The sequence below is a fragment of the Propioniciclava sinopodophylli genome (assembly GCF_004324755.1).
In the GTDB taxonomy this organism is placed as follows: domain Bacteria; phylum Actinomycetota; class Actinomycetes; order Propionibacteriales; family Propionibacteriaceae; genus Propioniciclava; species Propioniciclava sinopodophylli.
In genome coordinates, this window is sequence record NZ_SDMQ01000016.1 from 1 (window position 1) to 57,671 (window position 57,671).

Below are 57,671 nucleotides of genomic sequence, written 5' to 3' on the forward strand. Positions count from 1 at the left end.
CGGACGACCTGCTCCGGAGTGTGACGCTTCCTACTGTTCGTCATGATCTGACCAGTCTCCCTGCCCGCCACCGCGGGCAACAGGACGACTCGCATAACGACCGGACCTACGAAACGGGGTCAGCCCATTGAAGGCGGTCGGGCGGTGCCCGCGTTCAGATCCTCCATCTTCCCGAGCTGGACGCATGCCCACTCGAGGTCCCGCGCCTGACGTTGCCCCGACATTGCCCCGGCGGTGCAAGACATGCACGGTCCTGCTCGCCCGCACGGCTCCAATTGCCTCCGAAACAGGTTTTCACAAGGCCAGATGCCATTCGCAATGAGAGGGTCAGGGGTTCGAATCCCCTTAGTTCCCCTAGAATCCCTGGCTGACAGTCTTGTCAGGCGGGGCTCTGTTGTCCCTGCCCTAGGGTGGGCGCATGAATCTGTACTGGCGCCTGTTGCTGCTGAGGCTCCGGCTGCTCACCGCTCGTCGCGTGGGCCCGTGGGACACGGTCCGGACGCCGTTTCGGGTAGTCCCGACCGACCTGGACCTGCTGCTGCACATGAACAACGGCAAGTACCTCACGCTGATGGACCTCGGCCGCATGGATCTCATGCTGCGCTCGGGGATGTGGGCCAAGGTCACCGAACGCGGCTGGTACCCGGTGGTCGCCGGGCAGACCATCACCTACCGGCGCTCGCTCAACCCGTTCCAGCGGTTCGACCTGCTCACGCGCGTGCTGGGCGTGGACGACCGCTGGATCTACCTCGACCAGACCTTCGTGGTCGGCGAGACCGTGCACGCGCACGCCGTGGTGCGGGCGCGCTTCCTCAAGAAGGGCGGCGGCTCGGTCGAGCACGCCGAGCTCGAGGAGCTCATCGGGGCGTTCCCCGGCCACGACCTGCCCGACTGGCTGGCCGGCTGGACCGAATCCACGAAGATCGGCTCGCCGACGCTGGACGTCAGTCGGGCGGTCTGACCGGACCCCTCAGCCGCGCTTGCGCAGCAGCTTGACGACCTTCTCGGCCACGCCGGTAGCGCTCATCGGGTTCTGACCGGTGACGAGGTTGCCGTCGACGACGACCTTTTCGGCCATCGGGCGCAGCGCCTTGGTGTACTTGGCGCCGTACTCCTTGAGCGCCTCGTCAAGGCGGAACGGCACCACCTTGTTGCGGCGGGCCAGCTTCTCCTCGGCCCACGAGAACCCGGTGACCGCGCGTCCGGACACCAGCGGCGTCCCGTCGGACAGCGCGACCCCGAGCAGGCCGGCCGGGCCGTGACAGACTGCCGCGACGATGCCGCCGTTCTCGAACGTGGTGGCGAGGATGCGGGCCAGGTCGGGGTGGTGCGGGAAGTCGAACATCGTGCCGTGGCCACCGGTCAGGTAGACGGCGTCCCACTCTTCGTCGGCCACGTCGGCGAGGGAGGGGGTCTGCTCGAGCAGCGCCATGAAGGCCGGGTCCTCGTAGCGCTTCTTGGTGCCGCCGAGGGCGAGGATGGGCGCCGCCAGGCTCTCGGGGTCGATGGGGACGAGCCCTCCCTCGACGCTCGCGATGGTCTGGTCGTGGCCGGCCTCGTCGAGGACGTCGAAGAAGTGGGTCAGCTCGCCGAGCCACAGGCCGGTGCGGTACCCGGCGGCCTCGTAGGAGGTGGCGCTCGTGGTGACGACGAGGACGCGGGCCGGGATGTCGTTGGTGCGTGCCATGCGCCCAGCGTAGGCGCCAGTCGGGGAAATGCGTCAGGAGGAAGCGGGGCGGAAGGCCTTCACGCCCGCCCACACGGACTGGCTCACGAGCGCCGAGATGGCCACCCAGCCGATGGGACCGCCGGCGAACGCGACGGAGCAGTCGCCGCGGTAGCACTCACCACTGGTCATGATGCCGAGCATGATGGCCAGCCCGGCCATGAAGATCGAGAAGGCCAACCAGCGCCACTGCACAGGGCGGCGTGTGCTGGCGGGGCGTTCGACGGTGGCGGCGGTCATTCCGAGCTCCTGGGGATGGGGCCTGCTGGGGGCGGTGGCTGATACCAAGGAACGCTACGCCGGTGCCACCACCCCGTCTTCCCCCGTTGGTGCGAACCCGGGTCCACCCAGGGGACGAGGGGAGGCCTACCCCGGTTGGTCGGGGTGTCCACTTTCGGGGATCAGGCGGTGATGTCCACGTCCAGCACCTCGCGGCCCGCCATCGGACGCGCCAGCGCCGCGGCGAGTGCGTCGACGCCGATCCGGGACGCCCGGGCCCCGACCCCGACGGCCGCCGCCACGACGTCCTGCACCTGGGGAGTGGTGAAGTAGCGCCGGAACATCGCCGGCTCTGCGGAAGCGTGCTCCAGCGAGCCGAAGATCCCGCCGCCGTGGTCGTTGAGCACGAAGACCTGCAGGTCCACCTCGGGCTCGGTCTCGCCACGCGCCAGCCCGCCGACGTCGTGGGCGAAGCTCAGGTCGCCGAGCACCAGCCGGACCGGCTCGCCCAGGCAGGTCGCAAGCCCATGGGCGGTCGAGACCAACCCGTCGATGCCCGCCAGGCCGCGGTTCGCCACGACGCGGGCCCCGCGCTGGGCACCCGGCGCCACCGCGTCGAACGCCCGCACGGTGTTGGAGGAGCCCAGCACGAGCCAGCCCTCGGTGTTCCACAGGGCCGCGGCGGCCCGTTGGATCGGGCTGGGGTATGGCGCGGCGGTGGCGTCGGCGTCCTGCCACGTACGCAGCCAAGCGCGGTCGGACGCCGTGGGCTCGGCCACCGCGACCGCGCCGGTGACGAGGCTCGCGGAGCCGGTGACGTCCGTCCAGCGCGCGGTGGGGGACACGACGACCACCTCGACGCCCGGGCGTCCGAGCAGGGACGAGATGGGGCGGCTCAGCGTCGGGTGTCCGAACACGACGACGCGCTCGACGTTGTCGGCCAGCCCGGCGGCGAGGTGGCGCAGGTAGCCGACGATCGCCCCCGGCAGGCGGGCGCCGCTGGACGGCTCGGCCAGCAGGGGCCAGCCGGCCGCGGTGGCGAGGCGGTGCGCGTCCGGGCCGGCGCCGTCGCCGGCGACGGCGAGCGTGCGGCGTCCGGCAGGGAGGTGGGTCGGGGACGGCGCGGGAACGGGCTCGACGCGCAGGGGCGCGGGCAGGTCGCCCGGCGTCCAGGCGGCGTCGGGGACGAGGGGCTCGCCGAAGGAGACGTTGAGGTGGGCCGGCCCGGGGTCGCGGGTGAGGGTGCCGAGAGCAGCGGCGACCAGGCGGGCCACCTGCCCGCGGGCGGCGGCCGGATTGGCACGGGAGGGCAGCTCGACGGTCGCGCGGACGGCGGAGCCGAACAGCCCGGTCTGGCGGGTGGTCTGGTTGGCGCCGGTGCCGTGCCACTCGTGCGGGCGGTCGGTGCTCACCACCAGCAGCGGGACGCCGGAGTGCGAGGCCTCCAACACGGCGGGGTGCAGGTTCGCCACAGCCGTGCCCGACGTGGTCACGACCGCGACCACGCGTGGCTCGCCCCGCAGCCCCCAGCCGCGGGCGATCCCGAGGGCGAAGAATCCGGCCGTCCGTTCGTCCACGCGGACGTGGGTCCGCAGCCAGCCGGCGGCCTCGGCGTCCGCCAGCGCGTAGGCGAGCGGGGCTGAACGCGAGCCGGGGGACAGCACCACGTCGCGAACGCCCGCGGCGGCAAGTTGGGTGACGAGCGCGCGGGCCATGCCCGTGGCGGTCATGCGAGCACCTCGTGCAGGTCGATGCCGGCGAGCGCGGCGACGCGGTCGAGACGCTCGCGCCACGCGCGGTCGACCTCCGGCGGGGCCGGGGGCACGGCATCGGGCGTGACGCGGCGGAACGGCAGGGAGCCATCGACCGGCAGCAGTGGGTCGGTGGTGACGTCGACCGCGAACATCGCGACGGTGGCGAGTCCGGCCGCGTTCGTGCGCGGCAGGGCGGCGGCTAGCGCGACGCCGGCGGCGATGCCGACCGAGGACTCCAGGGCGGAGGAGACGGTGACGGGCAGGCCGAGCTCCTCGGCGAGAGCGAGCGTCGCGCGGACGCCGCCCAGCGGCTGCACCTTCACCACGATCACGTCGGCCGCCTCGGCGCGCACGACCGCGTAGGGATCGGACGCCCTGCGGATCGACTCGTCGGCCGCGATCGGCACCGACACGGCCCGGCGGACGCGGGCGAGGTCCTCGACGGAGGCGACGGGTTGCTCGGCGTACTCCAGGCCGCCCGCGGCGCGGTCGATCCGCGGGAGCGCGACCAGGGCATCCTCGACGGACCAGGCGGCGTTGGCGTCGACGCGGATGCGGCCGGCGGCGCCCAGCGCGTCCCGGACGGCGGTGACGCGGTCGAGGTCGTCGGCCAGCTCCTGCCCGGCCTGCGCGACCTTCACCTTCACCGTCGCGCAGCCGGACGCGCGGACGATCTCCGCCGCGCGCTCCGGCCCCACGGCTGGGACGGTGGCGTTGACCGGAACGCTCGTGCGTCGGGGCTCCGGGAACGAGAGCGTCGCCGCCTCGACCGCGGCGCGCAGCCACGGGACGCAGGTGGCGTCGTCGTAGTCCCAGAAGGGGGAGAACTCGCCCCACCCCGCCGGGCCGCGGAGCAGGACGCCGTCGCGGGCGGTCAGGTTGCGGAAGCGGTCACGCAGGGGCGTGCTCCAGATGAGAATCACGGCCGGTCCACGGGCGAGAGCGCCTCGTACATCGGCAGGAACTTGCGGGCCGTCTCGGCCAGTTCGTCGCTGGGCACCGAGCCCGCCACGATGCCGCCGCCGGCGAACAGGCGGATGGCGGTGCCGTCCGCGGTGACCTGACCGCAGCGCAGGGCGATGACGAACTCGCCGTCGCCGCGGGCGTCCACCCAGCCGACGGGCCCGGCGTAGCGGCCACGGTCGAAGCCCTCCAACTCGGCGATCACCCGGAAGGCGACGTCCGTCGGGGTGCCGCAGACGGCCGCGCTCGGGTGGACGATGCCGGCCAGGGCGAGTGCCGAGTGGTGGTCGTGCAGCGTGCCGGTGATGTCGGTGGCCAGATGCATGATGCGGCGCAGGCGCTTCACCTGGGGGTCGCGGGTGGAGACCGTCGCCACCGTCTCCAGCCGCTCGGCCACCGAGCGGGCCGCGTATGCGTGCTCGGCGTGGTCCTTGGCGGACGCCGCCAGGCGGGTGGCGGTGACGTCGTCGAGTCCCACGTCGCCGGTAACGGGTGCGGAGCCGGCGAGCACCTGGGAGTGGACGCGGTCGCCGGTCGTCGCGACGAGCATCTCGGGGGAGGAGCCGACCAGGCCGTCGACGTGGAAGGTCCAGCTGGCGGTGTTGGCCTCCTGCAGGCGGGCGAGGAGGGCGGGCACGTCGAGGGGGTCGGGGGAGGTGGCCAGCAGGTCGCGGGCGATCACCACCTTCTCGACCTCGCCGTCGGCGATGCGCCCCACGGCCGCTGCGACCGCCTGCCGGTAGCGCTGGCGCGTCAGGGTGCCGGGCAGCAGCTCGAGTTCCTCGAACTCGCCGGGCACGCTGGGGCGGGGGAGGCGGGCTCCGACGGGTTCAGCCACCTGGGACGCGACCGTCAGGACGCCACCGGCCCAGCGGCCGATGAGTTGGGGCACGACAAGGACCGACTCGGCCGAGGAGTCGTGGGCGAAGGTGAGGGTGGCGAAGGCCACGGGGTTGGCGTCCGGCCCCTGCCTGGCAGCCCAGCGGGTGAACGCGTCGTCGAGGGTTCCGAAGCGGTCCAGTCCGCGGGCGGTGGCGCGGAAGGCCTCCCCCCAGCCGAGGGTGGCGGTGAGATCGTCGCCCGACCCGGTCGCCCATACCAGCGGGAGGCCCCGGCGCAAGGAGGTCGCGAACGGCTCCTGCACCTGGAGGGTGTGCTGCCCAGCGGCTCCCGTCGTCACGGAGGCCCACCTTACCCGCGCCGCCGATAGGCTGGCGCACCATGGGGAACCCGTTCGATCCGACCCGTTGGCGCGCCGTCGAAGGCTTCGACTTCACCGACATCACCTATCACCGGGGCATCTCGGCCGAGGGGGCCGACCTCCCCGTCGTGCGCATCGCGTTCGACCGCCCCGAGGTGCGCAACGCGTTCCGTCCGCACACCGTCGACGAGCTGTACCGCGCCCTCGACCACGCGCGGATGACCTCGAACGTGGGCACGGTCATCCTCACCGGAAACGGCCCCTCGCCCAAGGACGGCGGCTGGGCCTTCTGCTCCGGCGGTGACCAGCGCATCCGCGATCGCGACGGCTACCGCTACGAGGTGGACGGCGCCGACGACGAGGCCGCGCCCCAGCAGCGCCGCGAGCAGATCGACCCCGCCCGCGCCGGGCGCCTGCACATCCTCGAGGTGCAGCGGCTGATCCGCACGATGCCCAAGGTCGTCATCTGCGTGGTGTCCGGGTGGGCGGCCGGTGGCGGGCACTCGCTGAACGTCGTCTGCGACCTCTCCATCGCCTCCCGCGAGCACGCCCGCTTCATGCAAACCGACGCCAACGTGGGCTCCTTCGACGCCGGCTACGGCTCGGCCCTGCTCGCGCGCCAGGCCGGCGACAAGCGGGCTCGCGAGATCTTCTTCCTCGCCCGCGAATACTCCGCCGAGGACGCCGAGCGCTGGGGCGTGGTCAACGAGGTCGCCGACCACGACCGGATCGAGGATCTGGCGCTGGAGTACGCGCGAATCATCGCCACCAAGAGCCCGCAGGCGATCCGGATGCTGAAGTTCGCCTTCAACCTCGCCGACGACGGGCTGGCCGGCCAGCAGGTCTTCGCCGGCGAGGCCACCCGACTGGCCTACATGACCGAGGAGGCCCAGGAGGGCCGCGACGCCTTCGTCGAACGGCGCGACCCCGACTGGACGGGCTACCCCTACTACTTCTGACCTGCCTGCGATGACCGACCTCGCCTGGGGAGGCGGCGGCACGTCCGCCGAGGCCGTCCACACGTTGTACGACCGCCTCCTCGCCCCGGGGCCCGTGCTCGTCATGGCCCCCACCCGGGCCGCGTTCGAGGCGTCCGTCGCGCGCATCACCCAGCCCCTGGACGGGGTGGACGTCGTCATCCAGACCTCCGGGTCGACCGACGGGACCGGACGCCTCGTCGGCCTGTCGCGGGCCGCGCTCGCGGCGTCGGCCCACGCCACGCACGCTCGCCTGGGCGGGCCCGGGCAGTGGCTGACGTCGCTGCCGGTGCACTCGGTGGCGGGGTTCCAGGTCGTCCGCCGCAGCGCGCTGGCCGGGCACCGTCCCGTCGTGTACGCGCCCGCCGGCGGCTTCGACGTCGACCTGTTCGCGGCGGGGATCGCTGCGTTGGCGCCAGCCGTCCCGCACTACCTGTCGATGGTGCCGACCCAGCTGTACGGCGTGGTCGCCGAGGCCCCCGAACTGCTGGCGGGGTTCGCGGCCATCCTCGTCGGCGGGGCGGCGCTGGCCCCCGATCTCGCCGCGCGCGCCTCGGCGGCCGGGGCGCGGATCGTCCGCACCTACGGCTCGACAGAGACCTCCGGGGGGTGCGTGTACGACGGCGTCCCGCTCGACGGCGTGGGCGTCCGGGTCGTGGAGGGGCGCGTCCATCTGGGGGGCCCGACCCTGCTGACCCGCTACCTCGAGTCGGCCGACCAGCCCTTCGCCGCGGACGGCTGGTTGGTCACCAACGACGTCGGCACGTGGGACGGCGCGCGCCTCTCCGTGCTCGGCCGGGCCGACGACGTCCTTATTTCGGGTGGGGTCAACGTGCACCCCGCGCCCGTCGAGGCGGCCCTGTCGGCGCTGGGTGGGCAGTGGGTGGTCGTCGGCGTCCCCGACGAGCGGTGGGGGCAGCGGGTCGTGGCCGTGACCGACGGTGTCCTGCCCGACAGGGACGCCGTGCGCGCCGCCACCGCGTACCTCGCGCCGGCCGAGCGCCCCAAGGACGTGCTGGGCCTGGCACCCCTGCCGTTGCGGCCCACCGGCAAGGTGGATCGCCGGGCGGTCGCCGAGTACGCTGCCCGGAGATTCGTGAGGGGAACAAACCAATGACGAAGACCGCCGAGCGTGAGCAGCGCGAGCGGACGAGGCGCCGCTCCCTGTTCGCCGGCACGGTGGGCAACCTCGTCGAGTGGTTCGACTGGTCGGTGTACGGCTTCTTCTTGCCGGTGTTCGCCTCGTCCTTCTTCCCGCTCGAGGATCGCTTCGCGCTGATCCTCGCGGGGTTCACCATCTTCGCGGTCGGGTTCTTCTTCCGTCCGCTGGGTGGGGCCGTGCTCGGCTCGTACGCCGACCGCCACGGACGCCGCGCGGGCATGACGCTCACGATCCTGCTGATGGCGGGAGCGTCGGCGCTCATCGCCCTGCTGCCCACCTACGGGCAGATCGGCGTCGCCGCGCCGGTACTGCTGACCCTTGCGCGCTGCGTGCAGGGCTTCTCGGCCGGCGGCGAGTTCGGGACGTCCTCGGCCTTCCTCGTCGAGAACGCCCCGCGCGGACGCCGCGCGTGGGCCGGGTCGTGGCAGCAGGTCTCCGTCGGCGCCGGGACGCTGCTGGCCTCGGTGCTCGCCTCGATCATGTTCGCCACGCTGTCGGACGAGGCGCTGGCCGTGTGGGGCTGGCGGGTGGCCTTCGGTATCGGCGCCGTCCTCGGCCTGCTCGGCCTGTGGCTGCGGATGGCCGTGCCCGACACCGAGGCCTTCACCCGCACCCGCGACACCGGCCGCGTTGTGCGCAACCCGCTGACCACCGTCCTGAAGGAGCACCCGCGGGCCGCCCTGCGCGTGATCGGGCTGGTCGCAGCCGGGACGGCGCTGGTGCAGTTCTGGTTCATCTCGCTGCCGTCGGTGCTCACCTTGCACACGGGCGTCGAGCTGCGTTCGGCCCAGTTCGCTGCGATGCTCGGGCTGGCGCTGTTCACGATCCTGCAGCCGGTGTCGGGCTATCTCTCCGACCGGTTCGGACGCCGTCCGCTGCTGCTGTTCTTCGCGATCGGGTCGGCGCTGTCGTTCATCCCGCTGGTGAACACGATCGGGCAGACGATGTCCAGCGTGCTCGTGGCGGTCTCGGTCAGCGCCGTCCTGCTGGCCGCGTACGCGGGGTCGCTCGCCGCCGTGATGGCCGAGCAGTTCCCGCCCGAGGTGCGCACCGCCGGTATCTCGCTGCCCTACGGCGTGGCCGTCGCCGTCTTCGGGGGCCTCGCGCCGGTGCTCGCCACCGCCATGGTGGCCCGCGGGTCCTTCTGGGTCTTCCAGGCCGTCATGGTCGTGCTGTGCGTCGTGTCCGCGGTGGTCTACTGGCGGATGAGCGAGACCAGTGACTTCGCCCAGCCCCGCCCCGTCGCAGCCAAGGGGTTCTCGATCGACGAGCCCTTGGCGGGCCTGGACTGAGTTCTCGGCGCGCGTAGCGCCAATCGGACCACAGCCCGCGCCCGCACCCACGGGGCAAATCCCTGTGGCACGGGTGAACGCCGTGGCTGGGTGTCGGCGGTGCGGGGACGTGTGGTCGAGATGGCGTTACGCCGACGGCCAGGGTCAGCGGCCCGGCGTGAAGCGACGGAGGCGCGTGGAGTTGGAGACCACGAACACCGACGACAGCGACATCGCGAAGCCGGCGATGAGGGGGTTCAGCAGCCCCAGCGCGGCCAGGGGGATGGCGGCAATGTTGTAGCCGAACGCCCACACGAGGTTGCCCTTGATGGTGCGCAGGGTGCGTCGGGCCAGCGCGATGGCGTCGGGGATGACGTTCAGGTCGCGGCGCACGAGGATGATGTCGGCCGACTTCATCGCCACGTCCGTGCCGGACACGACGGCCAGGCCGAGGTTCGCCGAGGCCAGGGCGGCGGCATCGTTGATGCCGTCGCCGACCATCGCCACGCGGCGTCCCTCCGACTGGAGGCGCTCGATGACCGCCGACTTGTCGGTGGGGAGCACCTCGGCGATGACCTCGTCCACGCCCACCTGGGCGCCGATGGTCTCGCCGGCGGCGCGACGGTCGCCGGTCAGCAGGACGGTGCGCAGGCCCATCTCCTTGAGGCGGGCCACCGCGGGGGCGGCCGACTCCTTGAGGCTGTCGGTGACCTCGATCGAGCCCACGAGTTCGCCGGCCACACCGACGAGCACCGCGGTGCGCCCGGCGGCCGCTGACTCCTCAAGGCCGCGCTCCACCGACTCCGGCACCGGGACGCCCCGCTCGCGGAACAGCGCGGGGTTGCCGACGAGCACGATGGCGCCCGCCACCTCGCCCTCGGCGCCCAGCCCCGGCAGTGCGCGGACTCCCGCGGCGTCCGGCACGACCAACCCCTCCTCGGACGCCCGGGCCACGACCGCGCGCGCGATCGGGTGCTCGGAGTGGTGCTCCACGGCGGCGGCACGCTCCAGCACGGACTCGGCCGAGTGCCCGCCGTGCCCGTGCACGACCTCGACCGCCATCTCGCCGGTGGTCAGGGTGCCCGTCTTGTCGAGCACGACGGTGTCGATGACGCCGGACGCCTCCAGGGCGTCCGGGCCCTTGATCAGGATGCCGAGCTGCCCGCCGCGCCCCACGCCGACCATCAGCGCCGTGGGCGTGGCCAGGCCGAGCGCGCACGGGCAGGCGATGATCAGCACCGACAACGCCGCCGAGAACGCCGCCCGCGGGCCGCCGCCGATGAGCAGCCACACGACCAACGTCACGGCGGCGATCACGAGCACGACGGGCACGAACCAGCCCACGACCTTGTCGACCATCGTCTGCACGGCCGCCTTGCGCGCCTGCGCCTGCTCGGCGGTCGCGGCCATCTGGGCCAGCTGGGTGTGGGCGCCGACGCGGTCGGCGGTGACGATCAGGGCGCCGTTGGTGTTGATGGTGCCGCCCAGGACTGCGTCGCCCTCGGTGACCTCGCGGGGTACGGGTTCGCCGGTCATCATCGAGGTGTCGATCGCCGAGGAACCGAGCACGACGGTGCCATCGGTGGCGATGCGCTCGCCGGGGCGGACGCCGAAGCGGTCGCCCACGCGCAGCTCGGCGATGGGGATGATCGACTCCACGCCGCCGCGGATGACCCGCACGGACGAGGGCGCCAGGCGTCCCAACGCCGAGAGCACGGAGCGCGCCGACTTCTTGGACCGGGCCTCCATGTAGCGCCCACCCAGCAGGAAGGTGGTCACCGCCGCGGCGACCTCGAGGTACAGCGAGTCCGCGCCGGCCGGCGCGATGCCGTAGCCGAGCCAGTAGCCGGTGGTGTCCTCGGCACCGAGGATCGTGGACACCAAGGACCACGTGAACGCGGCGAGGATGCCGAGGGAGACGAGGGTGTCCATCGAGGTGGAGCCGTGGCGCAGGTTACGCCAGGCCGCCTTGTGGAACGGCCAGGCGCTCCAGAACACGACCGGCAGAGCGGCCACCAGCAGCACCCACTGCCACCCCGGGAAGCGCATCTGCGGCGCCAGCGCCAGCACGATCGCGACGTCGCCCAGCGGCACGGTGAGCAGCGCCGCGACGATGAGCCGGTTGCGGAGCATCTTCACCCGGTCGGCGTAGCCCTGGCCCTCCTCGCCCTCGACGACAGGGGCGCCACCGTAGCCGGCGGCCTCCACGACGCCCACGGCGTCCGTCGCCTTCTCCGGCGGCAGGCCGAGGATGACCGCCCGCTCAGTGGCGTAGTTCACCGTGGCGCGGACGCCCGGCATCTTGTTGAGCTTCTTCTCGATCCGGTTCGCGCAGGCGGCGCACGTCATGCCGGAGACGTCGAGCTCCACGCGCTGGTCGAGGCCGCTGGTGACCGGGGCGTCCGGGGTGGCGGTCACGGCTCGAACCGCTTCAGCGTCGCCTCGCGGGCCCGCTGCTCGTCGCGCTTGGCGAGCTCGGCGAGCATGTCGTTGTAGGCGTCGAAGGAGTCGTCGTGGCCCGAGTCCACGGCGTCGTCGATGGTGCTGGCCTCGCGGCTGTCGGAGCGGAACCATTGGGCGGCCAGCGCGGCGATCACGACGAACAGCGGTACCTCGCCGAGGAACCACGACGCCTGGCCGGCGATGTTCTGGTCGGCCATCAGCGCGGCATGGTCGGCCAGCCACGGCACCTCGATGGTCTCGTAGAAGGTGGCGCCCAGCAGCGTCTGGCTCGACAGGATGCCGACGGCGAACACGGCGTGGAACGGCATGATCGAGATGACCAGTGCCAGCTTGAGCAGGTGGGGGAGCTGCTTGCTGGTGCGATCAGCCCCGATGATCATCGTGAAGAAGAAGTAGCCGGTCATCATGAAGAAGATGAGCATCAGCTGGTGGGCCCAGTGGTACTTCATGAGCCACGAGAACGCCGGCGTGAAGTAGACCGCGAACAGGCTGCCGACGTACATCAGCCACGCGACGGGCGGGCTGGTCAGGGTCTGCCACAGGCGGTGGGACTCCAGCGAGTCGAGTGCGTCGCCGAGCGACACGTGGTCCTCGCCCGGCGTGGACGCCGCCCGCACGAGGCTGAGCGGGGCCCCCAGCACCCCGAGCACCGGCACCAGCATGTTCACGGTCATGTGGACGACCATGTGCCAGCTGTACTGGACGGTCGAGTACTCCCACAGGCCGGTGACGGCGAGGAACAGGGTGAGCAGCCAGGCGGCGGCCCACGCGATCGTGCGCCCGATCGGCCAGCGGCGGCCCAGTGAGCGGGCCCGCAGGACGCCGGCCAGGTAGGCGCCCAGCGCGAACACGACCACGGCCACCCACAACAGGTTCGGGCGGGCGAAGGTGACCAGCTTCTCGATGGTCGGGGCCACGGTCACCTCGTAGCCGAGGTAGTTCACCATGATCGACTGCGGCTCGAGGAAGCGCGGGGTCGGGATGTGGTTCTCGGCTGTGAGGCAGGCGACGTAGGCGACGGAGAGCACGACGTCGCGCCCGATGCTGCCGGCCGTCCGTCCGCCGACGAACTGGCGGACGGCCCAGCTCAGCGCGAACAGCCCGAGGATGACGAAGATCGCGATGGTCCACAGGCCATACGGGGTGGCGTTCAGCGGGACGCCCGCGAGCTGCTGCCAAGCCACCACGGCGTGGCCGGCGACGGCGACGACGAGCAGGGGCGGCACCAGCCGCTGGTAGCGCATGGCGGATGCCGGCGAGCCGCCCAGCCAGGCGCCGAGCGCGGCCGTCATGAGCGGGACCGCGGTGAACGTTAGCGCCACGGCGGCGTCCGTCGCCCAGTCGTGGTTGAGGCCCACGGTCACGTTGCCGGTGACCGACACGAACGCAAGCGCGATGACGCCGGCGACCAGCCCGATCAGGGTGCTCGCCCAGTGCCGGCTGGCGTAGGACGCCACCACGATCGCCAGCGCGATCAGCGCCGAGGTCAACCACGCCAGGCCGGAGGGGGAGGACCACAGGAAGGTCCACCAGGCATCGGGACGCATGGTCGTGTGGATGGGGACGCCGTTGACGTAGGCGGGGTTGGCGAACGTGTTCAGCACCGACGCCGCGAACCACACCTGGCCCAACCGCCCGGCCCACGGGAGCAGGCGCTGTCCGGCGTCGGTGAGCGTGTGGTCCTCGTTGCGCGCGGTGAAGCCGACGACGGCCGACAGGACGCCGAGGGTGCCTAACGCGGCCAGGCGGGCGGTGAGGTCGCCCAGCAGGGAGATGATCCCGGTCGTCGCGTCCGACTGGATGCGGGCCGGCAGCGGCGGCCTGGTCGCGAGGTCGAGCCCGACCAGCCAGATGGCGACGTAGGCCGCCACCACGGCCCCCACCACGGCCAGCAGGACGGTGGTGGTGCGCCTGCTGGGGACGACGGAGGACGACTGGGACGTGCTGCTCACGAACTACCTCGATGGGTTGGCCTTGACGAAAGGGGGCGACCGGCGAGCGCGCCGGCTCCGGGCGTGAGTCTAGTCCGCGGCGGCACCGGCCCCTGACCGCGATGCCCCCACTGTCGTCGGCTACGACACGAACCCGGAGATCTCCGACGCCAAGACCAGGCGGATCTCGTCGCGCAGCTGACCGAGCGCCGCGCGTGGTGTGGGGTCATGGTTCCCGCGGGCAGGATCACCGACGCGGTCATCGGTGAACTGGGCGACCGGCTGTCGGAGGGCGACATCATCATCGACGGCGGCAACAGCAAGTGGACTCACGACCAGAAGCTCGCCGACGAGCTCGCCGCGAAGGGGATCCGCTTCATCGATTGCGGCGTCTCCGGCGGCGTCTGGGGCCTGGAGAACGGTCGGTCGCGAGAAGCTGAGCGACAAGGGCACCAAGTCCGCCAGCAAGCGGGTTGACCCGATGCGCTCCCAGACCGGCATGACCCGCGAGGCGATCAGCGACAGCTTCCTGGCCTACTTCCAAGGTCAGTTCCGCTGCGTCGAGCGGGACTTCACCGACGACGAGCCGCCGAGGCCGCCGAGCTGGTGCGCACAAAGTTCTCCACCCCGGAGTGGACCCACCGCGTCCCGTGATTCCGCGTCAGCAGGCGCCTCGACGCGCAAGCATCCGGTGACCCGCCCAGAGGAGTGCAAAGACGGCCACGAGGCCCAGTCCGGCGTCGCCCAGGTCCACCCCGGCCAGTGCCGTGGTCAGCGGGTCGTCGAGGCCCAGCAGGTCGTGGGCGAAGGCACCCAGCGTGATCGTGGCGATGAACAGGGCGGAGACCGCGGACACGGTGGTCACCACCGCGTTGAAGCGGAGCCGCCGGCCGGCACCCAGCGTCGCAGACCGGTACAGGTGCATCATGCCCAGGCCGTTGAGGCTGTCGCACAGGGTCATGGCGGCGGTGAAGGCTACCGGCAGGCCCAGCAGAGCCAGCGGCGGTACGCCCGCCAACGAGGCCCCGACGGTGAGCAGCAGCAGGCCGATCGTGGTGGCTGTGTCGAAACCCAGGCCGAACAGGAAGCCGATCACGAAGACGTCACGAGGCCGTCTGACCCTGCGCAGCGGCCTGGCCAGCAGGCGAGCCACCAACCCGCCCGCCTGGTCCAGGTCGTGCCGGTGGCCGCCGAGGATCGGACCCCCACGAAGCCCCCGCCACAGGCGAAGCGCCACGGCGGCATTGAACAGGCCCAGGAGCAGCAGGTAGGTGCCGGAGACACCCATGCCCACGAGGCCCAGCACTCGGTTGGCGGTCCCGCCCTCGACAAAGGCCCCCTGCATGAAGTGCGCCCCCGCCACGACCAGCGCGCCAGCCAGGGTCACCACCGTCGAGTGTCCCAGGCTGAAGGCGAACCCGACGCTGGCTGGATTCCCGCCCTCGTTGACGAACTTGCGCACAGAGTTGTCGATCGCGGCAACGTGGTCCCAGTCGTAGGAGTGCTTGAGCCCGGCGAGGTAGGCGGTCAGCACCGTTCCGGCGGCAAGGGCGGGGGCGCCGGAGACCCAGGACGTCGACAGCAGGCCCACGGAAAGGAAGTGCAGTGACGCCACGGCAGCAAAGGTGCAGGCGATCCGGGTCCTCAGCGGCAGGTGGTCGCGCTGGACCACGAAATGGTCGTAGAGGACGGTCATGGTGCTCATCGAGTGGAACCTCCCAGTACGAGCCACAGTGTCAGGACGAAAGGCCACGTGTACACGGGAATCCCCGTAGTGTCCATGAGCAGCTTCAGGACGATCGCCAGGCCGGTCCCAAGCACGACCAACAGGATGCGACAGGCCAGCCGGCGCTCCACCAGGAATGTGGCACCCAGCCCCATCGCCACCAGGACGGGGGAGTATCCGAACAGGCCGGCCGTGATACCGGAGCGGTCGAGTCCCGCAGTTAGGGCGATGGCCGCGGCGAGTGCACTGCCCGCCAGGCCCCACACGGCCGCCCTCCACGAGGACAGGGCAATGCCGGCAAGCAGCACGACACCGACCAGCCAGCCGTCGGCCAGGAAGACCTCGGCGATGCCGTTGAACAGCGCATGAACCGCACCCGGCCACAGGGCGACCCCGCCGCTCAGGGGCTCACCCGCAGCGGGCTGGGCCAGCACGTGCACCACGCCGGCCACCGTGCAGAAGGGCGCGGTCGCGACGGGCAGGTCACGTCGGGACAGGGGGCCGCGGGTCAGCAAGCAGGCGAAGGCCGCATGGACCGGGACACACAGTGCCGCCCCGACGATGGTCACGAGCGCGGCCGTCCACCCTGGCACGTCGAGTGCCGCCGCGGCCCCCACCAGCGCCCCGTTGTAACCCATCAGACCGCGCGCCGCGGCCTCCTGACGCCCGGTCAGCCGACCGGTGACGGTCTGGGCCACGGAGCCCAGCGCAGCGAGGGCTGCCATCCGGGGATTTGCCAGGGCCAGCCCGACGAGGACCAGGACACCGGTCAGGACGTTGTCCTGGAAGAAGACCTGGGCGATGCCGCGCAGCGTCTGCTCGGGCAACGAGCCGAGGTGACTGGATTTGGTGCTCATGGGAACCTCCTAGTACTTGCGCAGGGCCAGCGGACCCTGTCCCCGCCACAGGTGGCGGACGTGGTTGGTGACGCTCTCGTGGAGGTGCACGACGTCCTCGGTGCGGTGTCCCAGGCTGCGCACCACCAGGCCCCGCACCCCGTCGTCGGTGGTGATGCCGATACTGCTCACCCCCGCCCGAAGGCCGCTCTGGACGCACAGGCCGGAGACGACATCGACGAGCTCGGTGTCGACGCGCCAATCGACGACGAGGAGTTGCCCGATGTGGGAGTGCCCCTCCAACTGGCCGACTCCGTCCAGCGCGTCGACGCCGGGTTCGAGCCGGAGCTGGTCGATGGCGAAGATCCTGCTCGCGTGGGCATCGCCCACCCGCACCTCCGTGCGCAGGCGCAGTTCCTGGTAGCGGAAGCGCTCACCGTCGGGTGACCAGCCGGGAGTGATCACCTCGGCGCTGACCAGGCTCGCCCCGGGATGCATGATGACCCGGGTGGTCTGCCGGTAGCTCCCGTCGCGGTAGATGATCAGCTGGTCCGGGATGTTCTCCAGGATGGCGCCCGGCCCCAGCACCAGCCGCACGTCCTGGGTGGCCGGCCCCTGCGGGGTGCGGTAGACCTTGGTGGCCGACTGCGTGGTCAACAGGAGCGAGGCCTTCTCCTTGACGGTGATGTCCATCCGGTAGTGGTCGGCACCCAGGAAGGCTCCGCCGGGGTTGACCACCGTGTAGCAGACCTGGCCCGAACCATCGAGGTGGATCGGCCGCAGGATGCGCAGGGCACCTCGGTGGAACTGGTGTCGTGCGTGGCTGACACCCCCTCGGCGGGCCACGGTCAGTTCCAGCTCTCCCGTCGAGGGCTGGTCGCGCTCAGGCAAGGTCGAGCAGGAGGACGTCACGGCGGATCCAGTCGAGCACGACGTCAAGCCCCTCGTCGGTCTTCAAGTTGGTGAAGGCATAGGGCTTGTCCTTCCGGAAGGCCCTGGAGTCCGCCTCCATCACCGCGAGGTCGGCCCCGACGTGCGGTGCGAGGTCCGATTTGTTGATCACGAACATGTCCGAGCGGATCATGCCCTGTCCGGCCTTGCGCGGGATCTTCTCGCCCTGCGCGACATCGATCACATAGATGGAGAAGTCGACCAGCTCTGGGCTGAAGGTGGCGGACAGGTTGTCCCCGCCGGACTCCACGAAGATCACCCGGAGGTCGTCGAAGCGCTTCCTGAGCTCCTCGATGGCCGCCTCGTTCATCGACGTGTCCTCGCGGATCGCCGTGTGGGGGCAGCCGCCGGTCTCGATCCCGATGATGCGCTCGGTGGGCAGCACGGAATTGCGGGCGAGGATCTTCGCGTCCTCGATGGTGTAGATGTCATTGGTGATGGCGGCCATCGAGATCTCGTCGGCCATGGCGCGCGAGATCCTCTCGATCAGCTGGGTCTTGCCGGCGCCGACGGGTCCGCCGATTCCGATGATGACGGGGTCCATGGGTCCTCCTTGGGGGATGACTGGGGTTGGGGTCTGCTCAACTCATGAAGAGCCGGGCTCGTTGTCTCTCGTGCTGCATCTGGGCAATCTCGAGACCGGGGGAGATGGCCCCCAGGTCCTCTCGGGTGAGCGTGGCGGAGCGTTCCACAGCGGTTAGGACCCACGTGCGGGCCATCCCCTGGACGCGCTGTCCGGCGTTCTGCCCCAGCGGGATGCCGCGCACGGCGTTCTGGGTCAGGGAGACCACCGTGGCGAACAGGTGCTGGGCGACCACGTCGTCCACCCGCTGCCCGACATTGCGCCCGACCACGGCGAGGACGAGGGCCGGGTGGGCGTGCAGCCGGCCCGACGCCACCCGGGCGCGGTAGTCGTCGAGCCACGGGCCCGGGACGTTCTCGGCGGCGATGGACAGCAGCCGCTGCCCCATGGTCGCCTGCCCCTCGCGGACCTGTCGGGGCAGGGCCTGGGCGGTGAGGAGGTCGTCGAGGTCGGCGACCTCCTCGAAGCCCGCGGCCCCATGGGCGAGCCGGATGGCCAGCGCGTCGGTGAACGTGAGCTGCTGGGCGACGAACATTCGCAGCCACTCGGCGAAGGAGGCCGCGGAGTCGACCTCCCCACGGCTGAGGTAGGTCTCGAAGCCCAGCGAGTGGCTGAAGGCGCCGGTCGGCACCGCCGAGTCCGTCAGCTGTGCCATGGCGAGCATCCCACCCAACTCCTGCGCTCCCACTAGTGGGTGTGCTCACTGTGACGGAAGGGTACGGGCATGACACGCTCCTGGCGCTGGTACGGGGTGCCGTGGTGCTGCAGGAACTGCTCGACCGTGTGGTCGTACTGCACCACCATCACCTGTGCGCCGTACTCGCTGTCGGCGTCGAAGAACTGGGCCTGGAGGTGACGGTTGCCGAGGCTATGCGCCACGAAGGCCATGTCCTTGATGCTGGTGGGGGCGATGACCAGGACGTCGGTGGGCTCCACCTGGACGACGACGGCATTGCGGCCTCCTCCTTCTGGGTTGTCGACGAGGAGGACGTCGCCGTCGCGGAGGTCGGGGGCACCGGGCGGGAGCCGCAGCCCCAGCTCGGTGCCATGGTCCGTGGTCAGGCGCTGGATGCGCTTGACCAGGGCGGCACTGGGCAGGACCACCCGCTCCAGGTGGGCGCCGTCGATGAGCGCGGCACCCTCGATGGAGTGGGTGTTGCCCAGGATCTGGGTGACGATCATCGGCTCAGAAGAGGAAGTAGCGCTGGGCCATGGGCAGGTTCTCCGCAGGTTCGCAGCTGACCACCTCGCCGTCCACGCGCACCTCGTAGGTCTGGGGATCCACCTGGAGCCTCGGCATCTCGCCATTGAACCTCATGTCCGCCTTCGTCAGGTTGCGGATGCCGGAGCAGGCCCGCACCGTCTTGCGCAGTCCCAGCCGCTGCGCCACGCCACCCCGGACGGCCGCCCGGGACATGAAGGTGATCGAGCTGGCGGCCACGGCTGTGCCGTAGGAGCCGAAGGCCTTGCGGTAGGTGCGTGGCTGGGGGGTGGGGATCGACGCATTCGCATCGCCCATCACGCCGTGGGCCATCTGGCCACCCTTGATGATGAGGTCCGGCTTCACACCGAAGAACTTGGGCTCCCACAGGACCAGATCCGCGAACTTGCCCACTTCCACGGAACCGACCGAGTCGGCGATGCCGTGGGCAATGGCCGGATTGATCGTGTACTTGCTGATGAAGCGCTTGATCCGGAAGTTGTCACCGGCACGGCCCTGGTCCTCGCGCAGCTGACCGCGCTGCCTCTTCATGGAATCGGCCACCTGCCAGGTGCGCAGGATGACCTCTCCGACACGGCCCATCGCCTGGGAGTCCGACGAGGTGATGGAGAAGATGCCCATGTCGTGCAGGACGTCCTCGGCGGCGATGGTCTCCTTGCGGATCCGGGAGTCGGCGAAGGCGACGTCCTCCGGGATGTCGGCGCGCAGGTGGTGACAGACCATCAGCATGTCGAGGTGTTCCTCGACGGTGTTGCGGGTGTAGGGGAGTGTGGGGTTGGTGGAGGCAGGCAGCACATTCGGTTCGGCAGCCAGCTCGATGATGTCCGGCGCGTGACCACCGCCCGCACCCTCGGTGTGGAAGGTGTGGATCAGGCGTCCGGCGATCGCCGCCTTGGTGTCCTCGACGAAACCGGCCTCGTTGAGGGTGTCGGTATGGATCGCCACCTGCACGTCGTACTCGTCGGCCACCTCCAGGGAAGTGTTGATGGAACTGGGCGTGGCACCCCAGTCCTCGTGGATCTTCAGGCCGATGGCGCCAGCCCGGACCTGCTCCGCCAGCGGGGACTTCGACGAGCCATGGCCCTTGCCGAGCAGGCCGAAGTTCATCGGGAACTCCTCGAAGGCCTGCAGCATGTTGCCGATGTTCCACTCACCCGGCGTGATGGTGGTGGCCTTGGTGGACTCCGAAGGTCCGGTGCCGCCGCCGATCATCGTGGTGATGCCGCTGACGAGGGCGGTCTCGACCTGGTCCGGGCTGATGAAGTGGATGTGGGTGTCGATGCCGCCCGCGGTGAGGATCTTGCCCTCACCGGAGATCACGTCGGTGGCGACGCCGATGACGATGTCCACCCCGTCCATCATGTGCGGGTTGCCGGCCTTGCCGATCCGCATGATGTGCCCGTCGCGGATGGCGATGTCGGCCTTGAAGATTCCGGAGTGGTCGATGACCACCACATTGGTGATCACCACGTCGGGAATGTCCACGTCCCGCACCAACTGGCCGTTCTGGCCCATGCCGTCGCGGATCACCTTGCCGCCACCGAAGACGGCCTCGTCGCCGGGAGTCGTCAGGTCGTACTCGACCTCGGCGAACAGCTCGGTGTCGGCCAGCCGGATGGCGTCGCCCGTGGTGGGGCCGTACAGGTTCGCGTACTGCTCGCGGGAAAGTTCGAAGCTCATGGTGTGTCCTCCTGCGCTCAGCGCGACTGGTTGGAGTAGTCGTCGGCGGCCCGGCTCTTCAGGGGTTCGGGCGCATCCCCGGCAGCGGATCGGCTGCGGGGCGGTGTCAGCTCGCCGGCATGGGCGGCATCGAAGTCGGCAGACGTGCGGCTCTCCAGCGGTCCGTCCACCAGGTCACGGAAGCCGAAGACGGTGCGGTCACCGCCCAGTGCGACGAGCCGCACGGTCCGCACGTCTCCGGGTTCGAGGCGGACGGCCGTGCCCGCGGGGATGTCGAGCCGGAAACCGAGGGCCTTGGAGCGGTCGAAGTCCAGGGCCCGGTTGGCCTCGGCGAAGTGGAAGTGGGAGCCCACCTGGACCGGGCGGTCGCCGCGGTTGAGGACCTCGAGGGTCAGCGTCTCGCGGTCCTGGTTGCAGACGACTGGCTCGCTGGCCAGCTTGTACTCACCGGGGATCATGGCAGTCTCCTTCAGCGGATCGGGTCGTGGACGGTGACGAGCTTGGTGCCGTCGGGGAAGGTGGCCTCCACCTGGACGTCGTGGATCATCTCCGCCACGCCCTCCATCACGTCCTCGACGCCGAGGATGGTGGTGCCGTAGCTCATCAGGTCTGCGACGCTGCGGCCGTCGCGGGCGCCCTCCACTAGCTCGTAGGTGATGATGGCGATGGCCTCCGGGTAGTTGAGCTTCAGCCCCCGGGCCTGCCGTCGTCGGGCCAGGTCGGCGGCCACCACGATCATCAGCTTGTCGATCTCTCGTGGTTGCAGGTGCATCGGGCTTCTCCTTGTCCCATGGGGTTCTACGTGGTGTTACCTCTCGGGCAGTAGGTCTAGTCGCGTCGGATTGCGGCCGTGTTACGGGCTCTGGTCGGTGGCCGAACAGCTTCAGCGACTGGCGATGTCGGCCTCGCGATAGGTTGGCCCATGAGCGCAGAACTTCCTGAGATCGGATGGATCGACCTGCCCGGGGTGGTGAACATGCGGGACCTCGGCGGCAAGCCGGCGGCCGATGGCCGGGCCACGGGGCCGGGGCGCGTGATCCGCACCGACAACCTGCAGGACCTGCCTCCCGAATCCGTGCGCCGCCTCGTCGACGAGTTCGGCGTCACCGACGTGGTGGACCTACGCACCAATGTGGAGCGCGCCAGCACCGGCAACGGCCCGCTCAAGGCGGAGGAAGTGACCTTCCACGAACTCACCCTCTACGCCGAGGACTCCACTGAGCACGGCATCCCCGACGTCGACGACGACACCGAACCCCTCCTGCCGTGGCAGGACGAGTTCACCGAACAGGCCAAGCAGGACCTTGGGCACGAGCAACACCTCGCCGACCACTACTCCGGCTACTTGGAACGCCGCCCGGACAATGTCCTGCGCGCCCTGCGCGCCATCGCGCAGGCTCCCGGGACCGTGCTGGTGCACTGCGCCGCCGGACCTGGCCGGCCAGCAGGTCGCCGACCAGAGTACTCCGGCGGGCACCATGCGTCGCCTGCTCGACGCCCTGGACACCCGGCACGGCGTCGCCCCGGGCCAGGGCGTGCACACCTGGCTGACAAGCCAGGGCTGGACCGACGAGGACCACGACCGGCTGGGAGCCAAGCTGCTGGAGCCCCAGGCATGAGCGGCGTCGTGCCCCGCGCCCGGCAGGCCACCACCGGAGTGACCATGACCGAGACCACCGTCGAGGTGGCTGACGGGCAGGTGCCCGCCAAGCTCTTCCGCCCCGAGGGCGGCACCGGCCCCTGACCGCGATGCCCCCTCCCCCCGGCGGCTCTTCGACGAAAGCCCTGGGATCCGGGGAACCGTGGTGGACGCCTCGCGGTCGAACTAGGCTCGCCCCGTAGGCCGACCCACGCGGACGTGGGCCATCGAGGAGGGTGCACCACATGCAACTGGGACTGATCGGACTGGGCAAGATGGGCGGCAACATGCGCGAGCGCCTGCGCCGTGCCGGCCACACCGTCGTCGGCTACGACACGAACCCGGAGATCTCCGACGCCAAGGATCAGGCGGATCTCGTCGCGCAGCTGACCGAGTCGCCGCGCGTGGTGTGGGTCATGGTTCCCGCGGGCAGGATCACCGACGCGGTCATCGGCGAACTGGGCGACCGGCTGTCGGAGGGCGACATCATCATCGACGGCGGCAACAGCAAGTGGACCCACGACCAGAAGCGCGCCGACCAGCTCGCCGCGAAGGGGATCCGCTTCATCGACTGCGGCGTCTCCGGCGGCGTCTGGGGCCTGGAGAACGGTTACGCGCTCATGTGTGGCGGCGCCGAGGACGCGGTGGCCGCCGTCATGCCGATCTTCGAGTCGCTCAAGCCCGAGGGCGAATTCGGCTTCGTGCACGCGGGCGAGGTCGGCGCCGGCCACTTCGCCAAGATGGTGCACAACGGCATCGAGTACGGCCTCATGCAGGCCTACGCCGAGGGCTGGGAGCTGCTGGAGGCCTCCGAGATTGTCACCCACGTGCCCGACGTCTTCGAGAGCTGGCGCGAGGGCACCGTCATCCGCTCGTGGCTGCTGGACCTGATGGTGCGCGCCATGGACGCCGACCCGCACCTGGACCAGATCGACGGCTACGCCGCCGACTCCGGCGAGGGCCGCTGGACCGTGAACGCCGCCGTCGACCTCGGCGTCCCCGTGCCCACGATCTCGGCCGCCCTGTTCGCGCGCTTCGTCAGCCAGCAGGAGGACAGCCCGAGCATGAAGATGGTCGCCGCCATGCGCAATCAGTTCGGTGGGCACGCGGTGAAGTCGGGCGACGCGGACGCCGTGCCGCCGGCCCCGACCCGGGGCTCCACGCCCGGCCAGGCGCAGGTCCAGCCGGGTTCCTGACGCGAACGGCTCAGGGTCAGGCCCCGACAACCTCGACCGGGCACCGGATCCCCCGTGCCCGGGCGAGACGCCGGTCGCCGGTGAGAAGCGTGGTGTGCAGCGCCTCGGCCAGGGCGACGTAGGTCGCGTCGTTCGCCGTGAGGACGATGCTTGTGTCAACGACCGTCACGGGCGGCCCGGGTCCTGGCGGTCAAGTGAAGACTCCGCGGTGCTCGAGGATGCCGATCGCCTGCATGAGCGCGAACATCGTGACGGGGCCGACGAACACGAAGCCGTGCTTCTTCAGGGCCTTCGACAACGCCAGCGACTCGGCCGATGAGGTCAGGTCCGCACCCGCCTTCGGGTCGTCGGGCCTGAACGACCAGACGAGCCCGGCCAGGTCGACCCCGGCGTCCGTCATCGCCGCCGTGGCTTGCGCGTTGGTGATGGCGGCCTCGACCTTGCGGCGGTTGCGGACGATGCCGGGGTCGGTGAGCAGCCGCTCGACGTCAGCCTCGGTGTAGCGCGCGACCACCTGGGGGTCGAACCCGTCGAACGCCGCCCGGAAGGCCGGCCGCTTGCGCAGCACGACCGCCCACGACAGCCCTGACTGGAACCCCTCCAGCACGATGCGCTCGTAGACGCCGGGGGTGTCGCGCACCGGCAGGCCCCACTCCGTGTCGTAGTACTCGCGCATCAGGTCGCTGGCCTCGGCCCACGCTGGTCGGTTCATGCCCAGACAATAGGCAGTGCCTGTCAGTGGGTGAGAAGATGGGCCAGGAGGCCGTCATGAGAGCCGTGTCGTTGCTGCAGGTCATCTACTCGTTCTTCCTGGGGCTGGTGGTGGTGGGGCTCGTCGCGATCGGGATCAACACCTTCCACCCCCAACCCCCGTGGCCCGAGTACGCCTGGGAGAAGTACCCGGGCGCCAGCCCGAGCCCCGAGCAGGTCGCCGAGCAGGAGGCCGCGATGCAGGCGGCCCGCGCGGCCCAGGAGGCCTGGTCGCTCAACACCAGCATCATCCTGCTGATCTGCGCGACCGTGGTCCTGGCGGTGTCGCTGTGGCGTCCGGCGAAGATGGCCGTGATCTCCAACGGCCTGCTGCTCGGCGGCATCTTCACGATGATCTACGCGGTGGGGCAGTCGCTGTCGAGCAGTTCGGGCCAACTGCCCCGCTTCTTCGTCGCCCTCGCCGCGCTGGTGTTGACCGTCGGCATCGGCTACTTGACCTTCATCCGGCGGGCGGCGTCCGCGGAGTCCCTGCCCGGCCCCGAGGCGGACGCCCCCGCGGACGCCGCCGAGGCGGGCCCGCTCGCCGACCGGGTCGCCGTGCTGGAGCGTCGCCTCGAGGCACTGGGACGCGCCCTGGCCGACTGAGCCCGACGGTCCGGCACGCAGACGCACCTCGAAAGTGAATCTGCACCCGCTGGAGGAGGTGCAGATTCACTTTCGAGGTGCATCTGGAGCGCGCGCGTCCGCGAGGTCACCGGCCGTTCACCTGAACGCGGTTACAGTGCCCCGGTGACCCGACTCGCGCGCCGCCTGACCCTCACCGACGCCGTCGTCATCGGGCTGGGCTCGATGGTCGGTGCGGGCGTGTTCGTCGTCTGGGGGCCCGCGGCGGCCGCGGCGGGTGGTGGGCTGTTCCTCGGTCTGGCGCTCGCGGCGCTGGTGGCCTACTGCAACGCCACCTCCTCGGCGCAACTGGCCGCGCGGTACCCGACCTCGGGCGGCACCTACGCCTACGGGCGTGAGGTGCTGGGCGACTGGTGGGGCTTCCTCGCAGGCTGGGGCTTCGTGATCGGCAAGACCGCCTCGGCGGCCGCGATGGCCCTGACGGTGGCGGCCTACCTCGTGCCGCAGGGGTGGTGGCAGCGGCCGCTGGCGGCGCTGGCGGTCATCGCCCTGGTGGCCGTCAACTACCACGGCGTCACCCGGACCGCCGCTCTCACCCGGATCATCGTCGCCGCCGTCCTCGTGGTGTTGCTGGGTGCGGTCGTGCTGCTGTTCCTCGGCCGGCCCGCAGCACCCTGGACGGGCGGCGACCCCCTGGCCAGCGGGCCGCTGGGCGTCCTGCAGTCGGCGGGCCTGCTGTTCTTCGCGTTCGCCGGGTACGCCCGCATCGCCACGATGGGGGAGGAGGTCATTGCACCCGAGCGCACGATCCCGCGCGCCATCGGGATCGCCCTCGGCCTTGCCGTGCTGGTCTACGCGCTGGTGGGCGCCGGCGTGGTCGGCGTGCTGGGGACGGACGCGCTGGCGTCCAGCACCGCACCCCTGCTGGACGCCGTGGCCGCCGCCGGCGCGACGTGGGCGATGGGGCCGGTCAGGATCGGGGCCGCACTCGCCGCCCTCGGCGCCCTGCTGGCGCTCGTGGCCGGCATCGGCCGCACATCGCTGGCGATGGCCCGCAACGGCGACCTGCCCCGCCCGCTGGCAGGGGTGCACCCCGTCCATCAGGTGCCGCACGTGGCGGAGATCACCCTCGGCGTGCTCGTGTCACTGCTGGTGCTGGCCGTCGACCTGCGCGCGGTGATCGGCTTTTCCAGCTTCGGCGTCCTGCTCTACTACTTCGTCGCCAACCTCGCGGCGCTGCGTCAGGCCGAGGGACGCCGCCACCCCCGCGCCCTGCAGGTGCTGGGCATGGCGCTGTGCGCCGTCCTGGTGGTGACGCTGCCGTGGCAGTCCGTCGCCGTCGGGGTGGTTGTGTACGGCGTGGGCGTCCTCGGCCGGCTGGTGGCGCGGCGTCAGGAGTCCTCGCGGTAGGCGCCCGGGGCGTCCACGATCAGGACCGCACCCTCGGCGTCCGCCCGCATGTCGGCAGGGGCCAGCCAGCGGGCGAGGTGGTAGACGAGCACGGTCACGAGGGTGCCGAAGGCGATGCCGCCCAGGACGAAGCCCTCGGTGATGTGCAGCGCCACGTCGCCGACGCCGATGATGATGCCGGCCGAGACCGGGACGAGGTTCAGCGGGTTGCCGAAGTCGACCTGGTTCTCCTTCCAGATCTTGGCGCCGAGCAGGCCGATCATGCCGTACAGCACGACGGTGATGCCGCCCAGGACGCCGCCCGGGGTCGCGGAGATGATGGCACCGAACTTGGGCGAGAAGCCGAACAGGATCGCCACGACGGCAGCCACCACGTAGGCGGCCGTCGAGTACACACGGGTGGCGGCCATGACGCCGATGTTCTCGGCATAGGTGGTGGTCGGGCCGGCGCCGGCGGCGGTGGCGATCATCGAGGTGAACCCGTCCGCGCCGATGGCCTTGCCCATGTCGCGGTCGAGGTCGGCGCCGGTCATCTCGGCGACGGCCTTCACGTGGCCGGTGTTCTCGGCGATGAGCGCGATGACGACCGGCAGCGCGATCAGCGCGAAGGCGACGTTGAACGACGGCAGGTGGAAGCCGACGACGTTGTTGGCGCCGTTGAGGGTCCAGGTGCCCAGGTCGGTGACGGGCGGCAGGCCGACCCACGGGGCGGCGGCCACGCCGGACCAGTCGACGCGCGGATGCGTGGTGACCGCGTTGGCGGCGGGCGAGAACGAGGTGATCGGGCCGGTGAGCAGGTCGAGCACCCACGACAGGACGTAGCCGAAGATCAGCGACAGGAAGATCGCGATCCGGCTCAGGAAGCCGCGCACGCCGACCGACAGCACCACGACGACGATCATCGTGACCAGGGCCACCCACTGGTCCTGCGGCCAGTACGTCTTGGCGACGACCGGGGCGAGGTTGAAGCCGATCAGCATGACCACCGCGCCGGTCACCACCGGCGGCAGCGCCCGGTGGATGAGGCCCGCGCCGGCGAAGTGGATGATCGCGCCCGCGATGAGCAGCGCGACGCCGACCCAGAACATGGCGCCGGACACGTGCGTGGGGTTGCCGCCCGCGGCGTAGATCGCCGTGGCGACGCCGACGAAGGACGCCGACGAGCCGAGGTAGGAGGGGATGCGGCCCTTGACCGCTCCCAGGAAGATCAGGGTCGCGATGCCCGACATCATCACCGCGAGCTGGGGGTTGAGCCCCATCAGGAGCGGGAACACGAACGTGGCGCCGAACATGGCCACCACGTGCTGGGCCCCGAGGCCGATCGTCTTGCCCCAGCCGAGCCGTTCGTCGGGTGCCACGACCGCCCCGGGCTCCAGGGATCCGTTACCGTGTTGCTTCCACAGAGCCATGGGCCCACCTTTCGACGTCCGGGCAAACGGCTGCAGGGTACTCCTGCCGGGGCCGCTCGGTCAGGACGTCCAGCCCACGTCCTCCCAGTCGGTCGTCGCGTAGCTGTGTGCCCCCAGGTTCGCCAGCCCGCTCCGGACCGCCACGAACTCCGGCTCCTGGTACAGCGGGACGGTGATGACCTCCTGCCAGAGCAGCCGCGCGAGCTGGCTGGCCTGGTCGGCGCGCCGCACCGGATCGAGTTCGTGCGCCACGCGCCCGGCGAGTTCGGACGCCCCTGGTGCCGACACCGCCTCCTCGGGGAGGTGAGCCAGCGGGAAGGGGCTGACGGCCACCGTGAGCGGGGTCAGGTCGGCGTCCCGGCTGGCCGCGCTCACGACGACGCCCACGGCGTCCAGCTGGTCGGCGACGTCCTTGAGCTCGGTGGTGGCCAGCTCGTCGCCGGGGCTGGTGAGGAACGAGACCACGAGCGGCTGGCCGTCCTTGACCCGGCGACCCGACTCGAGCTCCCAGCCCGCCTCGTCCAGCAGCTTCGCGGCGCGGACGGGGTCGTGCACCAAGCCGGTCGCCCGCGCCTGGTCGACGTAGCCCGGCTGGGTCGGCAGCAGCAGTGTGTTGGACCACGTGCGCAACTTCTTGGCGCCGTCGGGCAGCTCGGGCCGGCCCAGGTCGTCGCGGTCGAGCGCCATCAGGATGGCGCGCCGCACCGCCGGGTCGGCCAGGGCGCCGTCGCGACTCACCTGCAGTGCGCGCCCGGACGTGCCCGGCGCCGACCGGATGACCGAGTCGGCGGCGACCCGCGACTGATCCAGGCGGTCGGTGGAGGCGCCGGTCTCCCAGACGTCCAGCTCGTTGTTCTGGAAGGCCGCCGCGAGAGCCTCGTCGGCGACCGTGCGGAACATGATCGTGTCGAGTTTGGGGCGCTCACCCCACCAGAGCGGGTTGCGTTCGAGCGTGACCAGTCCCTGGTTCTGGTCGACGTGGGTGACCATGAACGGGCTGGCGTAGCGGCTGTCGACGTAACCGCTCCACGCGAAGGAGTCCGGGGCGCCGGTGTCGGCGCCGCGCAGGGGGCCGGCGATCAGCGGCTCGGCCCAGTCGGGGTCGAGGGCGCCGTAGGTGACCACGACCTGGCGCGGCGAGACGCCCTCGCGCACCTCGGTCACGCGCTCCCAGCCGGCCGCGTCGGCGAGCCGGACGCCGTCGACCTGCCCGGACGCCGCGCGCCAGGTGGCGATCCAGTCGCTCGCGGTGATCGGGACGGCGTCGCCCCACAGCGAGCGGTCGTTCAGGTCCAGCGTCACGACGGTGCGGTCGGTGTTCTCGACGGTCAGGCCCGTGATGAAGTCGGGGTCCGGCGTCACCCGCCCGGCGGCGTCGAGGGAGAAGTGGGTCGGCGCCAGAGGGGCCAGCACGGCGGCGGTGTCGGCGTCGGCGTCCGGGTGGCGTGGGTTCCACTCGGTGGGTAGCGCCGTGATCGGGAAGCGGAGCAGTCCGCCGTCGCGCAGGCGCTCGCGGGGCTGCGGGTTGACGTCGCGTTCAGCGTCCGCCGCCACGGGAGGCGGGGTGCTCGGTGCGGGGGCTGGATCCCCCGTGCAGGACACCAGGAGCAGGAACGCGAGCACGCCCATCGGCGCACGGGCACGCGACTCGCTCACGGGTTTTCCTCCAGGACGGGGGCGGACTGGCAACGTGCGCTCACCCTAGTGCGGGCGCATTGGCTCCCAGCATGCGATCAGGTCACGATTCGGGTGCGGAGGGTCACGATTCGGAAAAGGGGCCGGGCGGCTACACCCAGGACCTCAACCACATCCGGGCCCACCACTGGGCGTGCGGGATGACCTCGGCTGCGAGGATCGGGTACAGGTAGGCGAAGTTCGCCGCGACCAACCCCACGGCCACGCCGGCGATCACGGCCCCCACGCGGCGTCCGGGCGAGCGGGCCGCGCCCAGCACCAGCCCCAGCGCCATGGCCAGCGCGATGGTGGTGAACGGGATGATCGTGATCGCGTAGAAGAAGAACACCGGGCGGTCGGCCGTGGCGAACCACGGCAGGTAGGTCGCTGCCGCGCCGAGCACCGGGACGGCGAAGCGCCAGTCGCGCCCGCCCAGCCACCAGATCAGCGCGATGACCACGGCCGCGGCGGCCATCCACCACAGGATCGGGGTGCCCATGCCGGTGATCACGGCGACGCACTTCTCGGTGCCCTCGCAGCCGGGCGAGCCGGCGGCGATGTCGTTCTCCGAGTGCAGGCTGGTGGGCCGCAGCATCAGGAGCCAGCCCGCCGGGTGGGCGTCATAGGCGTGCGTCTGCTCGCGGATGTAGTCGCCGGTGTGGAAGCTGAAGATCTCGCGGTGGTAGGTGAGCAGCGACGCCAACCCCTCGCCGAACGCGCCGACCCACGGGTGGTCGGGGTTCTTCACGCCCCAGTCGCGGCCCCACGCCTGCGTGCTGTTGAGCCAGCCAGCCCAGGAGGCGACATAGACGACCAGGGCGGTGACGACGATCGAGACGAAGGCGAGGACGCCCTCGCGCAGCAGGGCCGTCCAGGAGCGGAAGCCCGCCCCGGCCAGGCGGCGCGCACCGATGTCCCACCAGACGGTGAGGATCCCGAACACGGCGATGATGTAGAGGGAGTTCCACTTGGTGGCCGCGGCCAGGCCGAACAGGACGCCGGCCGTCCACCGCCAGGGACGCCACCACAGCAACGGGCCGAACGCGCCGCCCAGCGAGGAGAGGCCCCGGGCCTCCATCGCGTCCGCGAGGCGATGGCGGTGCTGGTCGCGGTCGGCCACCAGCGCGGCGACGCCCGCGACGAGGAAGGTGGCCTGGAAGATGTCGAGCAGGGCGATGCGGCTCATGGTGAACGCCAGCCCGTCGAGGGTGAGCATCAGGCCGGCCAACGCGCCGACGAGCAGCGAGCGGGACAGCCGGTGCGCCAGCCGGATCGTGGCGACCACGAGCAGCGCGCCGAACACGACCGCCATGAAACGCCAGCCGAACGGGTTGAGCCCGAACATGGCCTCGCCGAGCGCGATCAGCCACTTGCCGACCGGCGGGTGCGCGATGAACGAGCCCGCCGCCTCGAGCGAGGAGAAGTCCCCGACCAGCACCTGCGGGTTGGAGACCTCACCCTTGGCCCAGGTGCCCTCGTAGCCGAACTGCAGCAGCGACCAGGCGTCCTTGGCGTAGTAGGTCTCGTCGAACACGACCGCGTTCGGGGTGGACACGCCGACGAGCCGGAGGACGAACGCCAGCAGGCCGATCCCGAGGGTCACGCCCCAGCTCACGAGCGGGGCGTCCCGGACACCGTCGCGCAGGCGCTCGATCGTCGTGGGCTTGGCGAGGGACGTCACCCGGTCATGGTAGTCACGCCATACTGGGGCGCATGACCGACGGTGTGCTCGTGCTCGCCGCGACTCCCATCGGTGACGTCGCGGACGCCAGTCCTGCCATGGTCGCGGCCCTGGTGGAGGCCGACGTGATCGCGGCCGAGGACACCCGCCGCCTGCGCGACCTGCTCCGCCGCCTCGGCGTCGAGACGTCCGCGCGCGTCGTGTCCTACTTCGACGGCAACGAGGCCTCGCGCGTCGGCGTCCTGATGGACGCGCTGCGCTCCGGCGAGCGCGTCGTGGTCGCGACCGACGCCGGCATGCCGGCCGTGTCCGACCCGGGCTTCCGCATCGTGCAGGCCGCCATCGAGGAGGGCATCCGGGTCACCGCGGTGCCGGGGCCCTCGGCGGTGCTCACCGCCCTGGCCATCTCCGGGCTGCCGACGGACCGGTTCTGCTTCGAGGGCTTCGTCTCCCGCAAGCCGGGCGAGCGGCGCCGCGCGTTGGCGGCGTTGGCCCGTGAGCCGCGCACCATGGTGTTCTTCGAGGCGCCCCACCGCCTGGCGGACTTCCTTGTCGATGCGCGTGACGCCCTGGGTGAGGAGCGTCCAGCCGCTGTGTGCCGCGAGCTGACCAAGACCTACGAGGAGGTCGTCCGCGGTGGGCTGGGCGAACTCGCCCAGTGGGCCACCGGCGAGGTGCGCGGCGAGATCACCGTGGTCGTGGCGGGCGCGTCCGGCCCGGCCGTGAGCGCGGCGGACGCCGTGGCCGAGGTGCTCGCCCGCGTCGAGGAGGGGGAGCGCCTCAAGCCCGCCGTCGCCGAGGTGGCGGCCGCCGCCGGCCTGGGCAAGAACGAGCTGTACGAGGCGGCGCTGGCCGCCCGGAGGGAGTCCCGATGACCGAGTTGCCCGAGGCGCCCGACCCGTTGGGCGTCCCGACGACGGACGCCCACACCCACCTCGGCACCACCGAGCGCAAGACCGGCCTGACGGCCGCGGACGCCCTCGCGCGGGCCGCCGCCGTCGGCGTCCGGCGGGTGGTGGACGTGGGATACGACCTGCCGAGCTCCCGCGCGGCCGTCGCGACCGCCGAGGCCCACGATGCGGTGGTGGCGACCGTGGCGATCCATCCGCACGATGTCGTCGAGCTCGGCGACGGCGTCGACGAGGCCCTGCGCGGGGTGGAGGCGCTGCTGGGCACCACTGATCGCATCCGTGGGGTGGGGGAGACCGGGCTGGACCACTACTGGGTCAAGGACGAGGCAGGGCGTGCGCTGCAACGCGATTCGTTCGCCGCGCACATCGGCTGGGCGCGCGACCACGACCTGGCCCTGGTGATCCACGACCGGGACGCCCACGACGCCGTCCTCGACGTGCTGGACGCCGTCGGCTGGCCCGAGCGCGTCCAGATGCACTGCTTCTCCGGCGACGCCGGCCTGGCCCGCCGCTGCTTGGCGCACGGGGCGTACCTGTCGTTCCCGGGCACGGTGACGTTCAAGGCCAACGAGGCCCTGCGGGAGGCGGCCCGGATCACTCCGGCCGAGCGCCTGCTGGTCGAGACCGATGCGCCCTACCTCACGCCGGTGCCCGTGCGCGGCAGGCCGAACGCGAGCTACCTGCTGCCGCACACCGTGCGCTTCCTCGCCGAACTGCGCGGCGTGGCGGTCGACGAGCTGGCCGCGACCCTGGACACCAACGCCACGGCCCTGTTCGGCGACTGGGGCGCGTCGACGACGGGGAGCGACCGTGGCTGACGGACTGCTCGACCCCCGCACCATCCGGCAGATCGCCGCCGAGCTCGACCTGCGCCCCACCAAGCAGCGCGGCCAGAACTTCGTGCACGACGCCAACACGGTGCGCCGCATCGTCGCCGCGTCGGGCATCACCCCCGACGACGTGGTGCTCGAGATCGGGCCGGGCCTGGGCTCGCTGACGCTGGGCCTGCTCGAGGTGGCCCGGGCTGTGCACGTGGTCGAGATCGAGTCCTCCCTGGCCCGGCGCCTGCCACGCACCGTGGCGGACCGGCTGCCCGCGGCGTCCGAGCGGTTGCACGTCGTGGAGGCCGATGCGCTCACCGTCACCGACCTGCCCGACCCCCAGCCGACCGCGGTGGTGGCGAACCTGCCCTACAACGTGAGCGTGCCGGTGTTGCTGCACGTGCTGGCGCTGTGGCCGTCGATCCGCACCGGGCTGGTCATGGTGCAGCTCGAGGTCGCCGACCGGCTCGTGGCGCCGCCGGGCAGCAAGACCTATGGCGTGCCCAGCGCGAAGGTGGCGTGGTACGCCGAGGCTGCCCGGGTCGGGACGGTACCGCCGAAGGTGTTCTGGCCGGTGCCGAACGTCGACTCGGGGCTCGTGCGCCTGGCCCGCCGCGAGCCGCCTGCCACGACGGCGACCCGCCAGCAGGTGTTCGCGGTCGTGGACGCCGCCTTCGCCCAACGCCGCAAGATGCTGCGCGGGGCCCTGGCGGGCCTGTTCGGCTCTTCGGGCGAGGCCGCGGCCGCCCTCGAGCGGGCCGGGGTCGACCCGCAGGCCCGCGGCGAGGTGCTCGGCATCGCCGACTTCGCCCGGATCGCCGAACATGCCTTCACCCGGGATTGACGCAGGGGAGACCCCTGTTGGCCGCTCGTCGAGGGCCTTGCTCAGCGGGCTCTTACCGGGGCCCTCGTGTCGCTGGTCGCAGCTTCCGTGCACGGCGTCCGGCTGGTAGACAGGGCACATGAGCGCAAGCGAGGCGATCACCGACCGGGTGAAGGTGCGTGCCCCGGGCAAGGTGAACCTCGCGCTGCGCGTGGGCGGCGTCCGGCCCGATGGGTACCACAGCCTCGCGACGGTGTTCCAGGCGCTCTCGCTGTTCGATGACCTGGGCGCGCGCCCCGCGCCTGCCGGGCACTACGGCATCGCCGTCGCGGGCGACCAGGCCCACCTCGTGCCCGCCGACGGGTCGAACCTCGCGGTGCGCGCCGCCCGGTTGCTCGCGGCCCGCCACGGCGGCGAGCAACAGTTCGGGGTCGAGTTGGTGATCCGCAAGACGATTCCGGTCACGGGCGGCATGGCGGGCGGCTCGGCGAACGCCGCGGCCGCGCTCGTGGCGTGCGCCGCGCTGTGGGGCATCGACATCAACCCCGACGAACTGCGCGAGCTGGGCGCCGAGCTGGGCGCCGACGTGCCGTTCTGCCTGCTGGGGTCCACCGCGCTGGGACACGGCCGCGGCGACGACCTCGTGCCCGTGCTGAGCCGCGGCGGCTACCACTGGGTGCTGGCGCTGCCCGACGTCGAGCTGTCCACCCCGGCGGTGTTCCGCCGGTTCGACGAACTCAACCCGGACGCCGACCCCACACCCCCGCCCGTGCCGCCCGCCCTGCTGGAGGGGCTGGCGTCCGGGGACGTCCGGCGCGTGGCCGATAACCTCGTCAACGACCTCGAGCCCGCCGCCCTGTCGCTGCACCCCCACCTCGGCGAGCTGCTGGACGCCGGGCGCGAGGCCGGCGCCCTGGCCGGCATCGTTTCGGGGTCGGGGCCGACGTGCGCGTTCCTCGCCCCCCACGAGGACGCCGCTGTGCGCCTGTCGGGGACGCTCAGTGGGTTGGGCCTGTGCCGCACGGTCCGCCGGGCGTCCGGCCCGGTGCCCGGGGCGCGCCAGGTCGCGTGAGTCGGAGCCCTCGGGCAAAAGGCCGAGCCGCGCCGGGATCGTGAAGTTTCACACCGCCGTAACGGCGATTCAATATGCTGCGGCCCATGGCGCTCTTCGACACCTACCCGCAGGGGCGGGCCTGGGACGAAATGATCGGCCGCGACGGTGGGCCGCGCGCCCCGTACGAGGTCATGCACGACACCCTGAGCCGACTAGGCCCGGCCGAACTCGCCGCGCGCTCCGACCAGCTCGCGCGCAGCTACGTCGACCAGGGCGTCACGTTCGACTACGCCGGCGAGGAGCGGGCGTTCCCCCTCGACCTCGTGCCCCGCATCATCCCCGCCGACGAGTGGGACATCATCGACCGTGGCGTCCAGCAGCGCGTCAAGGCGCTGGAGGCGTTCCTCGGCGACGTGTACGCCCACGAGGGCCAACTGCCCCGCGTGGTGAACGACGGGATCCTCCCCTACGAGCTGATCGTTTCCTCCACGCACTTCCACCGGGCCGTCTCCGGCCTGCGGCCGCACAACGGCGTCCGCGTGCACGTGTCGGGCATCGACCTGATCCGCGACGAGGAGGGCGTCTTCCGCGTGCTGGAGGACAACGTCCGCGTGCCGTCGGGTGTCTCCTACGTCATCTCGAACCGGCGGGCGTTGACCAACACCTTCCCGGAAGCCTTCCAGGCGCTGCGCATCCGCCAGGTGCACGACTACCCGCGCCACCTGCTGCGGGCCCTGCGCGCGGCTGCCCCGGACGGCAACCCGAACCCGACCGTGGTCGTGCTCACCCCGGGCGTGTACAACTCGGCCTACTTCGAGCACTCGCTGCTGGCCCGCATGATGGGCGTCGAGCTCGTCGAGGGCCGCGACCTCATCTGCACCGGCGGCACCGTCCGCATGCGGACGACCCGCGGCGACCAGCAGGTCGACGTCATCTACCGCCGGGTGGACGACGAATTCCTCGACCCGGTCCACTTCAGGCCCGACTCGGTGCTCGGCGTCCCCGGCCTGATCAACGCGATGCGCGCCGGCCGCGTGACGGTCGCCAACGCGGTCGGCAACGGCGTGGCCGACGACAAGCTCGTCTACAGCTACGTGCCCGACTTCATCCGGTACTACCTCGACGAGGACCCGATCATCCCCAACGTCGACACCTACCGGTGCGTCGAGCCGGACGCGCTGCGCCACGTGCTGGCCAACGTCGACCAGATGGTCGTCAAGCCCGTCGACGGTTCCGGCGGAAAGGGGCTGGTCATCGGCACCGAGGCCGACGGCAAGACCCTGGACGCCTTGCGCGCCAAGCTCAAGGACGACCCGCGCGGCTGGATCGCGCAGCCCGTCGTCCAGCTGTCGACCGTCCCGACGCTCATCGACGGCGCGTTCAAGCCCCGTCACGTCGACCTGCGCCCGTTCGCGGTCAACGACGGCGAGACCGTCACCGTGCTGCCCGGCGGCCTCACCCGGGTCGCGCTGCCCGAGGGCGAGCTCGTCGTGAACAGCTCCCAGGGCGGCGGCTCCAAGGACACGTGGGTGCTCGCCCGCTCCGAGCCCTCCGAGCCGGTGGACGAGGGCTCGCTGGAGACCACCGAGATCGTCGTCATGACCGCACCCGACGAGTTCACCGAGGACCCGGTCCGCTCGGTCAAGGAGCAGCAGAAGCAACAACAGCAGGTCGGGGAGGGAGCACCATGCTGAGCCGCATCGCCGAGTCGCTGTTCTGGATCGGCCGCTACGTCGAGCGCGTCGACGGCACCGCGCGCCTGGTCGACGTCGTCCGCCTCTCCATGCTCGAGGGCGGTCTGGCCGGCCACGACGAGTCGGCGAACATGGTGCTCAGCGTCGTGATGGGCGGCGACCCGGACGCCCGCGTCACCTACTCCGACCTGCGCGACCGCCTCGTGTTCGACCCCACGTCGGCCAGCTCGATCTCCGGTTCGTGGAACGCCGCCCGGGACAACGCCCGCCGCGCCCGCGAGACCCTGTCGACTGACCTGTGGGCGGCCATCAACACCGCGTGGTTGCGCTGGGGACGCCTCGGCCCGCCCGACGGCACCGCCCGCCACCTGTCTTGGGCGCGCGAGCGTTCCATCCTGATCGGCGGCATCGCCGACTCGACGATGAGCCACGACGAGGCCTGGGACTTCCTCGTGCTCGGCCGCTACCTCGAGCGCGCCGACATGACCGCCCGCATCATCACCACCGGCACCCTGCCCACCGGCGGGCTGTCGTGGCAGTCGGTGCTCTCCTCGTGCGGCGGCAACCAGGCGTTCATGCGCAGCAACCAGGGCCTGTTCAACGACCGGAACGTGGCGACCTTCCTGGTGCTCAACCGCGAGTTCCCGCGGTCGGTGCTGTACGCGCTCGCCGAGGCGGAGGCCACCCTGGAGCGCCTCGACCCCGACCACACGCCCATCGGCTTCACCGGGGAGGGACGCCGCCTGCTCGGCCGCATCCGCACCTCGCTGGAGTACCGCCTGCCCACCAACATCATCAACGAACTGCCCCAGCAGATGGCCAGGGTGGAGCAGATGGTGACCGCAGTGTCGGACGCCGTGGGCGCCCGCTACTTCCCGGGTGGGCCCGAGCTGTCCTGGACGGAGGAACTCCGGTGAGCACCCAGCGCTACCGCGTCAGCCACACCAGCACCTACGACTACACCGGCCCGATCAGCGCCTCGCACAACGAGGTCCGGATGACCCCGCTGACCGAGGAGGGGCAGACCACCCTCGAGTCGCGCCTGCGCATCCGTCCGCTCACGTGGTCGAACACCTATCGCGACTACTTCGGCACGCACGTGACGGCGCTGGAGACCTCCGGCTTCCACGAGGCGCTTGAGCTGGAGGCCGTCTCGACCGTCGAGCGCTACGACGTCGACCGGGAGCGCCCGGCCGCGACGTGGGACGCGTTGCGGTCGGGCGGCTGCCGCGACCGTTGCTTCGAGTACCTGGAGTTGCGGCGCCACACCGAGCTGCCCGAGGACGTCCTGGCCGGCTTCGCGCAGGCCGCCGCCGGACTTGACCCCACGGCGTCCGTCGCCGCGGTGGTGGACGCCGTGCGCGACCACCTCGACTACGAGCCGGGCGTCACGCAGGCCACCACGCTGGCGTCCGAGGCGTGGGCCGAGGGCAAGGGCGTGTGCCAGGACTTCGTGCACGCGACCCTGGGCGGGCTGCGGCACCTGGGCATCCCGGCGCGGTACGTGTCGGGCTACCTGATGCCGGACGCCGACGCCACGATCGGCCAGCCGGTCACCTCGGAGAGCCACGCGTGGGTGGAGTGGTTCGACGGCGAGGGGTGGGTGCCGGTGGACCCCACCAACGACCGTCCGGTCTCGCTGGCGCACATCGCCGTCGCGCGCGGGCGCGACTACGAGGACGTGGCGCCGTTCAAGGGCGTGTACCTGGGCGACCAGGACGCCGACCTCACCGTCACGGTGATGATCACGCGGCTGAGCTGATCAGGGCTGCTGGTCGTCGGCTTCCTCGGTGACCCGGAGGACGGGCTGCGGGTGCAGGCGCTGCATGCCGTGCCAGGCCAGGTTCACCAGGTGCGCGGCGACCTGCGGCTTGGTGAGCGTGGTGTTCTCACGGGACTCGACCCACCACTGGCCGGCGAGCGCGACGAGGCCGACGAGCATCTGCGAGTACAGCGGCGCCGTGCCGGGGTCGAACCCGCGGCGTCCGAACTGGTCGGCGAGCAGGCCCTCGACGCGGCTGGCGATGCTGGAGAGGATCGTCTGGAACGTGCCGCCCTGGGAGTAGGGGGAGGAGTCGCGGCTGATGATGCGAAACCCGTCCGGCTCCTCCTCGATGTAGTCGAGCAGGGCGAGCGTGCCGAGCTCGATGAGGGAGCGCGGGTCGGTGTGCGGGCGGCTGATCGCGGCGTAGATGGCGTCGTGCAGGCGGCGGACCTCGCGGTCGACGACCACGTCGTAGAGGCCCTCCTTGCCGCCGAAGTGCTCGTACACGACGGGCTTGCTGACCTCGGCGTGCGCGGCGATCTCCTCGACGCTGGTGCCCTCCAACCCCTTGTCGGCGAACAGGCCGCGGGCGACGGCCATGAGCTGCTCCCGACGCTCGGGGCGCGTCATGCGCACGCGCCCGCGTCGCGCACGGGCCGTCGTCGGGCTGGGAGAACTCACCGGCCCAGTCTCTCGCGTGGACGCCGAACGCGCCAATGTCCCCCCGGGTCCATGCGCCGAGAGCCCCGGTGTTCTGCGTCGAGGGCCCCGGCTCCGCGCGTCGAGAGCCCCGGTGTTGTGCGTCGAGAGCCCCGGCTCCGCGCGTCGAGAGCCCCGGTGTTGTGCGTCGAGAGCCCCGGCTCCGCGCGTCGAGAGCCCCGGGTGTGCCGTCGACAGCCTGGGGTCCGGTCGCACTGCCTTCACGCGTGGCCTAGACTCGGCTGCCGAGGGTGCGCTGGCACCCGAACCCCGGTTGGTCTTTCGGTAGGGCCCGCCTGACTTTGAATCAGGATTAGCGAAGTAGGTTCGACTCCTACCCGGGGTGCCAGGGGCTGTGGGCAACCAGCACCGGGGCTGTCGGCGCAGAACACCGGGGCTCTCGACGCAGAACACCGGGGCCCTCGGCGCAGAACACCGGGGCTCTCGGCGCAGAAGGCCGGGGCTGTCGGCGGAAGGGGGGGTATGGCTCGCAACGGAAGCGGACGCCTGTGGCTGCGGCACATCCGTCCCGACTTCGTCATCGACGCCGTCGCGCACCTCACGGCCGAGGACGTCCGCCGCGTGGCCCCCGACGCCACCGCGCTCTGCTTTGACATCGACGGCACCGTCACCGACTACCACGCCCCTGCGGTCACGGAAGCCGAGGCGTCCCACCTCGCCACCCTCCGCGAGGCCGGGTACCAGATCTTCGTGGTCAGCAACTGCTACGGGCAGCGCGCCCGCGAGGTCCACCGGCTCTTCGAGCCGTACGTGACCGGGGTGTTCACCCCCGAGGACTGCGTCGACCCCGCCGACCCGAAGCCGAACCCGCGCAAGCACGGCAAGCCGGCCCCGGACATGATCCTCGCCGCCACCGCGCGCGCCCAGATCCCCCCCGACCACGTCGTCATGGTCGGCGACCAGCTCTTCAAGGACGTCCTGTCGGCCCGCCGCGCCGGCGTCCGCGCTCTGCTGGTCCCGCGCCTGGGCCCCAGCGACCACAACGGCGTCCGTTACCTGCAGCGTCCGGTGGAGCGCGTGCTCCGCCCGCTGCTGGGCCTGCCCGCTGGCAAGCGGTCCTGGCCGCACACCCTCACCCCCGTCCCCTGACCGACGGGCGAGTCCTCGGCGCTAGGATGACATGCGTTGCAGCAAGCCAACCGTCAGGAGAGCGCCGATGAGCGATCAGGCACAGGCACGCGGAGTGGCGGGGGTGGTCGTCCTCGCGGCCGGCGCCGGCACGCGGATGAAGTCCACCAAGTCGAAGCTGCTGCACCAGGTGGCGGGGCGCTCGATGCTGAGCCACGCCATCAGTGCCGCGGAGGCACTCACCCCCCAGAACCTGGTCGTGGTCGTGGGCCACCAGCGCGAGCAGGTGGAGGAGCACCTCACCGAGATCGCCCCGCACGTGGTCACAGCCGTCCAGGAGAACCAGAACGGCACCGGGGACGCCGTGCGCTGCGGCTTGGCGCCCATCCACGACATCACCGGCGAGGTCGTCGTCACCTACGGCGACGTGCCCCTGCTGACCGGCGAGACCCTGATCGACCTCGTCGAGGCCCACCGCGCCCACGGCGACGCCGTCACGCTGCTGACCGCCGAGTTGGACGAGCCGCACGGCTATGGCCGCATCGTCCGCGACGCCGACGGCGACCAGGTGGCCGCCATCGTCGAGCAGAAGGACACCACCCCCGAGCAGGCCGAGATCCGCGAGATCAACGCCGGCATCTACGTCTTCGAGGCCGACGTCCTGCGCGAGGGGTTGGAGTCGCTCACCACCGACAACGCCCAGGGCGAGCTGTACCTGACCGACGTGGTGAAGTTCGCCCGCAACAAGGGACTGTCCGTCCACTCCATGGTGCTCACCGACCGCTGGCAGACCGAGGGCGTGAACGACCGCGTCCAGCTGTCGGCGATGAACAAGGAGTACAACCGCCGCCTCGTCGAGAAGGCGCAGCGGGCGGGCGTCACGATCGTCGACCCCGACACCACGTGGCTGCACGACACCGTCGACCTCGCCCCCGACGTGACGATCCTTCCCAACACGAGCCTGGAGGGCGCCACGTCGGTCGCCTCCGGCGCCACCATCGGCCCCGACACCACGCTGGTCGACGTCGAGGTGGGGGAGGGCGCCACCGTCATCCGCACCCACGGCAGCCTCGCCGTCATCGGCGCCGACGCCTCGGTGGGCCCGTTCGCCTACCTGCGCCCGGGCACCGAGCTGGGCACCGGTGGCAAGATTGGCACGTTCGTCGAGACCAAGAACGCCAAGATCGGGGCCGGCGCCAAGGTGCCGCACCTGAGCTACGCCGGCGACGCCGAGATCGGCGAGGGCGCCAACATCGGCGCGGGCACGATCTTCGCCAACTACGACGGCGTCACCAAGTCGAAGACCGTCATCGGCAAGCACAGCTTCGTGGGCTCCAACACGGTCCTGGTGGCGCCCGTCACCGTTTCCGACGGCGCGTACGTGGCGGCGGGCTCGGCCCTCACCGACCTGGTGGGGCCGGGCGAACTGGCCATCGCCCGGGGGCGGCAGCGTAATATTCCCGGCTGGGTGGAGAGTCGCCGCGCAGGTACCAAGACGCACCGGGCCGCTCAGGAGGCTGGCGACAACGTGGAAGGAAGCTCCGAGCAGTGACGGGGATCAAGAGGCAGTCCGAGAAGCACCTCATCGTCGCCTCCGGGCGCGCCTACCCGGAACTGGCCGAGGAGGTCGCCGCGATGATCGGGGTCGAGCTCGTCCCGACCCGGGCCCTCACCTACGCCAACTCCGAGATCTACGTGCGCTTCGAGGAGTCGGTGCGCGGCTGCGACGCGTTCGTCATCCAGTCGCACTGCGCCCCGGTCAACGAGTGGCTCATGGAGCAGCTGATCATGGTGGACGCCCTCAAGCGCGCCTCCGCCAAGCGGATCACCGTCGTCTCGCCGTTCTACCCCTACGGTCGCCAGGACAAGAAGCACGCCGGACGCGAGCCCATCTCGGCCCGCCTCATCGCGGACCTCTACAAGACCGCCGGCGCCGACCGCCTCATGTCGATCGATCTGCACGCCTCCCAGATCCAGGGCTTCTTCGACGGGCCCGTCGACCACCTCATCGGCTTGCCGGTGCTGGTGGACTACATCACCGAGAAGTACTCGCTGGACAACCTCACGGTCGTCTCGCCGGACGCCGGCCGCGTGCGCCTGGCGGACGCCTACACCGACAGGCTCGGTGCCCCGCTGGCGATCATCCACAAGCGCCGCGACCCCAACAAGGCCAACGAGGTCGCCGTCGGCGAGGTCGTCGGTGACGTCGCCGGCCGGGTCTGCCTGCTCGTGGACGACATGATCGACACCGCCGGCACCATCTGCGCCGCAGCCCAGACGCTCAAGGACCATGGCGCCGCCAAGGTGATCGCCGCCGCCACCCACCCGATCCTGTCGGGCCCGGCCGTGGAGCGCCTGAACGCGTCGGCGTTCGAGGAGATCATCGTCACCAACACGCTGCCGATCAGCGACGAGATCAACATCCCGAAGCTGACGGTCCTCTCGATCGCCCCGCTGATCGCCGAGGCGATCCGCCAGATCTTCGAGGACGGCTCGGTCACCAGCCTGTTCGACGGCGCGCACCTGTAGCACGACTCGGGCGGTCCTGCGAAGGCAGCGGACCTCCGAGGTTCGCAGGCGCTCGCCCCCCAGGGGTCCACGATTCGGTGGACGCCGCGGGGTGCAGTAGAGTGGACGGGTTGCTTGGCGAGGGGACCGATCGGTCCCGTGATCGACTGGCCCTCCCTTGCCGAGCGCCCCGTTTGACCAGCAAGGTTGAGGAGCAACCACCCATGAGCAGCAACGAGATCAAGATCGCCGGCACCAGCCGCACCGAGTTCGGCAAGGGCGCCGCGCGCCGCGCCCGCCGCGACGGCCTGGTGCCCGCGGTCATCTACGGCCACGGCAGCGAGCCGGTCCACATCAACCTCCCGGGCCACGAGACCCTCCTGGCCCTCCGCACCGCCAACGCGCTGCTGTCGATCACCATCGACGGCGGCAAGCAGCAGCTGGCCCTGCCCAAGCAGGTGCAGCGCGACCCGATCAAGGGCTTCCTCGACCACGTCGACCTCATCGTCGTCAGGAAGGGCGAGAAGGTCACCGTCGAGGTGCCGCTGGTCATCATCGGCGAGGTCAAGGAGGGCATCGTCACCATGGACCAGCAGACCATCGCGCTCGAGGCCGAGGCCACCAACATCCCGGCCCAGGTGGAGATCGACGTCACCACCCTGGAGGTCGGCCAGCAGATCACCGCCGGCGACCTCACCCTGCCTGAGGGCTCCGTCTTCTCGGGCGAGGCCGACGACCTCATCCTGTCCATCGCGGCCCCGATCTCGGAGGAGGCCCTCGAGGCCTCGCTGGAGGCGGGCGAGGGCGACGCGGCCGCCGCTGCGTCGGCCGAGGAGGACGCGGCCGCCGAGGGCGACGCGGAGTAATCCACCTTGGCTGCATGGCTCGTGGTCGGGCTCGGGAATCCGGGCCCGACCTACGCGTCCACCCGGCACAACGTCGGCTTCATGGTCGTCGACGAACTGGCCGCGCGGGCGCGCGCTTCGTGGGCGGCCCCGCGCGGAATGCGCGGGGACGTCGCCGAGTCGCGCCTGACGGCGTCCGGCATGGGCGGCATCGGGGCGGACGCCACCAAGGTCGTCCTGCTCAAGCCGCGCACCTTCATGAACGAGTCGGGCGCGGCGGTGACCAGGGTGGCCGCGTTCCACAAGGTGACGCCCGACCGGATCGTCGCGATCCACGACGAGCTGGACCTCGAGTTCGGCCAGCTACGGCTGAAGGCCGGCGGCGGCGACAACGGCCACAACGGGCTGCGCTCCATGCGCGCCCACCTCAGCACGGGGGACTTCCTCCGCGTGCGCTACGGCATCGGACGCCCTCCCGGCCGCCAGGACCCGGCGGCCTACGTGCTGGCGCCCATCCCCACCACGCTGCGTGAGGACTACGCCGTCGAGACCGCCCGCGTCGCGGACGCGGTCGAGATGCTCGTGCTGGAGGGCCTCGCGGCCACCCAGAACCGCTTCAACTCCTGAGTCCCCTCGGGCCAGCCGGCGACGGTTTCGGCAGCTTGCGCGTCAAGGGCCTTTCGCGCGGACGGGTCGGGGCAGGGGTGCGCCGACGGGTTAGGGTGGTCGACGGCCCGGCAGCGAGCACGAGGAGTACGGATGCCCAAGCGCGATGACATCAACAAGGTCCTCATCATTGGGTCGGGGCCCATCGTGATCGGGCAGGCCTGCGAGTTCGACTACTCCGGCACCCAGGCGTGCAAGGCCCTGCGGAACCTCGGCTACGAGGTGGCTCTGGTCAACAGCAACCCGGCCACGATCATGACCGACCCGGTGATGGCCGACGAGACCTACATCGAGCCGCTCAACGTGCCCACGCTCGAGGCGATCATCAAGCAGAGCAAGCCGGACGCGCTGCTGCCCAACCTGGGCGGCCAGACGGGCCTCAACCTCTCCACCGCGCTCGACCGCGCGGGCATCCTCGCGGCCAACGACGTCCAGATGATCGGCATCACCCAGGACGTCATCGAGCGCGGCGAGGACCGCGAGGCGTTCAAGCGCACCATGGCCGAGATCGGCGTCGACATGCCGCGCTCCCAGACCGTCGGCACGGTCGAGGACGCCCTCGCCTTCGCCGCCGAGGTCGGCTACCCGATGGTCGTCCGCCCCGCCTACACGATGGGCGGCACGGGCGGCGGGTTCGTGCACTCCGACGACGAGATGCGCACCATCGCGCATCGCGGCCTGCAGGCCTCGCCGATCACGCAGGTCCTGGTCGAGGAGTCGATCCTCGGCTGGGAGGAGCTCGAGGTCGAGGTCATCCGCGACGCCAAGAACCAGATGATCAGCGTCTGCTTCATCGAGAACGTGGACGCCGTGGGCGTCCACACCGGCGACTCCTACTGCAACGCCCCGATGATCACCATCGCCCAGGAGCTGCAGGACGAGCTGCAGCGCATCGCGCACACGATCGTCTCCGAGATCGGCGTCATCGGCGGAACCAACGTGCAGCTGGCGCACAACCCCAAGACGGGTCGCGTGGTCGTCATCGAGATCAACCCGCGCACGTCGCGGTCGAGCGCGTTGGCGTCCAAGGCCACCGGCCTGCCGATCGCCATGGTGTCCACGCTGCTGGCGGCTGGCCTGACGCTCGACGAGATCCCGTACTGGCGCGACGGCACCCTGGAGAAGTACACCCCCGACGGCGACTACGTCGTGGCCAAGTTCGCGCGCTGGGCGTTCGAGAAGTTCCCCGGCGCGATCGACAAGCTGGGCACGCAGATGCGTGCCGTCGGCGAGGTCATGAGCATCGGCAAGGACTACAAGGAGGCCTTCGGCAAGGCCATCCGTGGGCTGGAGAACGGACGCCTCGGGCTCGGCAACGCCTCCGACTTCCGGACGCTGGGCCGAGACGAGCTGCTGCGCCGGTTGGCCGAACCGTCGAGCGACCGGCAGTACCTGATGTATGAGGCCCTGCGGGCGGGGGTGTCGGTCGACGAGCTGGTCGAACTCACCCACATCAAGGCCTGGTTCGTCGAGCAGATGGCCGAGATGCTGGCCGTCGAGACCGAGGTCGAGGGCTTTGCCGGCGACCTCGCCGGGCTGCCGACCGGCCTGCTCCGCCGCGCCAAGGAGGTCGGCCACGGCGACGCATACCTCGCGCAGCTCCTGGGCGTGCCCGAGGCCGACCTGCGCGCCCGCCGCGTCGCCGAGGGCATCGTGCACCGCTACGAGGCCGTGCCCGTGTCGGGCGTCGAGGGCGCGGAGTACTACTTCTCGACGTATGCCCCCGAGCGCGCCAACCCGCTGCCGGACCCCAAGCCGGTCAGCGACCGCCGCAAGGTCATGGTGCTCGGCGGCGGCCCCAACCGCATCGGCCAGGGCATCGAGTTCGACTACTGCTGCGTCCACGCCGCCTACACGCTGCGCGACGCGGGCTTCGAGACGATCATGGTCAACTGCAACCCCGAGACCGTCTCCACCGACTACGACACCTCCGACAAGCTCTACTTCGAGCCGCTCACCGTCGAGGACGTCCTCGCCATCGTCGAGCGCGAGAAGCCCGAGGGCGTCGTGTGCCAGTTCGGCGGCCAGACCCCGCTGAACATCGCCCGCGCGCTGCAGGAGGCCGGCGTCCCGATCATCGGCACCTCGCCCGACACCATCGACCTCGCCGAGGACCGCGACGAGTTCCGCGCCATGATGGACCGCCTCGGCATCCCGATGCCCGCCGCCGGCATGGCCGTCACCACCGACGAGGCCGTGGCCGTGGCGTCCGAGATCGGCTACCCGGTCATCGTGCGCCCGAGCTACGTGCTGGGCGGGCGCGGCATGGAGATCATCCACGACGCCGAGAACCTTCGCCGCTACATGGATGCCGCCGAGGGCGTCACGCCGGAGCGCCCGATCCTCGTCGACCGGTTCCTCGAGAACGCGCTCGAGTGCGAGGCGGACGCCGTGTGCGACGGCACCGACGCCTTCGTGCCGGCGGTGATGGAGCACATCGAGTACGCGGGCATCCACTCCGGCGACTCGGCCTGCCTGGTGCCGAGCGTGACGATCCCCGACGACCAGCTCGCCACCATCGAGGACTACACCCGCCGCATCGCCATCGAGCTCGGCGTGGTCGGCCTGATGAACATCCAGTACGCCATCCTCGACGGGGTCGTGTACGTGCTCGAGGCCAACCCGCGCGCCTCGCGGACGGTACCGCTGGTGTCGAAGGTCTGCGACGTGAACATGGCCTCGCTCGCGACCCGGCTCATGCTGGGGGAGTCGCTGGCCTCCCTGAACCTCGAGAAGCGGAACGTGCCGTTCTTCGGGGCCAAGGAATCGGTGTTCCCGTTCAACATGTTCCCCGAGGTCGACCCGCTGCTCGGCCCCGAGATGCGCTCCACCGGCGAGGTGTTGGGGCTGGCGTCCAACCCCGGGCTGGCGTTCTTCAAGAGCCAGGAGGCCACCCAGACCGTGTTGCCCACCGAGGGCACCGTGCTGCTGTCGATCGCCGAGCGCGACCGCATCGACTCTGGCCAGGGCTCGCCGGGCGCCAACGTGCTGACCGCGGCGCGCACCTTCGTGGCCAACGGCTTCTCGCTGATGGGCACCACGGGCACGGTCGCTTTCCTGGCCGAGCACGGCATCGAGGCCACGCCGGTGAACAAGCTGCACGAGGGCTCGCCGCACCTGGCGGACGCCATCCGCGACGGCTCGGTGCACCTGGTCGTCAACACCCCGTCGGGCAGCGCTTCCGAGTACGACGATTCCTACATCCGCAAGGCGGCCATCCGCGCGCGGGTGCCGTACGTCACCACCACCTCCGAGGCCTACGCGGCGGCCATCGGCATCGCCGCCCACCGACGGGGGGCCGAGGGCGTGAAGTCGCTGCAGGAGTGGCACGCCTCCATCGGCTGACGCCGACCCGGACGCCGCCGGTTTGGGCCGGCCGGATTCGCGCCCCAGGCTACTTACCGACCGGTTGGTAAGCGGAGGACGACGTGGACGACAAGCAGCGCAATCAGGTGCTCGGGGTGCTCTTCGTGGGCGTGCTCATGAGGGCGCTCGACATCGCGATCATCGGATCGGCGATGCCGGCCAGCCAGGCCGAGTTCAGGCTGACCCCGCGCCAGCTGCCGTGGCTGTTCAGCATCTACGTGCTCATGCAGATGATCAGCACGCCGCTGTGGGCCAAGCTGTCCGACTTCTTCGGGCGCCGCGCGATCTACGTCCTCGACGTCGCGATCTTCGCGGTGGGCTCGATCGTGGTCGCGGCCTCCCACGGGTCGGGGCTGTGGCTCCTGCTGCTCGCGGGCCGCGCGATCCAGGGCTTCGGCGCCGGCGGCATCTTCCCCGTGGCCAGCGCCGTCATCGGCGACACCTTCCCCGCCGACAAGCGCGGCCGTGCGCTCGGCCTCATCGGTGCGGTGTTCGGCATCGCCTTCCTCATCGGCCCCATCCTGGGTGGCCTGCTGCTGGGCTTCGGCTGGTACTGGCTGTTCCTGATCAACATCCCGCTCGCCCTCGTCGTGATCGCGCTGAGCTGGAAGCTGCTCCCGAAGATCCCGGTGGCCACGTCCGGCGGCTTCGACTGGGCCGGCATGGTCACCCTCGCCGTCGCGCTGGGCGCGTTCACCTACGGGCTGAACGAGTTCGATCCCGCCAACGCCGCCGCCAGCCTCGCCCGCCCGGCCGAAAACCCGGTGTTCCCGGTGCACCTGTTCGCCAACAAGCAGCTCGCCGTCGCGTTCGGGATCACCCTGGGCGCCGGCATCGGTGAGGCCAGCACCGTGTTCCTGCCGCTGCTGGCGGTCCTGAGCTACGGCGTCAGCGCGTCGGTGGGCAGCTACCTGCTGCCGCTGGTGCTCGCGATGGCGGTCGGCTCGCCAGTCGCCGGGCGCCTGCTCGACAGGCTGGGCTCCCGGGTGGTCATCCTCGCCGGACTCGTCATCATGGCCGCCGGCCTCATCGGGATCAGCCGTCCCGGCCCGCTGTGGTTCTTCATCGTCTGCAGCGCCCTGATCGGGCTCGGGCTGTCGGCCCTGCTGGGCGCCCCGATCCGCTACATCACGCTCAACGAGACCACGGCGGTGGACCGCTCGGCCGCGCAGGGCATGGTCACGACCTTCACCTCGATCGGCCAGCTCGTGGCGGCGGCGCTCGTCGGCGCGGTAGCGGCGTCGTTCGGCGAGACGGCCCAGGTTTACGACCTGTCGTTCCTGGGCATCGGCTTGGTCACGGTGCCAGGGCTGGGGAGGCGTCCGGCGCCCGCGCCCAGCTCGCCGGGGTGGTGACCGGCCTGTTCGGGTTGCCGGTCGAGAGCCGGGCCGTGATGCGGTTGGCCATGCACGACCTCCGCCACCTCCCCGAGGACCGCCGCGCCGCCTTCGGCGTCCAGTACCACGAGCGGTTCCTGGCGCCGCTCAACGCGATCCCGGCACCGTCGTCTGGATGCTGCTCGGGATGCTCTACCCGTTCTTCTCGGGGCGCGCCCGCGACGACGAGGAGCAGGTCATCGACGACCTGGTCGCGGTGCTGCTGACCGGGTTGTCGGCCTGATCATCGATCAGGGGGCTGGCCGCCCCGCACCCAGCTGGCGTTCCCGCACGGAGCCGGCGATGCAACGCCAGTGGCGTGCACGGAAGCCGGCGGCGTCGCGGCCGGTCAGAGCCAGCCGAACCCGGCCATGGCGAGCAGCCACCCGGTCATCGTGAGGAACGACACCGCGGTGGAGAGCATCATCGACGCCGCGCCGAACTCGCCGTCGCCGTGCTGCTCGGCCACCGCGGCCACGATCGACATCGAGGGCAGGGCGCCGGTGAGCACCGCCGCCACCTTGAGCTCGGGCGGGAGGTCGGGCAGGCCGAGCAGGGGCAGTACGAGCACGAGCCCGAGCATCACCGCGGGCATCACCAGGAGCTTGCCGCCGACGGCCACCGCGAGGTCGGCCAGCTGGCCGCGCAGGCGCAGGCCGACCAGCATGCCGCCGATCGAGAACAGCGCCACCGCCGAGGACGACTGGGCCACGAGGCTCACCGAGCGGTCGATCATGGGCGGCAGGGTGAAGCCGAGGGGGTCCATGAGCAGGGCCAGGATGATCGCGATCACCATCGGGTGGGTGACCACGCGCACGACGATGTCGCGCAGGCGGCGCGCCCAGCTGGTCGCGGCGCCGGAGACCGCCTCGAACAGGGCCAGCGCCACCGGGATGATCAGGGTGTTGTCGACGAGCATGTCCATGCCGACGGCGAGCCCCGCGAACGCCGGGATCACGATCAGGAACGTCGGGAACCCCACGAAGCCGTTGTTGGTGCCGCTCATCGCGAACGCGATCGTCGCCGCCCGCACGCTGCCCCGGACGCCGCGGGCCGCGGCCCATGCGAGCCCGAGCGCGACCATCACCATCGCCGCGACGGCGTAGGCGAGCAGGTACGTCGGGTTGAGGATCTCGCCAAGGGACCGCCCGGCGACGTTGACGAAGATCAGCACCGGCAGCGCGACCTTCACCACGTAGCGGGCGAGCACCGACATGTCGGAGCGCTCGAACATCCCGAGCCTGGTCGTGACGAAGCCCAGGCCCACCACGAGGAAGATCGGCACGGTCGCCGAGAGGATGTCGAGCACCCCTCGACGCTATCCCCGCCCGCCCCGGTCGCGCCCGGGGCGGCCGGATGTTGCCCCTGTCAGCCCACGTGCGCGCGGGCATTGCGGAACATCCGCAGCCAGGGGGACGCCTCGTCGGCGGCGCCGCTCGTCCAGCTCATCTGGATGTTGCGCAGCACCCGCTCGGGGTGGGGCATCATCGCGGTGAACCGGCCGTCCGGCGTGGTGACGGCGGTGAGTCCGCCGGCCGAGCCGTTCGGGTTGGCCGGGTACGCCTCGGTCGGGTTGCCGTGATGGTCGACGAACCGCATCGCCCGCTGGACCGAGCCGGCGTCACCGCGGGCGGTGAAGTCCGCGCGGCCCTCGCCGTGCGACACCGCGATCGGGATGCGCGAGCCCGCCATGCCGCCGGTGAAGATCGACGGCGACTCGAGCACCTCGACCAGCGACAGGCGCGCCTCGAACTGCTCTGAGGTGTTGCGGCGGAACAGCGGCCACGCCTCGGCGCCCGGGATCAGGTCGGCCAGCGCCCCGAACATCTGGCAGCCGTTGCAGATGCCCAGCCCGAAGGTGTCCTCGCGGGCGAAGAACGCGCCGAACGCCTCGGTCAGCGCCGGGTTGAACAGGATCGAGCGCGCCCAGCCCTCACCGGCCCCCAGCGTGTCGCCGTAGGAGAAGCCGCCCACCGCGACGAGCCCGACGGCGTCGCCCAGGTCGAAGCGGCCGCTCTGCAGGTCGGTCATGTGGACGTCCCACGCGTCGAAACCGGCGCGGTCGAACGCGAACGCGGTCTCGACGTGGCTGTTCACGCCCTGCTCGCGCAGGATCGCCACCTTGGGCCGGGCGCCGGTGTTCACGAACGGGGCGGCGGCGTCCTCGCGCACGTCGAACGTCGTCTCCACGTGCAGGCCGGGGTCGTCGTCGGAGGCGAAGGCCGCGTGCTCGGCGTCGGCGCACTCCGGGTTGTCGCGCAGGGCGGCGATCCGCCACGAGACCTCGTCCCAGGCCTGGCCCAGGTCGCGCAGCGACTCGTCCAGCAAGTCGGCGCCGCCGATCGCGACGCGCACGCGCCGGGCTTCGACGGGCTCGGCCGACGAGGCGGTCGAGCCCACCGGCCCGGAGACGTCCGCCAGACCATGCTCGGCGAGCACCAGCAGCGCGTCGTCCAGGGACGCCGCGGGCACGGCCAGCACCGCCCCGAGCTCCTCGGCGAAGAGCTCGGCGACGGAGGAGACCGACAGCGACAGGCCCGTCGCGCCGGCGAGGCCCATCTCGACGGCCGCGGCCCACAGGCCACCGTCGGAGCGGTCGTGGTACGCCGCCACCAGCCCGGCCGAACGCAGCGCGTTCACCGCGTCCACCAGCGCCACGAGGCGGGACGGGTCGTCGAGGTCGGGCACCTCGCCGCCGAACTCGCCCGAGACCTGGGCGAGCATCGAGCCGCCGAGGCGGTCGGCTCCGGCGCCGAGGTCGACCAGCAGCAGCGCCTGGTCGGCGCCCACCTGCGGGGTGAGGGTGCCGCGGACGTCGGCCAGCGACGCGAACGCCGAGACCACCAGCGACACCGGGGAGGTGACCTGCTTGTCCTCTCCGTCGGCCGACCACTTGGTGCGCATCGACAACGAGTCCTTGCCGACCGGGATGCTGACGCCCAGCGCCGGGCACAGCTCGAGGCCGACCGCGCGCACGGTGTCGTAGAGGGCGGCGTCCTCGCCGGGTTCGCCGCAGGCGGCCATCCAGTTCGCCGACAGCTTGACCCGGTTGAGCGTGATCGGGGCGGCGAGCAGGTTGGTGATCGCCTCGCCGACGGCCATGCGGCCCGAGGCGGGGGCGTCCACAGCGGCGAGCGGCATGCGCTCGCCCGAGCTCATCGCCTGACCGGAGAAGCCGACGTGGTCGGTCAGCGTGACGGCGACGTCGGCGACCGGCACCTGCCACGGGCCGACCATCTGGTCGCGGTGGGACAGCCCGCCGACCGTGCGGTCGCCGATCGTGATCAGGAAGCGTTTGGACGCCACGCTCGGGTGCCGCAGCACGGCGTAGGCGGCCTCGCGCACGGCGTCGGCGTCGTTGAACCGGGCGAGGTCCAGCGCGGGCGCCGACCGCTCGACCCGGGTCACGTCGCGCGTCATCTTCGGCGGCTTGCCGAGCAGGGTGAACAGCGGCATGTCGACGGCCGGGTCGTCGCCGGGGCCGCCGGCGATGGCGTCCTCGGCCACCACGAGCTCGCCGTCGTCGAACGCCCGCCCGACCACGGCGAACGGGGCGCGCTCGCGCGCGCAGATGGCGCGGAACCGCTCCAGGGACTCGGGCGCGATCGCCAGCACGTAGCGCTCCTGGCTCTCGTTACACCAGATCTCCTTGGGCGCGAGCCCGGACTCCTCCAGTGGCACCGCGTCCAGGTCGAAGCGGGCACCCATGCCGGCGTCGTTGACCAGCTCGGGGAACGCGTTCGACAGGCCGCCGGCGCCCACGTCGTGGATCGCGAGGATCGGGTTGTCGGCCCCGAGCGCCCAGCACGCGTTGATGACCTCCTGCGCGCGCCGCTCCATCTCGGGGTTGCCGCGCTGCACCGAGTCGAAGTCGAGCTCGGCCGCGTTGGTGCCGGCCGCCATCGAGCTGGCGGCGCCGCCACCCATGCCGATGCGCATGCCCGGCCCGCCCAGCTGGATCAGCAGCGAGCCCTCCCCGAACACGACCTTCTCGGTCTGCTCGGCGCTGATCGCGCCCAGGCCGCCGGCGCTCATGATCGGCTTGTGGTAGCCGCGGCGGACGCCGTCCACCGTCTGCTCGTAGACGCGGAAGAACCCGCCGAGCCCGGGGCGTCCGAACTCGTTGTTGAACGCGGCGGCGCCCAGCGGGGCGTCGGTCATGATCTCGAGCGGGGAGGCGATGTGCGCCGGGGCACCATACTGCTCGGCCTCCCACGGCTCCTCGGTTCCGGGCAGGTTGAGGTTCGACACGACGAAGCCCGACAGGCCTGCCTTGGGCTGCGAACCGCGGCCGGTCGCGCCCTCGTCGCGGATCTCGCCGCCGGAGCCGGTCGCCGCCCCCGGGAACGGCGAGATCGCCGTCGGATGGTTGTGGGTCTCAACCTTCATCAGCACGTGCACCTCGCCCGGGCGCTCGGCATACGGCGCGGGGGCCGCGTAGGCGGCGTCCGGCTCGGGCACGAACCGGGTGGCCTGGCCGCCGGCCATGATCGAGGAGTTGTCCTTGTAGGCGACGATCGTGCCGTTCGCCAGCCCGCCCGCGACGCGCTCGGTGTGCCGGATCATGCCGAACAGCGAGGAGTCCTGCGGGACGCCATCGATGACGAAGTCGGCGTTGAAGATCTTGTGGCGGCAGTGCTCGGAGTTCGCCTGCGCGAACATCATCAGCTCGACGTCGGTGGGGTTGCGGTCCAGGCCGGTGAAGGCGTCGACGAGGTAGTCGATCTCGTCCTCGCTCAGGGCCAGGCCGAACGCCGTGTTGGCCTCGACCAGGGCCTCCCGGCCGTGGCCAAGCACGTCGACGTGCACCATCGGCTCGGCGTCCTTCTCGGCGAAGACCTCGGTGGCGGCCTCGCGGCTGTCCAGGACCGACTCGGTCATCCGGTCGTGCAGGATCGCGGCGCAGGCGTCCCACTCCGCGTCGGACAGGGGGGCGTCCAGCGCGAGGGTGTACTCGGTCACGCGCTCCACGCGGTGCACGTCGATGCCGCAGTTGTGGGCGATGTCGGTCGCCTTGGACGCCCACGGCGAGATGGTGCCCAGGCGCGGCGCGACGACGACCGTGGCAGTCGAGGCCGACGGGGCGACCTCGGGGGCCGGCTCGCCGTAGGTCAGGATGCTGGTGAGGGCTTCGGCGGCCTCGCCCGGCAGCTCGTCCTCGGTCGCCACGAGGTGGACGTGGCTCGCGGTGACGCCGGTGACCTGCGGTGCGGCCTCCCGGAGGCGGGTCAGCAGCGCCGCCGCCCGGAAGGGGGACAGGGCCGAGCCCCCTCCGACGACGAACAGGTCGTAGTGGTGCGCCATGGATGCCTCCGGTGTGACGGCGGTTGACGCCCGACAGGCTACCGTCGGGGCGGCGATGCCGAGGACCCGGCCCAGTTCCAGAGGGTCCTCGGGCAGGGTATGGAAAAACGTAGCGCCATCTGGACCACACCAGGAGTTGGGGTCGACAGGCACACGCGGGAACCTCCCTTGTCAGGGGGATTCCGGCTGCCGCAGGTCTCCGGTCCTGTGGTCCAGATGGCGCTACGTCAAGCGATCCCGCCTCCGCCGTACACTGTCCGGCGTGGATCTTGCCGAGCTGATCGAGCTCGTCGCCTCCGAACCCGTCGTCGCCGAGCTCGTCGATGCTGCGCGCGCGGGTACGGAGCCGACCCTCGACGTCACCTGTCCCGCCGCGCTGCGCCCCCTCGTCGCGGCGGCGCTGAGCGAGCGCGCGGACAAGCCGCTGCTGCTGGTGACGTCGACCTACCGCGAGGCCGAGACGGTGCGCGACACGCTGGCGTCCGTGCTGGGCCGCGAGTCGGTCGCCTACTACCCGGCCTGGGAGACCCTCCCGCACGAGCGGCTCTCGCCCCGCTCCGACACCGTCGGACGCCGCTTGGCCGTGCTGCGTCGCCTCGCCGGCAACGCCCCCCAGCCCTCACCGCGCGTGATCGTGGCTCCCGTCCGCGCCGTGCTGCAGCCGCAGGTGGCCGGGCTCGGCGAGCTGTTGCCCGTCACCGTCGCCGTCGGCGAGGACCACGACGTCGACGACCTCGCCCACCAGCTCGTCGGAGCCGCCTACGTGCGCGTCGACCTCGTCGAGCGGCGGGGTGAGTTCGCCGTCCGCGGCGGCATCATCGACGTGTTCCCCCCGACGCTGGAGCACCCCGTCCGCATCGACTTCTTCGGCGACACCGTCGAGGAGATCCGCCCCTTCGCGATCGCCGACCAGCGCTCGCTCGACGGGACCCTCCCGGCCGTCACCGCCGACCCTTGCCGCGAAATGCTGCTGACCCCGCAGGTCCGCGAGCGGGCCGCTGCGCACGCCATCCGCGCGGGCGTCCCCGACCAGATGCGCGAGCTGTTCACCCGCATCGCCGACGGCCACGCCGTCGACGGCATGGAGGCGCTCGCCCCCGCGCTCGTCGACCGCCTCGAACTGCTCGTCGACGTGCTGCCCGCGGACACGACCGTGCTCGTCAGCGACCCCGAGAAGGTGCGCGCCCGCGCCCTCGAACTGCACGCCACGTCGCAGGAGTTCCTCGCCGCCTCGTGGTCGGCCGCAGCCGAGGGCGGCAGAGCGCCGATCGACCTCGCGGCGTCCGCCTACCGCCAGCTCGCCGACGTCCGGTCGGACGCCCTGGGCCGCGGCCTCGCGTGGTGGACGCTGTCCGCCTTCGCCGAGGATCCGGAGTCGCGCCACATCGTCGCCGAGGAGAACGAGCCGTTCCGCGGCGACCTGGAGGCGGCCGTGGCCGCCATCGCCGAGGCCGTGGCGTCCGGCTTCACCACCGTCCTGGTGGCGGACGCCGAGGGTCGCGCCCAGCGCCTGGGCGAGGTGCTGGCCGAGCACGACCTCGCGGGGCGGGCGTCCATCGTCGTCGCCGACCTGCCGCACGGCTTCCGGCTGGACGCCGTGAACCTGCGCGTGTTCACCTCCGGCGACCTCGCCGGCATCAAGGGCGGGGCCGAGCGGACCGAGCCGAAGATGCCCGCGCGGCGCAAGAAGGCCATCGACCCGCTGGAGCTCAGGCCCGGCGACTTCGTCGTCCACGACGCGCACGGCGTGGGGCGTTACGTGGAAATGGTCACCCGGACGATCCAGAACGCGACGCGCGAGTACCTCGTCATCGAGTACGCCAGCTCGAAGCGGGGGCAGCCGGGCGACCGCCTGTTCGTCCCGATGGACTCCCTCGACCAGATCACCCGCTACGTCGGCGGCGAGGCCCCCTCCTTGGACCGGATGGGCGGCGCCGACTGGAACAAGCGCAAGGCGCGCGCCCGCAAGGCCGTCCGCGAGATCGCTGCCGAGTTGATCAAGTTGTACGCCGCCCGCCAGGCGTCCCAGGGCCACGCGTTCGGGCCGGACTCGCCATGGCAGCGCGAGCTGGAGGACAACTTCACCTACGTGGAGACCCCCGACCAGATGGCGGCGATCACCGAGGTCAAGCGCGACATGGAGCAGCTCGTGCCCATGGACCGCCTCATCTGCGGCGACGTCGGCTACGGCAAGACCGAGATCGCCGTCCGCGCCGCGTTCAAGGCCGTCATGGACGGGAAGCAGGTGGCGATCCTCGTGCCGACGACCCTGTTGGTGCAGCAGCACTTCGCGACGTTCGCCAACCGGTACGCGGGCTTCCCCGTGTCGGTCGCGGCGTTGTCGCGCTTCCAGACGGCCGCGGAGTCGAAGAAGACCATCGAGGGCATCGCCGACGGCTCGGTCGACGTCGTCGTCGGCACGCACCGCCTGTTCTCCAACGAGGTGCAGTTCAAGGACCTCGGCCTGGTCATCATCGACGAGGAGCAGCGCTTCGGCGTCGACCACAAGGAGGCGCTGAAGAAGCTGCGGCTCAACGTCGACGTGCTGGCGATGTCGGCGACCCCGATCCCGCGCACGCTGGAGATGGCGATCACGGGCATCCGCGAGATGTCGGTCATCGCCACCCCGCCGGAGGAGCGCCACCCCGTGCTCACGTTCGCCGGGCCCAGCGACGACAACCAGGTGCGGGCGGCGATCCGGCGCGAGCTGGCGCGCGAGGGCCAGGTCTTCTACATCCACAACCGGGTGCAGACGATCGAGAAGGCGGCCGCGCACCTCCGCGACCTGGTGCCCGAGGCGCGCGTCGCCGTCGCGCACGGCCAGATGAACGAGACCACCCTGGAGAAGGTGATGGTCGACTTCTGGGAGCGCGAGGCCGACGTGCTCGTGTGCACCACGATCGTCGAGGCCGGTCTGGACATCTCCTCGGCCAACACCCTGATCATCGAGCGCGCCGACCTGCTGGGGCTCTCGCAGCTGCACCAGCTGCGCGGACGCGTGGGGCGCGGCCGGGAGCGCGGGTACGCCTACTTCCTCTACCCGCCGGAGAAGCCACTCACCGACACCGCCCACGACCGCCTCGCGACGATGGCCGCGCACACCGACCTGGGCGCCGGCATGGCCATCGCGATGAAGGACCTGGAGATCCGCGGCGCCGGCAACCTGCTGGGGGAGGAGCAGTCGGGCCACATCGCCGACGTCGGGTTCGACCTCTACATCCGGTTGGTCGGCGAGGCGGTCTCCGACTTCCGTGGCGAGACGACCGAGCCAGAGCCCGAGATGAAGATCGAGCTGGCCGTCGACGCGCACCTGCCCACCGACTATGTGGAGTCCGAGCGCCTGCGGCTGGAGATGTACAAGCGGATGGCGTCCGTGCGCGAGGAGGGTGAGCTGGACGCGGTGCGCGCCGAGCTGCTCGACCGCTACGGCGAGCTGCCCGAACAGGTGGAGAACCTGTTCGCCGTCACCCGCTTCCGGATGCTGTGCCGCTCGGTCGGCATCACCGAGGTGCTCTCGGCCGGGACCATGATCCGGTTCTCCCCGGCGGTGCTCCCCGAGTCGCGCGACCTGCGCCGCCAGCGCCTCTACCCGGGCTCGCGGGTCAACCGCCAGACCCATCAGTTGTTCCTGCCACGACCGATGACCGCGCCCATCGCCGGCCAGCCGATCAAGGACGCCGCCCTGCTCGAGTGGGCGACTCTGGCCGTGACGGCGCTGTTCGTCCCGGAGGGCTAGGATCG

The 57,671-nt window shown here is 71.3% G+C and carries 48 protein-coding genes and 1 tRNA gene; 25 read left to right on the plus strand and 24 right to left on the minus strand.

Going from position 1 to position 57,671, the window contains the following annotated elements; all coding sequences use genetic code 11:
• Positions 1-418: 418 nt before the first annotated feature.
• Positions 419-961 (plus strand): acyl-CoA thioesterase, encoded by a 543-nt coding sequence (locus tag ET989_RS12925; RefSeq protein WP_131169662.1) that lies wholly within the window; start codon positions 419-421, stop codon positions 959-961.
• Between the two features lie 9 nt (positions 962-970).
• Here the strand turns inward: ET989_RS12925 and ET989_RS12930 are convergent, their stop codons facing one another.
• The 5 genes from ET989_RS12930 to ET989_RS12950 form a co-directional block, all read right to left on the minus strand.
• Positions 971-1,687: a type 1 glutamine amidotransferase domain-containing protein gene (locus ET989_RS12930; protein ID WP_131169665.1), complete on the minus strand. Its 717-nt coding sequence runs from the start codon at positions 1,685-1,687 to the stop codon at positions 971-973.
• 33 nt (positions 1,688-1,720) lie between these two features.
• Positions 1,721-1,966 (minus strand): hypothetical protein, encoded by a 246-nt coding sequence (locus ET989_RS12935; RefSeq protein WP_131169667.1) that lies wholly within the window; start codon positions 1,964-1,966, stop codon positions 1,721-1,723.
• 161 nt (positions 1,967-2,127) lie between these two features.
• Positions 2,128-3,675, minus strand: coding sequence for a 2-succinyl-5-enolpyruvyl-6-hydroxy-3-cyclohexene-1-carboxylic-acid synthase (menD, locus tag ET989_RS12940; protein ID WP_131169669.1), 1,548 nt, complete (start codon positions 3,673-3,675; stop codon positions 2,128-2,130).
• On the minus strand, positions 3,672-4,619 hold the full coding sequence (locus ET989_RS12945; protein WP_131169756.1) for an o-succinylbenzoate synthase: 948 nt from the start codon (positions 4,617-4,619) through the stop codon (positions 3,672-3,674). The genes menD and ET989_RS12945 overlap by 4 nt, the downstream gene beginning before the upstream one ends.
• A complete protein-coding gene (locus ET989_RS12950; protein ID WP_131169672.1) occupies positions 4,619-5,842 on the minus strand; it encodes an isochorismate synthase in 1,224 nt (407 codons plus the stop codon). Before ET989_RS12950 ends, ET989_RS12945 begins: the two co-directional genes overlap by 1 nt.
• Positions 5,843-5,883: 41 nt before the next feature.
• On the opposite strand from ET989_RS12950, the gene ET989_RS12955 reads away from it, so the two are divergent.
• From ET989_RS12955 to ET989_RS12965, 3 genes are read left to right on the plus strand one after another with little or no spacing between them, the layout of a single operon-like run.
• Positions 5,884-6,822, plus strand: coding sequence for a 1,4-dihydroxy-2-naphthoyl-CoA synthase (locus tag ET989_RS12955; protein ID WP_131169674.1), 939 nt, complete (start codon positions 5,884-5,886; stop codon positions 6,820-6,822).
• A 10-nt stretch (positions 6,823-6,832) separates the two neighbouring features.
• On the plus strand, positions 6,833-7,957 hold the full coding sequence (locus tag ET989_RS12960) for an AMP-binding protein (protein WP_131169676.1): 1,125 nt from the start codon (positions 6,833-6,835) through the stop codon (positions 7,955-7,957).
• Entirely contained in the window at positions 7,954-9,294 is a 1,341-nt protein-coding gene (locus ET989_RS12965; protein ID WP_131169679.1) for an MFS transporter, read from the plus strand. Before ET989_RS12960 ends, ET989_RS12965 begins: the two co-directional genes overlap by 4 nt.
• Positions 9,295-9,438: 144 nt before the next feature.
• On the opposite strand, the gene ET989_RS12970 is transcribed toward ET989_RS12965, so the two are convergent.
• Positions 9,439-11,691, minus strand: coding sequence for a heavy metal translocating P-type ATPase (locus ET989_RS12970; protein ID WP_277751374.1), 2,253 nt, complete (start codon positions 11,689-11,691; stop codon positions 9,439-9,441).
• A complete protein-coding gene (locus tag ET989_RS12975) occupies positions 11,688-13,688 on the minus strand; it encodes a cytochrome c oxidase assembly protein (RefSeq protein WP_131169681.1) in 2,001 nt (666 codons plus the stop codon). Before ET989_RS12975 ends, ET989_RS12970 begins: the two co-directional genes overlap by 4 nt.
• Positions 13,689-13,895: 207 nt before the next feature.
• Between ET989_RS12975 and ET989_RS12980 the strand changes: the two genes are divergently transcribed.
• Positions 13,896-14,144: an NAD(P)-binding domain-containing protein gene (locus ET989_RS12980; protein WP_241656351.1), complete on the plus strand. Its 249-nt coding sequence runs from the start codon at positions 13,896-13,898 to the stop codon at positions 14,142-14,144.
• Positions 14,145-14,328: 184 nt separating this feature from the next.
• Here ET989_RS12980 and ET989_RS12985 read toward each other — a convergent pair whose 3' ends face one another.
• From ET989_RS12985 to ET989_RS13025, 9 genes are read right to left on the minus strand one after another with little or no spacing between them, the layout of a single operon-like run.
• Positions 14,329-15,372, minus strand: a complete 1,044-nt coding sequence (locus tag ET989_RS12985; protein ID WP_131169683.1) for a HoxN/HupN/NixA family nickel/cobalt transporter — start codon at positions 15,370-15,372, stop codon at positions 14,329-14,331.
• Positions 15,369-16,250, minus strand: a complete 882-nt coding sequence (locus tag ET989_RS12990) for an urea transporter (RefSeq protein WP_131169685.1) — start codon at positions 16,248-16,250, stop codon at positions 15,369-15,371. The genes ET989_RS12985 and ET989_RS12990 overlap by 4 nt, the downstream gene beginning before the upstream one ends.
• A gap of 9 nt (positions 16,251-16,259) precedes the next feature.
• Positions 16,260-17,141 (minus strand): urease accessory protein UreD, encoded by an 882-nt coding sequence (locus ET989_RS12995; RefSeq protein WP_206662363.1) that lies wholly within the window; start codon positions 17,139-17,141, stop codon positions 16,260-16,262.
• Positions 17,113-17,724: an urease accessory protein UreG gene (gene ureG, locus ET989_RS13000; RefSeq protein WP_131169687.1), complete on the minus strand. Its 612-nt coding sequence runs from the start codon at positions 17,722-17,724 to the stop codon at positions 17,113-17,115. The genes ET989_RS12995 and ureG overlap by 29 nt, the downstream gene beginning before the upstream one ends.
• 37 nt (positions 17,725-17,761) lie before the next feature.
• Positions 17,762-18,418, minus strand: a complete 657-nt coding sequence (locus ET989_RS13005) for an urease accessory protein UreF (protein ID WP_206662364.1) — start codon at positions 18,416-18,418, stop codon at positions 17,762-17,764.
• 32 nt (positions 18,419-18,450) lie between these two features.
• A complete protein-coding gene (ureE, locus tag ET989_RS13010; protein ID WP_131169691.1) occupies positions 18,451-18,945 on the minus strand; it encodes an urease accessory protein UreE in 495 nt (164 codons plus the stop codon).
• Between the two features lie 4 nt (positions 18,946-18,949).
• The gene (gene ureC / locus ET989_RS13015) at positions 18,950-20,665 is read right to left on the minus strand and encodes an urease subunit alpha (protein ID WP_131169692.1); all 1,716 of its coding nucleotides are present in this window, start codon (positions 20,663-20,665) and stop codon (positions 18,950-18,952) included.
• A gap of 17 nt (positions 20,666-20,682) precedes the next feature.
• On the minus strand, positions 20,683-21,123 hold the full coding sequence (locus ET989_RS13020) for an urease subunit beta (RefSeq protein ID WP_131169694.1): 441 nt from the start codon (positions 21,121-21,123) through the stop codon (positions 20,683-20,685).
• A gap of 11 nt (positions 21,124-21,134) precedes the next feature.
• Positions 21,135-21,437, minus strand: a complete 303-nt coding sequence (locus tag ET989_RS13025) for an urease subunit gamma (RefSeq protein WP_131169696.1) — start codon at positions 21,435-21,437, stop codon at positions 21,135-21,137.
• Positions 21,438-21,587: 150 nt separating this feature from the next.
• Here ET989_RS13025 and ET989_RS13030 point away from each other — a divergent pair, with 150 nt between their 5' ends.
• Together ET989_RS13030 and gnd are read left to right on the plus strand one after the other, a co-directional pair.
• Positions 21,588-22,409, plus strand: a complete 822-nt coding sequence (locus ET989_RS13030) for a tyrosine-protein phosphatase (RefSeq protein ID WP_206662365.1) — start codon at positions 21,588-21,590, stop codon at positions 22,407-22,409.
• Between the two features lie 131 nt (positions 22,410-22,540).
• Positions 22,541-23,500, plus strand: a complete 960-nt coding sequence (gnd, locus tag ET989_RS13035; RefSeq protein WP_277751375.1) for a phosphogluconate dehydrogenase (NAD(+)-dependent, decarboxylating) — start codon at positions 22,541-22,543, stop codon at positions 23,498-23,500.
• A gap of 16 nt (positions 23,501-23,516) precedes the next feature.
• Here the strand turns inward: gnd and ET989_RS13040 are convergent, their stop codons facing one another.
• Positions 23,517-23,669 (minus strand): PIN domain-containing protein, encoded by a 153-nt coding sequence (locus ET989_RS13040; RefSeq protein WP_206662366.1) that lies wholly within the window; start codon positions 23,667-23,669, stop codon positions 23,517-23,519.
• A 21-nt stretch (positions 23,670-23,690) separates the two neighbouring features.
• Positions 23,691-24,212 (minus strand): DNA-3-methyladenine glycosylase I, encoded by a 522-nt coding sequence (locus tag ET989_RS13045; protein WP_131169701.1) that lies wholly within the window; start codon positions 24,210-24,212, stop codon positions 23,691-23,693.
• A gap of 56 nt (positions 24,213-24,268) precedes the next feature.
• On the opposite strand from ET989_RS13045, the gene ET989_RS13050 reads away from it, so the two are divergent.
• Together ET989_RS13050 and ET989_RS13055 are read left to right on the plus strand one after the other, a co-directional pair.
• Positions 24,269-24,856: a stage II sporulation protein M gene (locus ET989_RS13050; protein ID WP_131169702.1), complete on the plus strand. Its 588-nt coding sequence runs from the start codon at positions 24,269-24,271 to the stop codon at positions 24,854-24,856.
• Between the two features lie 144 nt (positions 24,857-25,000).
• Entirely contained in the window at positions 25,001-26,245 is a 1,245-nt protein-coding gene (locus ET989_RS13055; protein ID WP_241656352.1) for an APC family permease, read from the plus strand.
• Here ET989_RS13055 and ET989_RS13060 read toward each other — a convergent pair.
• The 3 genes from ET989_RS13060 to ET989_RS13070 form a co-directional block, all read right to left on the minus strand.
• On the minus strand, positions 26,227-27,654 hold the full coding sequence (locus ET989_RS13060) for a uracil-xanthine permease family protein (RefSeq protein ID WP_131169704.1): 1,428 nt from the start codon (positions 27,652-27,654) through the stop codon (positions 26,227-26,229). The genes ET989_RS13055 and ET989_RS13060 overlap by 19 nt on opposite strands.
• Before the next feature lie 60 nt (positions 27,655-27,714).
• Complete coding sequence (locus ET989_RS13065) at positions 27,715-29,310, minus strand: ABC transporter substrate-binding protein (protein WP_131169707.1); 1,596 nt, start codon at positions 29,308-29,310, stop codon at positions 27,715-27,717.
• A gap of 130 nt (positions 29,311-29,440) precedes the next feature.
• Positions 29,441-31,009, minus strand: a complete 1,569-nt coding sequence (locus ET989_RS13070; protein ID WP_131169709.1) for a dolichyl-phosphate-mannose--protein mannosyltransferase — start codon at positions 31,007-31,009, stop codon at positions 29,441-29,443.
• Positions 31,010-31,041: 32 nt separating this feature from the next.
• On the opposite strand from ET989_RS13070, the gene rsmI reads away from it, so the two are divergent.
• The 7 genes from rsmI to ET989_RS13105 all read left to right on the plus strand — a co-directional run bounded on the left by rsmI (position 31,042) and on the right by ET989_RS13105 (position 38,074).
• Entirely contained in the window at positions 31,042-31,884 is an 843-nt protein-coding gene (rsmI, locus tag ET989_RS13075) for a 16S rRNA (cytidine(1402)-2'-O)-methyltransferase (protein ID WP_131169711.1), read from the plus strand.
• Positions 31,881-32,738, plus strand: coding sequence for a TatD family hydrolase (locus ET989_RS15685; RefSeq protein WP_131169713.1), 858 nt, complete (start codon positions 31,881-31,883; stop codon positions 32,736-32,738). Before rsmI ends, ET989_RS15685 begins: the two co-directional genes overlap by 4 nt.
• Positions 32,731-33,585, plus strand: a complete 855-nt coding sequence (rsmA, locus tag ET989_RS13085; RefSeq protein ID WP_131169715.1) for a 16S rRNA (adenine(1518)-N(6)/adenine(1519)-N(6))-dimethyltransferase RsmA — start codon at positions 32,731-32,733, stop codon at positions 33,583-33,585. Before ET989_RS15685 ends, rsmA begins: the two co-directional genes overlap by 8 nt.
• 118 nt (positions 33,586-33,703) lie before the next feature.
• Complete coding sequence (locus tag ET989_RS13090; protein ID WP_131169717.1) at positions 33,704-34,636, plus strand: 4-(cytidine 5'-diphospho)-2-C-methyl-D-erythritol kinase; 933 nt, start codon at positions 33,704-33,706, stop codon at positions 34,634-34,636.
• Positions 34,637-34,722: 86 nt separating this feature from the next.
• Positions 34,723-36,312: a circularly permuted type 2 ATP-grasp protein gene (locus ET989_RS13095; protein WP_131169720.1), complete on the plus strand. Its 1,590-nt coding sequence runs from the start codon at positions 34,723-34,725 to the stop codon at positions 36,310-36,312.
• On the plus strand, positions 36,306-37,229 hold the full coding sequence (locus tag ET989_RS13100) for an alpha-E domain-containing protein (protein WP_131169722.1): 924 nt from the start codon (positions 36,306-36,308) through the stop codon (positions 37,227-37,229). Before ET989_RS13095 ends, ET989_RS13100 begins: the two co-directional genes overlap by 7 nt.
• Entirely contained in the window at positions 37,226-38,074 is an 849-nt protein-coding gene (locus tag ET989_RS13105) for a transglutaminase family protein (RefSeq protein ID WP_206662368.1), read from the plus strand. Before ET989_RS13100 ends, ET989_RS13105 begins: the two co-directional genes overlap by 4 nt.
• Here the strand turns inward: ET989_RS13105 and ET989_RS13110 are convergent, their stop codons facing one another.
• Positions 38,075-38,758 (minus strand): TetR/AcrR family transcriptional regulator, encoded by a 684-nt coding sequence (locus ET989_RS13110; RefSeq protein ID WP_241656353.1) that lies wholly within the window; start codon positions 38,756-38,758, stop codon positions 38,075-38,077. It abuts the gene before it with no gap.
• 285 nt (positions 38,759-39,043) lie between these two features.
• Between ET989_RS13110 and ET989_RS13115 the strand changes: the two genes are divergently transcribed.
• The 8 genes from ET989_RS13115 to ET989_RS13150 all read left to right on the plus strand — a co-directional run bounded on the left by ET989_RS13115 (position 39,044) and on the right by ET989_RS13150 (position 48,605).
• A tRNA-Gln gene (locus ET989_RS13115) sits at positions 39,044-39,125 on the plus strand.
• A 134-nt stretch (positions 39,126-39,259) separates the two neighbouring features.
• The gene (locus ET989_RS13120) at positions 39,260-39,886 is read left to right on the plus strand and encodes a YqeG family HAD IIIA-type phosphatase (RefSeq protein WP_131169725.1); all 627 of its coding nucleotides are present in this window, start codon (positions 39,260-39,262) and stop codon (positions 39,884-39,886) included.
• Positions 39,887-39,953: 67 nt separating this feature from the next.
• Positions 39,954-41,417, plus strand: a complete 1,464-nt coding sequence (gene glmU, locus ET989_RS13125; RefSeq protein ID WP_131169726.1) for a bifunctional UDP-N-acetylglucosamine diphosphorylase/glucosamine-1-phosphate N-acetyltransferase GlmU — start codon at positions 39,954-39,956, stop codon at positions 41,415-41,417.
• A 32-nt stretch (positions 41,418-41,449) separates the two neighbouring features.
• A complete protein-coding gene (locus tag ET989_RS13130) occupies positions 41,450-42,394 on the plus strand; it encodes a ribose-phosphate diphosphokinase (protein WP_241656355.1) in 945 nt (314 codons plus the stop codon).
• A 203-nt stretch (positions 42,395-42,597) separates the two neighbouring features.
• Positions 42,598-43,239, plus strand: a complete 642-nt coding sequence (locus ET989_RS13135; RefSeq protein WP_131169729.1) for a 50S ribosomal protein L25/general stress protein Ctc — start codon at positions 42,598-42,600, stop codon at positions 43,237-43,239.
• Positions 43,240-43,245: 6 nt separating this feature from the next.
• Positions 43,246-43,845, plus strand: coding sequence for an aminoacyl-tRNA hydrolase (gene pth / locus ET989_RS13140; RefSeq protein WP_131169731.1), 600 nt, complete (start codon positions 43,246-43,248; stop codon positions 43,843-43,845).
• Between the two features lie 132 nt (positions 43,846-43,977).
• Entirely contained in the window at positions 43,978-47,229 is a 3,252-nt protein-coding gene (carB, locus tag ET989_RS13145; protein WP_131169733.1) for a carbamoyl-phosphate synthase large subunit, read from the plus strand.
• 83 nt (positions 47,230-47,312) lie between these two features.
• The gene (locus tag ET989_RS13150; protein ID WP_131169735.1) at positions 47,313-48,605 is read left to right on the plus strand and encodes an MFS transporter; all 1,293 of its coding nucleotides are present in this window, start codon (positions 47,313-47,315) and stop codon (positions 48,603-48,605) included.
• Between the two features lie 370 nt (positions 48,606-48,975).
• On the opposite strand, the gene ET989_RS13155 is transcribed toward ET989_RS13150, so the two are convergent.
• Positions 48,976-49,935 (minus strand): AEC family transporter, encoded by a 960-nt coding sequence (locus ET989_RS13155; protein WP_131169737.1) that lies wholly within the window; start codon positions 49,933-49,935, stop codon positions 48,976-48,978.
• Between the two features lie 59 nt (positions 49,936-49,994).
• Positions 49,995-53,930 (minus strand): phosphoribosylformylglycinamidine synthase, encoded by a 3,936-nt coding sequence (gene purL / locus ET989_RS13160; RefSeq protein ID WP_131169740.1) that lies wholly within the window; start codon positions 53,928-53,930, stop codon positions 49,995-49,997.
• 262 nt (positions 53,931-54,192) lie between these two features.
• On the opposite strand from purL, the gene mfd reads away from it, so the two are divergent.
• On the plus strand, positions 54,193-57,666 hold the full coding sequence (gene mfd / locus ET989_RS13165; RefSeq protein ID WP_241656354.1) for a transcription-repair coupling factor: 3,474 nt from the start codon (positions 54,193-54,195) through the stop codon (positions 57,664-57,666).
• Positions 57,667-57,671 lie beyond the last annotated feature (5 nt).

Coding starts and splice junctions, on each gene's coding strand:
- ET989_RS13100 (WP_131169722.1), top strand. CDS start 36,306: ATGCTGAGCCGCATCGCCGAGTCGCTGTTCTGGATCGGCCGCTACGTC.
- rsmI (WP_131169711.1), top strand. CDS start 31,042: ATGACCGACGGTGTGCTCGTGCTCGCCGCGACTCCCATCGGTGACGTC.
- ureG (WP_131169687.1), bottom strand. CDS start 17,724: ATGGACCCCGTCATCATCGGAATCGGCGGACCCGTCGGCGCCGGCAAG.
- ET989_RS12990 (WP_131169685.1), bottom strand. CDS start 16,250: ATGAGCACCAAATCCAGTCACCTCGGCTCGTTGCCCGAGCAGACGCTG.
- ET989_RS13135 (WP_131169729.1), top strand. CDS start 42,598: ATGAGCAGCAACGAGATCAAGATCGCCGGCACCAGCCGCACCGAGTTC.
- ET989_RS13005 (WP_206662364.1), bottom strand. CDS start 18,418: ATGGCACAGCTGACGGACTCGGCGGTGCCGACCGGCGCCTTCAGCCAC.
- purL (WP_131169740.1), bottom strand. CDS start 53,930: ATGGCGCACCACTACGACCTGTTCGTCGTCGGAGGGGGCTCGGCCCTG.
- ET989_RS12930 (WP_131169665.1), bottom strand. CDS start 1,687: ATGGCACGCACCAACGACATCCCGGCCCGCGTCCTCGTCGTCACCACG.
- ET989_RS13050 (WP_131169702.1), top strand. CDS start 24,269: ATGAGAGCCGTGTCGTTGCTGCAGGTCATCTACTCGTTCTTCCTGGGG.
- ET989_RS13120 (WP_131169725.1), top strand. CDS start 39,260: ATGGCTCGCAACGGAAGCGGACGCCTGTGGCTGCGGCACATCCGTCCC.
- ET989_RS12960 (WP_131169676.1), top strand. CDS start 6,833: ATGACCGACCTCGCCTGGGGAGGCGGCGGCACGTCCGCCGAGGCCGTC.
- ET989_RS13090 (WP_131169717.1), top strand. CDS start 33,704: ATGAGCGCAAGCGAGGCGATCACCGACCGGGTGAAGGTGCGTGCCCCG.
- ET989_RS12985 (WP_131169683.1), bottom strand. CDS start 15,372: ATGAGCACCATGACCGTCCTCTACGACCATTTCGTGGTCCAGCGCGAC.
- ET989_RS12980 (WP_241656351.1), top strand. CDS start 13,896: ATGGTTCCCGCGGGCAGGATCACCGACGCGGTCATCGGTGAACTGGGC.
- ET989_RS13060 (WP_131169704.1), bottom strand. CDS start 27,654: ATGGCTCTGTGGAAGCAACACGGTAACGGATCCCTGGAGCCCGGGGCG.
- ET989_RS15685 (WP_131169713.1), top strand. CDS start 31,881: ATGACCGAGTTGCCCGAGGCGCCCGACCCGTTGGGCGTCCCGACGACG.
- ET989_RS12935 (WP_131169667.1), bottom strand. CDS start 1,966: ATGACCGCCGCCACCGTCGAACGCCCCGCCAGCACACGCCGCCCTGTG.
- ureE (WP_131169691.1), bottom strand. CDS start 18,945: ATGATCGTCACCCAGATCCTGGGCAACACCCACTCCATCGAGGGTGCC.
- glmU (WP_131169726.1), top strand. CDS start 39,954: ATGAGCGATCAGGCACAGGCACGCGGAGTGGCGGGGGTGGTCGTCCTC.
- ET989_RS12955 (WP_131169674.1), top strand. CDS start 5,884: ATGGGGAACCCGTTCGATCCGACCCGTTGGCGCGCCGTCGAAGGCTTC.
- ET989_RS12965 (WP_131169679.1), top strand. CDS start 7,954: ATGACGAAGACCGCCGAGCGTGAGCAGCGCGAGCGGACGAGGCGCCGC.
- menD (WP_131169669.1), bottom strand. CDS start 3,675: ATGACCGCCACGGGCATGGCCCGCGCGCTCGTCACCCAACTTGCCGCC.
- ET989_RS13045 (WP_131169701.1), bottom strand. CDS start 24,212: ATGAACCGACCAGCGTGGGCCGAGGCCAGCGACCTGATGCGCGAGTAC.
- ET989_RS13025 (WP_131169696.1), bottom strand. CDS start 21,437: ATGCACCTGCAACCACGAGAGATCGACAAGCTGATGATCGTGGTGGCC.
- carB (WP_131169733.1), top strand. CDS start 43,978: ATGCCCAAGCGCGATGACATCAACAAGGTCCTCATCATTGGGTCGGGG.
- ureC (WP_131169692.1), bottom strand. CDS start 20,665: ATGAGCTTCGAACTTTCCCGCGAGCAGTACGCGAACCTGTACGGCCCC.
- ET989_RS13095 (WP_131169720.1), top strand. CDS start 34,723: ATGGCGCTCTTCGACACCTACCCGCAGGGGCGGGCCTGGGACGAAATG.
- ET989_RS12925 (WP_131169662.1), top strand. CDS start 419: ATGAATCTGTACTGGCGCCTGTTGCTGCTGAGGCTCCGGCTGCTCACC.
- ET989_RS13030 (WP_206662365.1), top strand. CDS start 21,588: ATGAGCGCAGAACTTCCTGAGATCGGATGGATCGACCTGCCCGGGGTG.
- ET989_RS13020 (WP_131169694.1), bottom strand. CDS start 21,123: ATGATCCCCGGTGAGTACAAGCTGGCCAGCGAGCCAGTCGTCTGCAAC.